Annotated in this window: 56 protein-coding genes and 2 tRNA genes (2 of these 58 only partly in view); 25 read left to right on the forward strand and 33 right to left on the reverse strand. The window is 67.5% G+C overall.

Going from position 1 to position 56053, the window contains the following annotated elements; translation table 11 throughout:
- The 3 genes in view from arsC to F1C10_RS06795 are tightly spaced (at most 31 nt apart) and all read right to left on the reverse strand, a layout consistent with a single transcriptional unit that may run on beyond the window.
- Nucleotides 1–419, reverse strand: the 5' portion of a protein-coding gene (arsC, locus tag F1C10_RS06785) for an arsenate reductase (glutaredoxin) (protein ID WP_185209749.1). The gene continues 10 nt to the left of window position 1, outside the view; the window shows 419 of its 429 coding nt (coding positions 1–419); the start codon lies at nt 417–419; the stop codon falls past the left edge of the window.
- Nucleotides 420–433: 14 nt separating this feature from the next.
- The gene (locus F1C10_RS06790; RefSeq protein ID WP_185209750.1) at nt 434–763 is read right to left on the reverse strand and encodes a helix-turn-helix transcriptional regulator; all 330 of its coding nucleotides are present in this window, start codon (nt 761–763) and stop codon (nt 434–436) included.
- A gap of 31 nt (nt 764–794) precedes the next feature.
- Nucleotides 795–1181 (reverse strand): metalloregulator ArsR/SmtB family transcription factor, encoded by a 387-nt coding sequence (locus tag F1C10_RS06795; protein WP_308458081.1) that lies wholly within the window; start codon nt 1179–1181, stop codon nt 795–797.
- A gap of 202 nt (nt 1182–1383) precedes the next feature.
- On the opposite strand from F1C10_RS06795, the gene F1C10_RS06800 reads away from it, so the two are divergent.
- The 6 genes from F1C10_RS06800 (at nt 1384) to F1C10_RS06825 (ending at nt 6327) form a co-directional block, all read left to right on the forward strand.
- Nucleotides 1384–2145, forward strand: a complete 762-nt coding sequence (locus F1C10_RS06800) for a hypothetical protein (RefSeq protein WP_185209752.1) — start codon at nt 1384–1386, stop codon at nt 2143–2145.
- An 80-nt stretch (nt 2146–2225) separates the two neighbouring features.
- Nucleotides 2226–3134: a 3'-5' exonuclease gene (locus F1C10_RS06805; RefSeq protein WP_185209753.1), complete on the forward strand. Its 909-nt coding sequence runs from the start codon at nt 2226–2228 to the stop codon at nt 3132–3134.
- Nucleotides 3131–3853, forward strand: coding sequence for a hypothetical protein (locus F1C10_RS06810; RefSeq protein WP_185209754.1), 723 nt, complete (start codon nt 3131–3133; stop codon nt 3851–3853). Before F1C10_RS06805 ends, F1C10_RS06810 begins: the two co-directional genes overlap by 4 nt.
- 116 nt (nt 3854–3969) lie before the next feature.
- Nucleotides 3970–4833: a hypothetical protein gene (locus F1C10_RS06815; RefSeq protein ID WP_185209755.1), complete on the forward strand. Its 864-nt coding sequence runs from the start codon at nt 3970–3972 to the stop codon at nt 4831–4833.
- A complete protein-coding gene (locus F1C10_RS06820) occupies nt 4826–5599 on the forward strand; it encodes a hypothetical protein (RefSeq protein WP_185209756.1) in 774 nt (257 codons plus the stop codon). Before F1C10_RS06815 ends, F1C10_RS06820 begins: the two co-directional genes overlap by 8 nt.
- Nucleotides 5600–5625: 26 nt before the next feature.
- Nucleotides 5626–6327, forward strand: coding sequence for a hypothetical protein (locus F1C10_RS06825; RefSeq protein WP_185209757.1), 702 nt, complete (start codon nt 5626–5628; stop codon nt 6325–6327).
- A 47-nt stretch (nt 6328–6374) separates the two neighbouring features.
- Here the strand turns inward: F1C10_RS06825 and F1C10_RS06830 are convergent, their stop codons facing one another.
- The 4 genes from F1C10_RS06830 to folK form a co-directional block, all read right to left on the reverse strand.
- Complete coding sequence (locus tag F1C10_RS06830; RefSeq protein WP_185209758.1) at nt 6375–7289, reverse strand: restriction endonuclease; 915 nt, start codon at nt 7287–7289, stop codon at nt 6375–6377.
- A gap of 6 nt (nt 7290–7295) precedes the next feature.
- Nucleotides 7296–8915, reverse strand: coding sequence for a hypothetical protein (locus tag F1C10_RS06835; RefSeq protein WP_185209759.1), 1620 nt, complete (start codon nt 8913–8915; stop codon nt 7296–7298).
- Nucleotides 8916–9129: 214 nt separating this feature from the next.
- Nucleotides 9130–9205 (reverse strand) — tRNA-Lys (locus tag F1C10_RS06840).
- Complete coding sequence (gene folK / locus F1C10_RS06845) at nt 9196–9705, reverse strand: 2-amino-4-hydroxy-6-hydroxymethyldihydropteridine diphosphokinase (protein ID WP_185209760.1); 510 nt, start codon at nt 9703–9705, stop codon at nt 9196–9198. The genes F1C10_RS06840 and folK overlap by 10 nt, the downstream gene beginning before the upstream one ends.
- A 23-nt stretch (nt 9706–9728) precedes the next feature.
- Here folK and F1C10_RS06850 point away from each other — a divergent pair, with 23 nt between their 5' ends.
- From F1C10_RS06850 to F1C10_RS06870, 5 genes are all read left to right on the forward strand, one after another.
- On the forward strand, nt 9729–10406 hold the full coding sequence (locus tag F1C10_RS06850; RefSeq protein ID WP_185209761.1) for a uracil-DNA glycosylase: 678 nt from the start codon (nt 9729–9731) through the stop codon (nt 10404–10406).
- A 36-nt stretch (nt 10407–10442) separates the two neighbouring features.
- A complete protein-coding gene (gene gmd / locus F1C10_RS06855) occupies nt 10443–11510 on the forward strand; it encodes a GDP-mannose 4,6-dehydratase (protein ID WP_185209762.1) in 1068 nt (355 codons plus the stop codon).
- A gap of 1 nt (nt 11511) precedes the next feature.
- Nucleotides 11512–12480, forward strand: coding sequence for a GDP-L-fucose synthase (locus F1C10_RS06860; protein ID WP_185209763.1), 969 nt, complete (start codon nt 11512–11514; stop codon nt 12478–12480).
- Complete coding sequence (locus tag F1C10_RS06865; RefSeq protein WP_185209764.1) at nt 12477–13505, forward strand: LacI family DNA-binding transcriptional regulator; 1029 nt, start codon at nt 12477–12479, stop codon at nt 13503–13505. Before F1C10_RS06860 ends, F1C10_RS06865 begins: the two co-directional genes overlap by 4 nt.
- A 152-nt stretch (nt 13506–13657) precedes the next feature.
- Nucleotides 13658–13731 (forward strand) — tRNA-Gly (locus F1C10_RS06870).
- A 399-nt stretch (nt 13732–14130) separates the two neighbouring features.
- Here F1C10_RS06870 and F1C10_RS06875 read toward each other — a convergent pair.
- The 13 genes from F1C10_RS06875 to F1C10_RS06935 all read right to left on the reverse strand — a co-directional run bounded on the left by F1C10_RS06875 (nt 14131) and on the right by F1C10_RS06935 (nt 29926).
- On the reverse strand, nt 14131–15750 hold the full coding sequence (locus F1C10_RS06875) for an alpha-D-glucose phosphate-specific phosphoglucomutase (RefSeq protein ID WP_185209765.1): 1620 nt from the start codon (nt 15748–15750) through the stop codon (nt 14131–14133).
- Nucleotides 15747–17177 (reverse strand): glycogen synthase GlgA, encoded by a 1431-nt coding sequence (gene glgA, locus F1C10_RS06880; RefSeq protein ID WP_185209766.1) that lies wholly within the window; start codon nt 17175–17177, stop codon nt 15747–15749. The genes F1C10_RS06875 and glgA overlap by 4 nt, the downstream gene beginning before the upstream one ends.
- Before the next feature lie 22 nt (nt 17178–17199).
- Entirely contained in the window at nt 17200–18459 is a 1260-nt protein-coding gene (gene glgC, locus F1C10_RS06885; protein ID WP_185209767.1) for a glucose-1-phosphate adenylyltransferase, read from the reverse strand.
- A gap of 16 nt (nt 18460–18475) precedes the next feature.
- On the reverse strand, nt 18476–20632 hold the full coding sequence (gene glgB, locus F1C10_RS06890) for a 1,4-alpha-glucan branching protein GlgB (RefSeq protein ID WP_185209768.1): 2157 nt from the start codon (nt 20630–20632) through the stop codon (nt 18476–18478).
- Complete coding sequence (locus tag F1C10_RS06895; RefSeq protein ID WP_185209769.1) at nt 20629–23061, reverse strand: glycogen/starch/alpha-glucan phosphorylase; 2433 nt, start codon at nt 23059–23061, stop codon at nt 20629–20631. The genes glgB and F1C10_RS06895 overlap by 4 nt, the downstream gene beginning before the upstream one ends.
- A 61-nt stretch (nt 23062–23122) precedes the next feature.
- Complete coding sequence (locus F1C10_RS06900; RefSeq protein ID WP_185209770.1) at nt 23123–23476, reverse strand: iron-sulfur cluster assembly accessory protein; 354 nt, start codon at nt 23474–23476, stop codon at nt 23123–23125.
- A complete protein-coding gene (locus F1C10_RS06905) occupies nt 23476–23946 on the reverse strand; it encodes an SUF system Fe-S cluster assembly protein (protein ID WP_185209771.1) in 471 nt (156 codons plus the stop codon). Before F1C10_RS06905 ends, F1C10_RS06900 begins: the two co-directional genes overlap by 1 nt.
- Nucleotides 23947–23956: 10 nt before the next feature.
- A complete protein-coding gene (locus F1C10_RS06910) occupies nt 23957–25180 on the reverse strand; it encodes a cysteine desulfurase (RefSeq protein ID WP_258043116.1) in 1224 nt (407 codons plus the stop codon).
- Nucleotides 25177–26253 (reverse strand): SufD family Fe-S cluster assembly protein, encoded by a 1077-nt coding sequence (locus tag F1C10_RS06915; RefSeq protein WP_185209772.1) that lies wholly within the window; start codon nt 26251–26253, stop codon nt 25177–25179. Before F1C10_RS06915 ends, F1C10_RS06910 begins: the two co-directional genes overlap by 4 nt.
- Entirely contained in the window at nt 26253–26996 is a 744-nt protein-coding gene (gene sufC, locus F1C10_RS06920; protein WP_185209773.1) for a Fe-S cluster assembly ATPase SufC, read from the reverse strand. Before sufC ends, F1C10_RS06915 begins: the two co-directional genes overlap by 1 nt.
- Nucleotides 26997–27060: 64 nt before the next feature.
- Entirely contained in the window at nt 27061–28524 is a 1464-nt protein-coding gene (sufB, locus tag F1C10_RS06925) for a Fe-S cluster assembly protein SufB (RefSeq protein WP_185209774.1), read from the reverse strand.
- A gap of 1 nt (nt 28525) precedes the next feature.
- Nucleotides 28526–28990, reverse strand: a complete 465-nt coding sequence (locus F1C10_RS06930) for an SUF system Fe-S cluster assembly regulator (RefSeq protein WP_185210122.1) — start codon at nt 28988–28990, stop codon at nt 28526–28528.
- Between the two features lie 78 nt (nt 28991–29068).
- Entirely contained in the window at nt 29069–29926 is an 858-nt protein-coding gene (locus F1C10_RS06935; RefSeq protein WP_185209775.1) for an AraC family transcriptional regulator, read from the reverse strand.
- 242 nt (nt 29927–30168) lie between these two features.
- Here F1C10_RS06935 and F1C10_RS06940 point away from each other — a divergent pair, with 242 nt between their 5' ends.
- The 3 genes from F1C10_RS06940 to F1C10_RS06950 are packed head-to-tail and all read left to right on the forward strand — an operon-like array spanning nt 30169 to nt 34841.
- The gene (locus F1C10_RS06940; RefSeq protein WP_185209776.1) at nt 30169–31197 is read left to right on the forward strand and encodes a quinone-dependent dihydroorotate dehydrogenase; all 1029 of its coding nucleotides are present in this window, start codon (nt 30169–30171) and stop codon (nt 31195–31197) included.
- Between the two features lie 31 nt (nt 31198–31228).
- The gene (locus F1C10_RS06945) at nt 31229–32995 is read left to right on the forward strand and encodes a gamma-glutamyltransferase family protein (protein ID WP_185209777.1); all 1767 of its coding nucleotides are present in this window, start codon (nt 31229–31231) and stop codon (nt 32993–32995) included.
- A gap of 58 nt (nt 32996–33053) precedes the next feature.
- Entirely contained in the window at nt 33054–34841 is a 1788-nt protein-coding gene (locus F1C10_RS06950; protein ID WP_185209778.1) for a long-chain fatty acid--CoA ligase, read from the forward strand.
- A gap of 45 nt (nt 34842–34886) precedes the next feature.
- Here F1C10_RS06950 and F1C10_RS06955 read toward each other — a convergent pair whose 3' ends face one another.
- Nucleotides 34887–37823 (reverse strand): pitrilysin family protein, encoded by a 2937-nt coding sequence (locus tag F1C10_RS06955; protein WP_185209779.1) that lies wholly within the window; start codon nt 37821–37823, stop codon nt 34887–34889.
- Between the two features lie 180 nt (nt 37824–38003).
- Here F1C10_RS06955 and F1C10_RS06960 point away from each other — a divergent pair, with 180 nt between their 5' ends.
- The gene (locus tag F1C10_RS06960; RefSeq protein WP_185209780.1) at nt 38004–38873 is read left to right on the forward strand and encodes an aspartyl/asparaginyl beta-hydroxylase domain-containing protein; all 870 of its coding nucleotides are present in this window, start codon (nt 38004–38006) and stop codon (nt 38871–38873) included.
- Here F1C10_RS06960 and F1C10_RS06965 read toward each other — a convergent pair.
- Nucleotides 38861–40024: a winged helix-turn-helix domain-containing protein gene (locus tag F1C10_RS06965; protein WP_185209781.1), complete on the reverse strand. Its 1164-nt coding sequence runs from the start codon at nt 40022–40024 to the stop codon at nt 38861–38863. The two genes, F1C10_RS06960 and F1C10_RS06965, sit on opposite strands and share 13 nt — an antisense overlap.
- 103 nt (nt 40025–40127) lie before the next feature.
- Here F1C10_RS06965 and F1C10_RS06970 point away from each other — a divergent pair, with 103 nt between their 5' ends.
- From F1C10_RS06970 to F1C10_RS06990, 5 genes are all read left to right on the forward strand, one after another.
- On the forward strand, nt 40128–40700 hold the full coding sequence (locus F1C10_RS06970; RefSeq protein WP_185210123.1) for a NifU family protein: 573 nt from the start codon (nt 40128–40130) through the stop codon (nt 40698–40700).
- 32 nt (nt 40701–40732) lie between these two features.
- Nucleotides 40733–41326, forward strand: coding sequence for a malonic semialdehyde reductase (locus F1C10_RS06975; RefSeq protein ID WP_185209782.1), 594 nt, complete (start codon nt 40733–40735; stop codon nt 41324–41326).
- Between the two features lie 40 nt (nt 41327–41366).
- Nucleotides 41367–41984 (forward strand): tRNA (adenosine(37)-N6)-threonylcarbamoyltransferase complex dimerization subunit type 1 TsaB, encoded by a 618-nt coding sequence (gene tsaB, locus F1C10_RS06980; protein ID WP_185209783.1) that lies wholly within the window; start codon nt 41367–41369, stop codon nt 41982–41984.
- Entirely contained in the window at nt 41981–42457 is a 477-nt protein-coding gene (gene rimI, locus F1C10_RS06985) for a ribosomal protein S18-alanine N-acetyltransferase (protein ID WP_258043118.1), read from the forward strand. Before tsaB ends, rimI begins: the two co-directional genes overlap by 4 nt.
- A gap of 80 nt (nt 42458–42537) precedes the next feature.
- Nucleotides 42538–42960, forward strand: coding sequence for a Fur family transcriptional regulator (locus F1C10_RS06990; protein WP_185209784.1), 423 nt, complete (start codon nt 42538–42540; stop codon nt 42958–42960).
- Between the two features lie 44 nt (nt 42961–43004).
- Here the strand turns inward: F1C10_RS06990 and F1C10_RS06995 are convergent, their stop codons facing one another.
- Genes F1C10_RS06995 through F1C10_RS07005 form a run of 3 tightly spaced genes read right to left on the reverse strand, consistent with a single transcriptional unit; the run spans nt 43005 to nt 44868 of the window.
- Nucleotides 43005–43544: a superoxide dismutase family protein gene (locus tag F1C10_RS06995; protein WP_374939372.1), complete on the reverse strand. Its 540-nt coding sequence runs from the start codon at nt 43542–43544 to the stop codon at nt 43005–43007.
- Between the two features lie 53 nt (nt 43545–43597).
- A complete protein-coding gene (locus F1C10_RS07000; protein ID WP_185209785.1) occupies nt 43598–44053 on the reverse strand; it encodes a MaoC family dehydratase in 456 nt (151 codons plus the stop codon).
- Nucleotides 44053–44868, reverse strand: a complete 816-nt coding sequence (locus F1C10_RS07005) for a CDP-alcohol phosphatidyltransferase family protein (protein WP_258043119.1) — start codon at nt 44866–44868, stop codon at nt 44053–44055. Before F1C10_RS07005 ends, F1C10_RS07000 begins: the two co-directional genes overlap by 1 nt.
- Before the next feature lie 191 nt (nt 44869–45059).
- Here F1C10_RS07005 and F1C10_RS07010 point away from each other — a divergent pair, with 191 nt between their 5' ends.
- The 5 genes from F1C10_RS07010 (at nt 45060) to F1C10_RS07030 (ending at nt 49638) form a co-directional block, all read left to right on the forward strand.
- Complete coding sequence (locus F1C10_RS07010) at nt 45060–46166, forward strand: inositol-3-phosphate synthase (RefSeq protein ID WP_185209787.1); 1107 nt, start codon at nt 45060–45062, stop codon at nt 46164–46166.
- Between the two features lie 27 nt (nt 46167–46193).
- Entirely contained in the window at nt 46194–46886 is a 693-nt protein-coding gene (locus F1C10_RS07015) for an NTP transferase domain-containing protein (protein WP_185209788.1), read from the forward strand.
- An 83-nt stretch (nt 46887–46969) separates the two neighbouring features.
- The gene (locus F1C10_RS07020; protein ID WP_185209789.1) at nt 46970–47455 is read left to right on the forward strand and encodes a hemerythrin domain-containing protein; all 486 of its coding nucleotides are present in this window, start codon (nt 46970–46972) and stop codon (nt 47453–47455) included.
- A gap of 23 nt (nt 47456–47478) precedes the next feature.
- Entirely contained in the window at nt 47479–48879 is a 1401-nt protein-coding gene (locus F1C10_RS07025; protein WP_185209790.1) for a UdgX family uracil-DNA binding protein, read from the forward strand.
- 126 nt (nt 48880–49005) lie between these two features.
- A complete protein-coding gene (locus F1C10_RS07030) occupies nt 49006–49638 on the forward strand; it encodes a DedA family protein (RefSeq protein ID WP_185209791.1) in 633 nt (210 codons plus the stop codon).
- Between the two features lie 31 nt (nt 49639–49669).
- Here F1C10_RS07030 and queE read toward each other — a convergent pair whose 3' ends face one another.
- The 8 genes from queE to F1C10_RS07070 all read right to left on the reverse strand — a co-directional run.
- On the reverse strand, nt 49670–50302 hold the full coding sequence (queE, locus tag F1C10_RS07035; protein ID WP_185209792.1) for a 7-carboxy-7-deazaguanine synthase: 633 nt from the start codon (nt 50300–50302) through the stop codon (nt 49670–49672).
- Complete coding sequence (gene queC, locus F1C10_RS07040; protein WP_185209793.1) at nt 50302–51015, reverse strand: 7-cyano-7-deazaguanine synthase QueC; 714 nt, start codon at nt 51013–51015, stop codon at nt 50302–50304. Before queC ends, queE begins: the two co-directional genes overlap by 1 nt.
- A 157-nt stretch (nt 51016–51172) precedes the next feature.
- Entirely contained in the window at nt 51173–51580 is a 408-nt protein-coding gene (locus F1C10_RS07045) for a hypothetical protein (protein WP_185209794.1), read from the reverse strand.
- A gap of 72 nt (nt 51581–51652) precedes the next feature.
- The gene (locus F1C10_RS07050) at nt 51653–52585 is read right to left on the reverse strand and encodes an Hsp33 family molecular chaperone HslO (protein ID WP_185209795.1); all 933 of its coding nucleotides are present in this window, start codon (nt 52583–52585) and stop codon (nt 51653–51655) included.
- Between the two features lie 113 nt (nt 52586–52698).
- Nucleotides 52699–53616 carry an ornithine carbamoyltransferase gene (gene argF, locus F1C10_RS07055; protein ID WP_185210126.1) on the reverse strand — a complete coding sequence of 306 codons (918 nt, stop codon included), beginning with the start codon at nt 53614–53616 and terminating at the stop codon, nt 52699–52701.
- Nucleotides 53616–53837, reverse strand: a complete 222-nt coding sequence (locus F1C10_RS07060; RefSeq protein WP_185209796.1) for a hypothetical protein — start codon at nt 53835–53837, stop codon at nt 53616–53618. Before F1C10_RS07060 ends, argF begins: the two co-directional genes overlap by 1 nt.
- Before the next feature lie 22 nt (nt 53838–53859).
- Nucleotides 53860–55050: an aspartate aminotransferase family protein gene (locus F1C10_RS07065; RefSeq protein ID WP_185209797.1), complete on the reverse strand. Its 1191-nt coding sequence runs from the start codon at nt 55048–55050 to the stop codon at nt 53860–53862.
- Nucleotides 55051–55137: 87 nt separating this feature from the next.
- Nucleotides 55138–56053, reverse strand: the 3' portion of a protein-coding gene (locus tag F1C10_RS07070; protein ID WP_185209798.1) for a DUF5694 domain-containing protein. Its footprint extends 170 nt past the window's final position; only the last 916 of its 1086 coding nucleotides appear in the window; the start codon falls outside the window, past its right edge — the gene reads right to left on this strand; its stop codon occupies nt 55138–55140.

The raw sequence follows: 56053 nt of genomic DNA on the forward strand, positions 1-56053 counted from the left end.
CGGCGGCCGTCGGCGTCGACGACCCGCTCGCCGTCCTCCTTGGCGAACGCGCCGCGCTGCGGCTCCGGCAGGATGTCGAGGACGGCTTCGGACGGACGGCAGAGGCGCACTCCAAGCGGCGTCACGACCAGCGGCCTGTTGATCAGGACCGGGTGGGCCATCATCGCGTCGACGAGCGCGTCGTCGCTCAGCGCATCGTCGTCGAGGCCGAGCTCGGCGTAGGGCGTGCCCTTCTCGCGCAGCAGCTGACGCGGGGTGAGACGCGCGCGCTCGATGAGCTGGACGAGCATCGCGCGCGAGGGCGGCGTCTTCAGGTACTCGATCACATGCGGCTCGATGCCGGCGTTCCGGATCATGGCCAGCGCATTGCGGGACGTGCCGCATTCGGGGTTGTGGTAGATAATTGCGTCGGTGGTCATGGGTCAGCTCCGGGTCAGCAGCAGGCGAGTTCGGCGAGCAGCGGCTCGCACAGTTCCGGCCGACTCTGGCAGCAGTCCTTGGCCAGGAAGAGCATGAGCGCGCGGAGCGCGGCGATGTCGGCTCGCTGCACGAAGTTGCGGCCGCGGCGTTCGGTCGACACGAGCCCCGCCTTCGCCAGCACGGCCAGATGCGTGGAGAAGGTGCTCTGCGACAGGGCCGCACGCTCGACCAGTTGGCCTGTCGTCAGGCCTTCCGGCTCATGCGCTACGAGCGCGCGGAAGGTGTCCAGGCGTGTCGGGTGTGCGAGGGCCGCAAGTGCGGCGAGGGCTTCGCTGTCGATCATTCATCGGCGATAACCGATGTATTATGCCCAATCAAGAAGGATCGGCTTTTCCCGATACGACCTTTGTCGATCCCGCCGTTCGCCGCTCCCGTCCGCGCTGGCACTCGTTAAGATCGTCCTGCAGGTGGCCGCACACCTCGGCGCAGCCGTCGCAGCAGTCCTTGATCAGGAAGACCGTCAGCTGACGGATGGCGTCGGGCACGGCGCGGTAGAAGATGTTGCGGCCGGCCCGGCGCGAGGTAGCGAGCCCTGCCTGACTGAGGATCGTCAAGTGGCTGCTCATCGTGTTCGCAGGCGTGCCGGTCTTCTCGGCGAGTTCGCCGGCGGTCATTCCCTCGTCGCCCGCGCGCGCGAGGAGTGAGAAGACGGCCAGCCGGGTCGGCTGGGCCAGCGCGCTCATGATCGTGATCGCCTTCATCTTTTCCATTCCTCCAGAATAACCGAAGCGACAGCCTCCGCAAGCCGCCTGTCCGGTGACCGATCCAGAACGGGACACATCAATCACATTTCGACATATCTAGAAGGGTTGAACTATCAGAACCCTGTAGCTACTTCAGGGTTGCATGACGCCTCACCGCCGGGCGGGTGCACGTGAAGGGATCGGCGGATGGAGACGACGCATGGACATGATGACGATGTTCGATGTGCCCGCCGCGGCGGCTATGCCGCTGGTGCGATACGAAGACCCGTTGGACGACGACGCCCCGACCGACGCCGCCGTCACGACCACGCGTCGCGGGCTGGTCCGTCTGGCGCTCGTCGCCGCCGAGACCGGCGCGCGGTTCCAGCGCGAGGCTGCTGAGCACGACCCGATGAGCTGGCTGCTCGCGCCGCGCGCCTTGTTCGGGGGAGCCAGCGCGATCGACGCGTGCCTCGCCCGGCAGGAGTGCATGCGCGGCATCCTGCTTCACGGTCTGTCGCTCGGGCTGGACGCCGACGCTGCCGACATCGACGCGCTGGTTGCGGATAGCGACGGCGGCGACGTCGGCGACGGGACGGTTACCGCCGCGCCCCAGTCAAAGCGGCCGCGCCGGGCCGACGGTCCGCACCACGACAACGTGCTCCCGTTCCGTCAGGCCGGCGGGACGCAGCCGCGGCTCTTCACGGCCACCATCGTGCATGACGACGGCTTCGAGACCGTGCACGCCTTCCACGCGTCGTTCGCGACGGACGAGGCGGAGATCGCGGGGCGCCTCTTCATGCGGATGGGACCGGCGGCGGCGGACGCCGCCATCGTCACCGGGTTCGACCACACGTCGCCGATCGTCGAGGCTCTCGTGTCGCAGGCGATCTGCGACACGCTGATGATGATCGACGCCGAGCCGACGTCGCCGCTGGCGGCGGGCCTCGACCTCAACATCGAGCAGCGCTTCCTCGCCTGATCCATTTCTGGGCGGTCGGACCCGCCGCTTGTCCGGTCCGACCTGCCCGAGGTGACGGGCTACCAAAACCGGAGACGACCATGCGGGACGGGATTCCTGCGCCGGACGCGCTGTGCGCGGTCAACGGCGAAGACGACGTGCGCCTGCTGCGCCGCCTCGACGTGCGCGAGGGCGAGACCGGCGTCGGCGGGCGTATCAATACAATCATCGGCGTGGTGGTCGACGTCGAGACCAGCGGCCTCGGTGACGACGACAAGGTCATCGAGCTCGCGCTGCGCCGATTTCGTGCGGATCAGGACGGCGTGATCGTCAAGATCGACCGGGGCTATTCCTGGCTCGAGGATCCGGGCCGCGATTTGCCCGAGGACATCGTCAGGTTGACCGGCCTGACTGACGCCGAAGTGGCGGGCCAGGTGATCGACGAGGACGCGGCTGTGCGGCTGCTGAAGTCCGCCGACTTCGTCTGTGCGCACAACGCGGTTTTCGACCGTGCGCATGTCGAGCGCCGCCTGCCGGGTGCAGCTGGCCTCGCCTGGTGCTGCAGTTGCAAGGACATCGACTGGCGGGCCGGCGGCTACGACGGACGGTCCCTCGGCTGGCTGCTCGCGCAGGCTGGCTACTTCCACGGTGCCCATCGCGCCGGCGACGACGTCGACGCGGTGATCCAGATCCTGCGGCAGCACCTGCCGAACGGCGGCACCGCGCTCGCCGAGATGCTGGCGACCGCCCGTGCGCCCAGCTGGCGCTTCCGCGCGGTCGGTGCGGCCTTCGAGCTCAAGGACGAGTTGCGCGCGAGGGGCTACCGTTGGGACGCCGCCGGCGATCCCAAGTGCTGGTGGCGGGAGGTGCCCGACGCGCGCCGCGGCGAGGAGGAATGGTGGCTGGCCGGCCACATTTACTCGATCGGCGCGAACCCCAGGGCGCTCGGGCCGATCGTCGAGCGCGTGACGTGGCACGAACGCTACGCCCCCGCGGAGCGGCCGTCGTGAGCCGCGGCCGCGGCGCGTCCGTCCGCACCTATCGGCTCACGGATCCCGCGACGGCGTCCGACCGGCAGCGGTTCAGGGAGGCCAGGGGGGCCGCGCGCGTCGCGGTCAGGGAAGCGGATCGCGAGGACCCGGGCGCGCGGCGCGCGGCCTTCCGGCAGGAGGTCGGGACGAACGTGCGCTCCGCGTCGCCCTTCCTGCTATCGCTCGTGGTTTCGGCGGGGGAGGAGATCGATCGGCTGCTCCACCGGCTCGACCCGGGGCTGCACTGGCCGCGCTACCCGGCACTGTCGTCCAACCCGGCGTCGCGCTTCCAGCGGCTGCGCGAACCGCCCCGTCGGTTCGTGATCGCCACGCCCAATGGCGACAGGGAGGCCGTGCGCCGCCGCGGCTTCGGCCACACGGTGCCGTTCATCTTCTCGCGGAGCGACTGGGCCTGTCTCGAGGTCGTCGAGCATTCGCTTGAGGTCGAGGCGCGGATCGGTCCGGCGAGGCTGGAGACGCTCTTCGGCGTGCTGCGGGTCGAGCTCGACGCGCCGCTGCCGGACACGATCGCCCTAGCGATCCTCGGACGGCGGATCGGCGAGGTGATCGACCACCGATCGCTCCGCGGGCACCCGTGGCCGATCGTCGCTGTCGAGGAACCGCCGTCGCCGTCCTCCGGCCAGACGCTGGTCGTCGAGACCGGTTCGGTGGCCTTCCGCATGCCGTGGGTGGGCTGATGTGGACGCCCCCCTGCCGCGACCCGCCGACCCGGCAGCTCCGGCGATCGGTCAGATCAGCGCGGCATCCCGCCTGACCCAGCCCCCGCACTGCCGCCCATGAAGGAGACTTCCACATGTCTAAGAAGCCGATTAAGTCCACCGCGCTCGTCCCCGCCGGCCAGCGCAAGCCGCCCGCGAAGCGTAAGCCGGCGGCGCCCGCGGTCATGCCCGCCACCGCCGACACGCTGCTGCCGGTCCTCCGCTCCGAGCTCGCCGTCGCCAAGCTGGTCGGAACGGGGGGCGACGTCGCGCGCGACGAAGGCGTCGTCCTCGTCACCGGCCGCGCTTACGCCACCCGCGAGTGCATCGTCCCCGCCGCCGAGGTCTACTACGACCGTGAGTCCCATCCCGATGGCGCGGGACAGTGGCTCGGCGAGGCCGACAAGGTCAGCTGGCGCGACGAGGCCAGCGGCTACGAGTGCATCATGCTGCGCGACACCCGTGGCGGCTTCCTCTGCGGCTACGTCGGCGTTCCGTCCGACCACCCGCTGTGGGGTTGGGACAAGGGGGCGGTGCCCGCCGACATCGGGATCGAGGTCCACGGCGGCATCACCTATGCGCGGCTGTGCCAGGCCGGACCGACCCCGGCCCGCCGCCTGGCGGTCGAGGCGCGCCGCATCTGCCACGTCGAGCTGAGCCCGGCGGTATACCACGAGGTCGCGCACGCGACGGATCACCGCGTCCAGGACCCCCACGCGTGGTGGCTCGGGTTCAGCTGCAACCACGCTTACGATCTCATCCCCGGCGACGGGCGCCGCGCCATGCCCACGTCTTCGTCGGAACTCGCCCGGATCTATCGCGACGACGCCTATGTCGTCCGCGAGACGATCGCGCTGGCCGCGCAGCTGCGCGCCATCGCCGACGGGACCGAGGCGCCGCCGCGCGACGGACCGCCGCCGATCGGTCTCGACCCCAGCCGCGGGGGTGGCCGTGGCTGAGTTCGAGCGCCATCTCGGCGAACTCCCGTGGGGCTGGTGGTTGCGCGCCGGTCCCCGTGGCCTCGAGGATGCGGGCGGCCGGACGTGGCGGAGCGTGAGGGACGCCTTCTGGCAGGGTGAACTCGGCTTCCCGCCCGTCCACTTCGCGCCCGAGCAGCACGAGCTGATGCTGCGCGTCATGACCGCGATCCACTCGGGGTGGCACGGCAGCGAGGGCCGGCACGACCTGTTCGACGGCGACATGCTGGCGTGGAGGTTCCACCAGTGCTGGCTCGCGTCGATCGGCATGATCAAGGCGTCGCCGTGGGGAAATCCGCTGGAGGGGGGACTGACCGACTTGGGCAGGTCGGTGTTGATGATGCTGCAGGCGACACGCGAGCCGGATTTCGAGCACTTGCCCATGGCGGCGGTCATGGCGGCCGTCACGGCCGCCAAGGGCCTCGACACCGAGGCCCGCGAGCGGGCGCTGCTGACGTTCGAGCGCGAGGTGGGGTTCCGTCGCCACCTCTTCGCGCGTGAGCGCATCGGCACGCGCCACCTCGTGACGCTCACCGGCATCACGGTCGGCGCGCGGATGCCGACGAGGAACGTCGCCTGGTCGCAGACGTTCGCCGACGCGGCGTCGCGCGACGACATGTTCGCCTGGCTGGCGGAACGCGTCCACGCCTGGGATGCTTGGGGCGAGCTCGCCTACAACAAGGGTGCCGACGCGCTAACCCGCCATCTGCTGGCGGTGATCGTCGGGGCGGGCGGATTGTCGCGTTGATGGCGACGCGGAGATCGGGTGTCCCGGTGGCCGGTCCGGGACTGCTCGACGCCCCGACGAGTGGCGACCATCGGCGCATCCGCAACGCCAGGCGTCAGGCGCGCGCCCGCAAGCGCGAGATCGACGTGGAGCATGACGCCGCGATACTCGAGGCTTTCCGCGCCGAGATCGGCACCGCCGTCAGGTCCGCGTCGCCGTTGCTCATTTCGTTGCTGGCGATCGAGGGCGTGATGCTGGACGATGCCGTCGGGACGTTAGGCCCGCGCCCCGGTTGGCCGGCGCGCCCGCGATTGGAGGGCCCGAAGGCGCTGCTGCCGATCCCCCATCATCTCTCCCGCCATTACATGATGGCCCGGCAGTCGCAGTTCTCATCTCGCGGTCCGACCCAGATCACGCAGCACCCGTTGCTGTCTGGCAGGTTCAACCGTGCCGACGGCGGCCATGTCACACTCAACGTGGTCGACCATTCGCTCGAGGTCGAGGCAAGGATCGGTCCAGCGCTGCTCGAGACGCGGTTCGGGGAACTGAGCGTCGAGCTCGACTTCGATCTGCCAGCGACGATATTCGCCGCGAGCGTCGGCCGGCTGCTCGAGGAGATCGTCGACCACCAGGCGTGGCGGGGGCGCGGTTGGCGGGTCGCGGGGACCGCCGAGGAGGAATACCCGCTGGGTCGGCGGTTGCTCGCAGTGACGGGATCCGTCGCCTACCGGATGCCATGGGTCCGCTGACGGCGGGACGACCCAACCCCGACAGGTTGTTTACGGCCGCTGACCTTCTACAGCACCTCGCCATCAGGTCTGATCTGGTGACGCTCGAGTTGATCGGCGAAGATGATCAGGTCGGCTGTGCCGAGGTCGGTTACGATCAGTTCTGCGATTCGATCCGAAACGATCTCGCTGACCTCGCTCTCGTCGACCAGCGTGTATCCGAGGACGATGCCGGCAAAGTCGATGCCGGGGCCATTCCCGACCGAGAGCTGCCATCCGTCCGCTGGAAGCTGCATCTTCCACTCGCCCGCAGGATGTCCCTTCGCATCTGCGTCTGCGTTTGCGGCCTTTGTCAGGAAGCGGTTGAACTGGACTCGCTCGCTTCCCTTCACCAAGAACACCGGGTCGTCGGATCCAAAGACCTCGCCAAGGCCGTTAGCGGTCAGTTCTCTGGCAAAGCTGGCTTGGGCTCCGGCATCGCTGAAGGCCAGCATTTCGACGTCGACCGAAACCGCACCGCGGATCGTGATGGTGTGGACGACCTTCTGGATCCGCCCCGCCATATCGGCCGGCTCGAAGGTCCGCAGGACCGCCAGCTTGATACCTTTGGCCTTGGCGTATTTCCGGGCGTCCTCGGTGAAATCGTTGCAGGTGACGATGATCGCCTCGTCGGCGTCGGTGTCCTCGACGACCGAACGGAACGAGCGCACGATATCGAGCCCCACCTTGTCGCCGGCGATGTCGAAGTCCTTGCATTCGACGATGATGTGCCGGTCCACCCCGTCCTGCTGGATCCTCACGTCGATCTGATGCTTGACGTCCGAATCGCCCCGGAGACGCGCGTCGTGGACCACCACGTCCCTGTTGTTGAGCGCCTTCAGAACCATGGCGGTCAGGCGCTCGTAGCGCGTGCCCGCCTTCCTGGTCTTGATCGGATCAAACCGATCGTGGAGTTCATCGTATCGGGAGCGTGCGCGGGCCATTGTGGATCACCGCGCCTTCGCGTGCCGGGCGACGAACCGCTTCAGCTCCACGCGGTCGGCCGCGATGAGCGCGAAGTAGCGGGCCGCGTATTGCCCGCCACCGCCACCGACGCGCCGCTGATCGACGTGACCCACCAGGATCGCGAGCGCCGGGTTGAAGCGGCGCAATTCCCAGCCGGTCTTTTCGTGAAGCTCGGCGACGTTGACGGTGCCGTCCATCCCAAGCGCGAGGTCCGCGATCTCGGCGGCGTCGAGCGTCGGGTCGGTCCCCCGGACGATCGGATCGAAGGTAGAGAAGAGCTCCGCCCGGTAGCTGACCCTGGGCATCTTCCGGTTCAAGAACGATTGGGTGCCGATGTAGCCGTCCGCCTCCAGCTCGGCCAACGCGTCCTGGAGATCGCGCGGCGCAAGGTCGGCCAACGCCGCCTGCAGCGCTTCGTCGTCGGCCGAAGTGACCAGCCCGTAACCGGAATGCTCGGTCAGCCAGACACCGATCCTAAAGGCGGTCTCGCTCAGCCGAAGACGGGCGGCTTGGTTGCTTTCCATGTCGTCCTCCGCCTCCTCCGGATCCGCCCTCTCACGCGGCGGGACGACGACCCCGCCGAGCCAGTCGTCCAGCGCGTCGACCACTTTCTGGGCCGTCCTTGCGAAACCCTGGATGTCCTCGCCCACGAGATGCACCGTCTCGCCGATCCCGGCGTCGCCGGATTGCTCGGCGAACTTCGCGTCCACGACGCCGAGGTTGTGCCCGATGACGTGCCGCTTCTGGATGTTCAACTTCATCGCGGCGAGTTCGGCGTCATCCAGCGCGGCGTATGGATCGAATGCCAGTTCGGCGAAGCGGCGCTGGCCCCGCTCCACGTTCTGGAAGTCGTTGCCGACCCGCGGCGCGGCCTCGGCCGAGTAGGCGTTGACGCGCCCGAACAGGTAGACCGTCTTCATCGTCGCCTCGAACGCGGTCAACACGTCCTCGTGGGCGTTGCCGAGCAGGCGGTAGGCGAGTTCCTCGTGCTCTGCGTCAAGCCCATCCGCGAGCGTGACCTGCGCTTCGACGAGGTCGATCTCGCGTGCGAAGTGCAGGCGCAGGTTGGGAGCGCCGCAGTCTGGGCAGAACAGTCCGATCGCGTAGACGCCGTAGTCGCGGCCGCAATGGTCGCACACCAGTTCACGCAGCAGGTCGGATCGGTAGAAGCGCGGTCGGGGCCGGACCCGCCTGTCGGTCTTCACCTCGATCCTCAGCGGGCTGTTCCTCGACTGGCCCCGCGCCAACCCCGCGAACATCTCGCCGAGGTGCTGCTCGACGTCGGCGATCGCGGCGTGCCGGACCATCTCGATCGCGGCCTCCCGGTCTTCGGGGTGCATGAACTCGTCGTCGTCGGCGACTACGCCGCTGTATGGACAGACCGTCTGCGGCGATCCGGGCTTGAGCTTCATGCGCGATCGGGCGGCGTCGTCGATCGTTTCCGGACGGTCGGCTTCGCCGAGCACGAAGTGCCGGGGATGCGCGTCCTCATTCGGCGAGAACCTGTAGACGCGGCCATCCGGCGTCGTGGGCGCGGGGATGCTTAGCTCCATGCGGCTACCAGTGCCGCCGGTGCGGTAGCGTTCCAGGTTCTTGAATCGCATGAGCGGGCCTCGATCTTATCGTCGTCGGCGCGGTGCAACGTCTAGCTGATCGACGGAATATAGGTGCCTGGCGTGACCGGCACCCGGGTTGGGTCATTCTACGCCGTTTATTGAGTCAGGGGCAAATTGTTCGCGCGCTTAGGCGCAACGTGGCAGTGTCACCATAGGTTGGCCCAATGTCACTGTCAGCTTGTGCCAGTGGAAGGGGGGATACTGGTGGGTCCGCCGGGGCTCGAACCCGGGACCTCTCGATTAAAAGTCGCTTGCTCTACCAACTGAGCTACGGACCCGCACCAGCGATATCGCGCCTAGGGAGCGCGCGGCGGCTGGTCAACCGGGCGTGAAGCTGGCGTACGCTGCGATGCGTGATCGGATCGCGCCAACAGGGGGCGATGTCGAGCAGCGGACGCAGCACGAAGTCGCGCTCGCGAAACAGTCGATGCGGAATGACGAGGTCGGTGGTGCGGAAAGCGCCGCCAGACCAAAGGACGATGTCGAGATCGATTACCCGCGCCGACCATCGCTCGCCGCGTCGGCGGCCGAATGCGCGCTCGATTGATTTGAGACGCCGCAGCATTTCCAGCGGTTCGTCGGCTACGCGAACGAGCGCGACCGCATTGCAGAAGCGCCGCAGCGACGGGCCGACCGGCGCGCTGGTGATCACCCGCGACGCCGTCATCCTTCCCAGGGTCCCCAGCGCGTCGAGCGCAGCCGCCACCTCCGCCGCCGGCCCGCCATGCCGGCCGGGCCGATTCGAACCGAGCGCGACGACATAGGTTGAGCGGATCATGCCGCCCGGCGTATCGCACCGCGATGGACTTCGCACCCTCCCCGCTGCCCGCCACCGAACCGCCGCGCGATTGCCCGCTCTGCCCCCGCCTCGTCGCCTTCCGCCACACGTTGCAGGCCGAGTATCCCGCGTGGTGGAACGCCCCCGTTCCCGCTTTCGGCGATCCCGACGCCTGGCTCGTCATCGTCGGCCTGGCCCCGGGCAAGCACGGTGCGAACCGCACCGGCCGCCCCTTCACCGGCGATTATGCGGGTGAGCTGCTCTACGCCACGCTCGCCAAGTTCGGATTCAGTGAGGGGGTATTCGACGCACGGCCCGACGACGGCCTCGTCCTGAAGCAAGCGATGCTGGTCAACGCCGTCCGCTGCCTGCCGCCCGAAAACAAGCCGACGCCCGAAGAAATCCGCACCTGCCGCCCCTTTCTTGAAGCCCCGCTCGCCGCGCTGCCCAAGGCGCGCGTCTTCATCGCGCTCGGCCAGATCGCGCACCAGTCGGCGGTAAAGGCGCTCGGCGGCAAGCTGCCCAAGGCAAAATTCGGCCACCTCGCCGAACACCGCATGCCCGACGGGCGGATCCTGATCGATAGCTACCATTGCTCGCGCTACAACCAGAACACCGGCCGCCTCACCGCCGAAATGTTCGAAGCCGTCTTCGCGCGCGCGATCGCGCTACGCGACGCGCCCGCCTTGTCGCTCGACTGACGAGGCCGTAGGCGCCGGGACAAGGGAGGGTCGAACGTGAAGGATTGCAAAGTCGCCTTGATCACCGGCGTGACGGGGCAGGACGGCGCGTATCTGTCCGAACTTCTGCTTGCGAAGGGATATCGCGTTCACGGTGTGAAGCGGCGGTCCTCGTCGTTCAACACGGGCCGGATCGAGAACATCTACCAGGATCCGCATGAGAAGAACGCGCGCTTCCACCTGCATTACGGCGACCTGACCGATTCGACCAATCTCATCCGCCTGGTGCAGCAGACGCAGCCCGACGAGATCTACAACCTCGCCGCGCAGAGCCATGTTGCGGTGAGCTTCGAGACGCCCGAGTACACCGCCAACGCCGACGGCATCGGCACGCTGCGCCTGCTCGAGGCGATCCGTATCCTCGGCATGGAGAAGACCTGCCGCTTCTACCAGGCCTCGACGTCGGAGCTCTACGGCCTCGTCCAGGAAGTGCCGCAGCGCGAGACGACGCCCTTCTATCCGCGCTCGCCCTATGCCGCCGCCAAGCTCTACGCCTACTGGATCGTGGTGAACTACCGCGAGGCGTACGGCATGCACGCGTCGAACGGCATCCTGTTCAACCATGAGAGCCCGCTGCGCGGCGAGACGTTCGTCACGCGCAAGATCACTCGCGCGGTCGCGGCGATCAAGCTCGGGCGGCAGGAGAAGCTGTACCTCGGCAACCTCGATGCCAAGCGCGACTGGGGCCATGCGCGCGAATATGTGCGCGGCATGTGGCTGATGCTGCAGCAGGACGAGGCGGACGACTATGTGCTGGCGACGGGCGAGACGACGCCGGTGCGCACCTTCGTCGAATGGGCGTTCGCCGATGCCGGCATCACCCTGCGCTGGGACGGCGAGGGCGTCGACGAGAAGGGCTATTGCACCGAGACGGGCAAATGCCTCGTCGAGGTCGACCCGCGCTACTTCCGCCCGACCGAGGTCGACCTGCTGATCGGCGATCCGACCAAGGCGAAGAAGAAGCTCGGCTGGGTGCACGAGACAAGCCCGCGCGATCTCGCGCGCGAGATGGTGATGGCCGACCTCGAGGTGATGAAGACCGCGCCGATCGGCAAGGACGCCTGAGATGATCGGTCAGCCCTATGACCTTGCCGGCAAGCGCGTGTTCGTCGCCGGGCATCGCGGCATGGTCGGCTCGGCGATCGTGCGCCGGCTGGCGGGCGAGGATTGCACAGTGCTCACCGCCGGGCGCGCCGAGCTCGATCTCAAGGATCAGGCGGCGGTGCGCGCGTGGTTCGCCGCCAACCGCCCCGACGCGGTGTTCCTCGCCGCGGCCAAGGTCGGCGGGATCCTCGCGAACGACAGCTTTCCGGCCGATTTCCTCTACGACAACCTCATGATCGAGGCGAACGTGATCGAGGCGGCGCACGTGCACGGCGTCGACAAGCTGCTCTTCCTCGGCTCCTCGTGCATCTACCCGAAGATGGCACCCCAGCCGATCACCGAGGACGCGCTGCTCACCGGCCCGCTCGAGCCGACCAACGAATGGTATGCGATCGCCAAGATCGCCGGGATCAAGCTCGCGCAGGCGTACCGTCGCCAGCACGGGCGCGACTTCATCTCGGCGATGCCGACCAACCTCTACGGGCCGGGCGACAATTTCGATCTTCAGTCCAGCCACGTCCTGCCCGCGCTGATCCGAAAGGCACACGAGGCGAAGCTGGCCGGGGCCGACAGCATCGAGATTTGGGGCACCGGCACGCCGCGGCGCGAGTTCCTCCACGTCGACGACCTTGCCGACGCCTGCGTGTTCCTGATGCGCACCTATTCCGACGACGGCCACGTCAACGTCGGCTCGGGTAGCGACGTGACCATCCTCGAACTCGCGCAGATGGTCTGCAACGCCGTCGGCTTCACCGGCCGCATCGTCACTGACCCCACCAAACCCGACGGCACACCGCGCAAGCTGATGGATAGCGCGCTGCTCACCAACCAAAGATGGCGCCCGCGCATCACCCTCCCCGACGGCATCGTAAGCGCCTATGCCGCGTTCTTGCGCGACCAGCCGGTGAGTGGCGCCGCCACGCCGCGATGATCCGTCGCACAACCTCGCGCGACGTCGCCGCCGCGGCCGGGGTATCGCAACCCACCGTGTCGCGCGCGCTACGTGGCGATCCTTCCGTCAGCGCCGAGACGCGGGCGCGTGTCGCCGAGGCGGCGCAGCAGCTCGACTACAGGCTCGACCGGCGCGGATCGAAGCTGCGCTTCGGCAGGACGGGCGTCCTCGCTGTCGTCGTCCTCGGCATGCCCGATCAGCCGCGGGCAGCGGCCAACCCCTTCTACCTCGTCCTGCTCGGCGCGATCGCTGCGGCGGCGGCCGAGCGCGGCTACGATACACTGGTATCGTTCCAGAGTTCGCCCGACACCTTCCGCGCGGGCTTCAGCCAGGGCGGCGACGCCGATGGAATCATCGTCGTTGGCAGTGCGCGCAACGATGCCGCCTGGACCTTCTATGCCGGTGCAGCCGCGGCCGGCGAGCACGTCGTCTGCTGGGGCGCACCCGACGACGCCCTGCCGACCGTGCGCTGCGACAATCGCAGCGGCGCCGCGATGGCAGTTCGGCATCTGATCGACGGCGGTCGGACGCGGATCGCGTTCCTTGGCGGCGGATGGGAACGGCAGACGGCCTATGCCGACCGGCGGCAAGGCTATATCGACGCGCTGCAAGGATCAGAGATCGATCTCGTCGAAGCGCCTCATCGGCCTGCTTCGTCGCGCGAGGAAGAAGGCTGTGCGGCCACGCTGGCGTTGCTCGCCGCAAACCCTCGGATCGACGCGATCTTCGCGGCCTCCGATCTGCTGGCGATCGGCGCGATCCGGGCCGCCCGGTTGAGCGACAAGGCGATCCCCGCCGATATCGCGCTGGTCGGGTTCGACGGCATCCTGTCGGCAAGCCACGTCTCCCCGCCGCTCACCACCGTCGAGCAGGATAGCGCCGCGGCGGGAGCGGCACTGGTCGCGACGCTCATCAGCCTGATCGAGGACGAAGCGCCCCCGTCGCCAACCGTCCCGATGCGGCTTGTCATCCGCGATAGCAGCACGCCGCTTGCGTTAAGCTGACCCACGGGCCTCCTTCCGGCATCTGCCGTACCTGTATCGCGCGGACGCTTGCGTCAGGCGGAGGCTTTGAATAGAGGCGGATCGACCGGCCGGCATCCGTCAGCGGCGGCCACCGGCATTCCGGTGCGAATGGCTGACATGCCTCGGCCCGCGCGGGTGTAGCTCAATGGTAGAGCAGAAGCTTCCCAAGCTTACGACGAGGGTTCGATTCCCTTCACCCGCTCCATATCCAGAATAGAACATCGAACAGCGCATCTTTTGGGTCGGGCAGTGCTTTGCACGATATTCGCTTACGCATCTGACGATATGTTCGTTGTCACTCGCAATCGAAGTCCGAGCCAGTGCCCAAGGCGAGACGTCGTTGTTGCCGAAAATTCACATCATCACGATACGGCATTTGCGCCGACGCATTTGATGCTGGCTGCATCTATCGCCCCACCAGGATGAAACCCGATATATGGTCTGACGTCGTACAATCGACACGCCTGTCATTTTCAGTTGACTGCCGCACTTCGTCGCAGACGCAGGGTCAGCGATCGGTTCCACTCGAACAGACAGGCATACGCAGCAACCATCGGTGTGCGTATCCCGAACCGGTGCGCGACACCGTTCGGGGCCGCCGGCGTCACGTGACCACGTCGGGTTGCCGCCTTCCGGTGTGTGCGACGATGCCCGCGATCGCATCGGCTGCCGCGACGATGTCGGCGAGTATCGCGGTCGTATTCGCGTTGAGCGTCCCGCCTACCGGCTCGTACCGTTCGAGGTACACGCGCAGCGTCGCGCCGCTCGTCCCCGTTCCCGAGAGGCGGAAGACGACACGGCTGCCGCCGTCGAACAGAATGCGGATACCCTGATTGCGGCTCACCGAACCGTCGGTCGGATCGTGGTAGGCGAAATCATCCGCCGCGGCGATCAGCAGCGATCCGACGCGTTCGCCCGGCAGATCGGCCAGCTTACCCCGCAGCCCTGCCATCAGTGCCTCGGCCGCGGCAGTGTCGACGCCCTCATAGTCGTGCCGGGCGTAATAGTTGCGCCCGAAGCGCGCCCAATGATCCTGCGCAATGGCGGCAGCCGACTTGCCGGTCACCGCGAGGATGTTGAGCCACAGCAGCACTGCCCACAGCCCGTCCTTCTCGCGGACGTGATCCGAGCCGGTCCCCGCGCTCTCCTCACCGCAGATCGTCGCCATGCCGGCGTCGAGCAGGTTGCCGAAGAACTTCCACCCCGTCGGCGTCTCGAAGCAGGGAATATCCAGCGCGGCGGCGACGCGATCGGCTGCCGCGCTGGTCGGCATCGAACGCGCGATCCCCTTGAGCCCGCTCGCATAGCCCGGCGCGAGATGCGCATTCGCCGCGAGCATCGCGAGACTGTCCGACGGCGTGATAAAGATACCCCGGCCGATGATCAGGTTGCGATCGCCGTCGCCGTCCGATGCGGCGCCGAAATCGGGCGCATCGGCGGCCATCATCGTGTCGTACAGCGCGCGTGCGTGGACGAGATTGGGATCGGGGTGGTGGCCGCCGAAATCCTCCAGCGGCGTGCCGTTGCGCACGGTGCCGACCGCGAAGCCGAGCCGCCGCTCCAGGATCTCGACCGCATAGGGCCCCGTCACGGCGTGCATCGCGTCGAACGCCATCGACAGGCCGGCGGCGCGGATCAGCGGGAAATCGAACAGCGTCTCCATCAGATCGGCGTAGGCGGAAACGGGATCGACGATCTCGACCACCATGTCGCCGATCTGCTGCTCGCCCAGCGTGTCGAGGTCGATCGCGGCGTCGCCAACGATGCGGTAGTGATCGATCGCAGCGGTGCGTGCGACGATTGCGTCCGTCACTTTCTCCGGCGCGGGCCCGCCATTGGCAACGTTATACTTGATGCCAAAATCCTCGTCCGGCCCACCGGGATTGTGGCTGGCCGAGAGCACGAGCCCGCCGATCGCGTCGCGCTGGCGGATCATGTGCGAGGCGGCGGGGGTGGATAGGATCGCCCCCTGCCCCACGATGACGCGGGCGAAGCCGTTCGCCGCCGCCATGCGGATTGCGGTTAACGCGACATCGCGGTTGAGAAACCGCCCGTCGCCGCCGATCACGAGCGTCGCGCCGTCGCGCTCGTCGATCACGTCGAACACCGATTGAATGAAGTTCGCGGCATAATGCGGCTGCTGAAACACGCGCACCTTCTTGCGCAGTCCAGATGTACCGGGTTTCTGATCGCCGTAAGGCGTGGTGGCCACCGTCTCGATCATGCCTCGCTCAACCCCCGATACAATGCGGCATAGGCGGCGCCGCTCGCCGCCCATGAGAAATCGGCCTTCATGCCGCGTCGCTGGATCGCCTGCCACGCCGCCGGATCGGCATAAACATCGATTGCGCGGCGTAGTGCGAAAAGCAGCGCGTCGGGCGCGACACCGTCGAATTGGAACCCGGTTGCGACCTGCGCGCCGAGCGCCGCGACGTTGGCGTCGATCACCGTATCGGCGAGCCCGCCGGTCCGCGCGACGATCGGCACGCAGCCATAGGCCAACCCGTACAGCTGCGTCAGCCCGCACGGCTCGAACCGCGACGGGATGACGATCGCGTCCGCCCCGCCCTGCAGCAGATGCGACAGCCCCTCGTCATAGCCGATCCGCACGCCGATCCGCCCCGGATGTCGCGCGGCGGCGTCAAGCAACGCGGCCTCCAGATCGGCATCTCCCGATCCCAGCAGCGCCAGTCGCCCCCCCATGTCGACCAGCGCGTCGAGGCAGGCGATCAGCACGTCCATCCCCTTCTGCCACGCCAGCCGGCTGACGACGGTGAAGATCGGGCCGTCGCCTGGCGTCAGCAGGAAGGCGGCCTCGACGGCGCGCTTGTTCGTCGCCCGCCGCGCCAAAGTCCGGCTGGTGTAGCGTGCCGCTAGCGCCGGGTCGTCACCCGGCGACCAGATCGCAGGATCGATGCCGTTGACGATGCCGTGCACCTGCGCCGCACGCGCCGCGATCAGGCCGTCGAGCCCCATGCCGAATTCGGGACGAAGGATCTCATGCGCGTAGGTCGGGCTAACGGTGGTAATCGCGTCGGCGGCGGCGAGCCCCGCCTTGAGGAAGCCGACGCCGCCGTAATATTCGACGCCGTCGATGCCCCAGGCCGACGCGGGCATCCCGAGCTCGGGGAAGACCTCGGCGTCGAAGCGGCCCTGAAACGCGATATTGTGGATCGTCACGACGCTCTTCACCGGCGCGGCGGCAAAGCGCAGGTACGCCGGGGCGAGCGCCGCCTGCCAATCGTGCGCGTGCAGCACGTCAAAGGCCAGCCCCTTGACGCCGCCGCGCGCGATCTCGGCCGCGGCCCGTGCGAGCGCGGCGAAGCGACGCCAATTGTCGGGCCAGTCGCCACCGTCGGGCGCCGCGTACGGCCCGCCCTCGCGCGCGAACAGCGCGGGCGCGTCGAGCACGATCAGCGGATGTCCGTCGATCTCGCCCGTCAGCAGCCTTGCCTCGGTACCCAGCAGGTCGCGCCAGCGGTGGATCGCGGCGCCCGCGACCTGTGCCAGCACCGCCGGATAGCCCGGCAGCAGCGTCGTCGTGGCGATGCCGTGCGGCGCCAGCGCGGCCGGCAGCGCGCCGACCACATCGGCGAGGCCGCCGGTCTTGACCAGCGGATATGCCTCGGATGCGACGGAGAGGACCTTCATGCGGCGTCTGCGCAGCAGGCGATCAGACCAGCCGATCGATCATCGGCTTGGTGATGAGGCACACGCCGCCATCGGTGCGGCGGAACCGCTTCGCGTCAAGCGCCGGATCTTCGCCGACAACCAGGTTGTCGGGTATCTCCACGCCGCGATCGATCACCACCTTGCGCAGCCGCGCGCCCCGGCCGACGTGGACGTACGGCAGCACCACCGCTTCGTCGAGCGACGAGAAACTGTGCGCACGCACGCCCGTAAACAGTAGCGACCGATGCACCGCCGATCCCGAGACGATGCAGTCGCCCGACACGAGGCTCGACACCGCGGAGCCGCGCCGCCCCTCCATATCGTGGACGAACTTGGCCGGCGGTGTCAGCTCCGAATAGGTCGAGATTGGCCAGGATCGATCGTAGAGGTCGAGCGCTGGGACGATGTCGGTCAGGTCGATATTGGCTTCCCAATACGCGTCGACGGTGCCGACATCGCGCCAATAGGCCGAGTTCTCGTTCGACGACCGGACGCACGACTGGCTGAACTGATGCGCCACCGCCCTGCCGTGCTGCACCAGCCAGGGGATGATGTCCCTGCCGAAATCACGGTTCGATCCGGGCGTTTCCGCATCGCGGCGCAGTTGGTCGATCAGCAGCGACGTTTTGAAGACGTAAATGCCCATCGAGGCGAGCGCGACGTCGGGCTTGCCCGGCATCGCAGGGGGATCGGCCGGCTTCTCGACGAAATCGATGATCCGTCCGGTCTCATCGATGTGCATTACGCCGAAGGCGGTCGCCTCCATCCGCTTCACTTCCATGCACGCGACGGTGACGTCAGCCGCCTGGTCGCAATGCTGCTGGAGCATCAGCTCGTAATCCATCTTGTAGATGTGATCACCGGCCAGGATGACCATATACTCGGGATCATAGCTCTCGATGATGTCGATGTTCTGGAACACCGCGTCGGCCGTGCCCTCATACCATTGGAACTCGCTGACGCGCTGCGAGGCGGGCAGGATGTCGAAGCTTTCGTTTCTCTCCGGGCGAAGGAAGTTCCAGCCGCGCTGCAGGTGACGGATCAGCGAGTGCGCCTTGTATTGCGTCGCGACGCCGATCCGGCGGATGCCCGAGTTGATCGCGTTCGACAGCGCGAAATCGATGATCCGGCTCTTGCCACCGAAATAGACGGCTGGCTTGGCGCGCGTGTCGGTCAGCTCGGCGAGCCGGCTGCCGCGCCCGCCGGCAAGCACGTACGCCATTGCATCGCGGGCGAGCGGCTGTCCCTTTCGATGATCCATATTCGCGCGCCGCTCCTTATCGATCGAATTCAAGCATGATGGTCGCGAGCGGCGGCAGCGTGACCATTGCCGCGCCGTCGCGTGCCACGACGCCGCCGAGATTGCCGAGCCCCGAGCCCCAGTAATCGTGCGCGTCGGAATTGAGTATCTCGCGCCAGCGCCCGTCGTGCGGCAGCGGCACGCGATACGGCGCGCGGGCGACCGGCGTCATGTTGCAGATCACCGCGATCGGCTTCGCATCGGGCGCCTTGCGCAGCCAGACGAACACCGAATTTGCCGCGTCGTCGGCGACGATCCACTCGAAGCCTTCGGGTTCGCAGTCGCGCGCGTGGAGCGCCGGACGGCTGCGATACAGGCGGTTCAGATCGCGCACGAGCTTGCGCACCCCATCATGCGCGGCGGAATGGCAGAGTTCCCAGTCGAGCGCACGCTCCTCGCTCCACTCGCGCCGCTGCGCGAACTCCTGCCCCATGAACAGCAGCTTCTTGCCGGGATAGCCCCACATCATCGCATAATAGGCGCGCAGATTGGCGAATTGTTGCCAATCGTCGCCGCTCATCTTAGCGAGCAGCGAGCCTTTTCCATGCACCACCTCGTCGTGGCTGAGCGGCAGGACGTAATTTTCGCTGAAGGCGTACATCAGCCCGAAGGTGATGTCCTGGTGATGGTATTTCCGGTGCACCGCATCGGTCGCCATGTACTTCAGCGTGTCGTGCATGAAGCCCATGTTCCACTTGAAGCCGAAGCCGAGCCCGCCGTCGTACGGCGGGTGCGTCACCCCCGGCCAGGCGGTCGATTCCTCGGCGACGGTGAACACGCCGGGATGCGCGCCATAGACCGCCGAATTGACCGACTGGAGGAATGCCGCCGCCTCCCAATTCTCCCGGCCGCCCTCCCGGTTGGGGATCCACTCGCCGGGCTTGCGGCTGTAGTCGCGGTACAGCATCGAGGCGACCGCATCGACGCGCAAGCCGTCGATATGATAGCGCTCGGCCCAGAACAGCGCATTGTTGACGAGGAACGCCGCCACCTCGCGCCGCCCGAAATTGTAAATCGCGGTGTTCCAGTCGGGGTGGAACCCGAGCCGCGGATCCTCGTGCTCGTACAGCGCCGTTCCGTCGAAACGGGCCAAGCCGAAGGCGTCGGTCGGGAAATGCGCCGGCACCCAATCGAGCAGCACGCCGATGCCGGCGCGGTGCGCCCCGTCAACGAACCGCGCGAACCCCTCCACGTCGCCGAACCGGGCCGACGGCGCATAGAGACCGGTGGTCTGATACCCCCATGACGGATCGAAGGGATGCTCCGAGATCGGCAGGAATTCGATGTGCGTGAAGCCCATCTCGACCGCATAGGGGATCAGCCGATCGGCCAGTGCGTCCCACGGCAGGAACCAGCCATCCGCGTCGCGTTGCCACGAACCGGCGTGCACCTCGTAGATGCTGATCGGTACGCGTCGCGGATCGACCGCCGCCCAGCTGGCGCGGTGTTCGGTATCGCCCCAGATATGCGTCGGCGGACTGGTGGTGACCGATGCCGTGCCGGGGCGCAATTCGGTGGCGAAGGCATAAGGATCGGCCTTCAGCGGCTGAAGCTCGCCGTCCGCGCCGACGATCTCGTACTTGTAGTTCTGCCCCGCCCCGACGTCGGGCAAGAAGATCTCCCAAACGCCGACGTCGCCGCGCCGACGCATGACGTGGCGGCTGCCGTCCCACGCGTTGAAATCGCCCACCACCGACACGCGCCGTGCGTTCGGCGCCCATACGGCGAAATGCGTGCCGCGCGCGCCCTCGTGCTCGATCAGATGTGCACCGAGCTTGTCGTGAAGGCGAAGGTGCGTGCCTTCCGCCATCAGCAGATCGTCGACCGGCCCCAGCACCGGCCCGAAGCTGTAAGGATCGGTGATCCACCACGCCGCTTCGTCGCCAGCGGACGCGTGCAGCCGCAGCGGCTGCGGCGCGCCGGCGATCGGCCCCTCGAACACGCCGCGCGGATCGGTCCGAACGAGCTTGCCCAGCAGCGTACCGGTGAGATCGTGCGCCGAGACCGATTGCGCGCCGGGGACCAGCGCGCGCGCGAACGTTCCTTCGGGCCCCGCATGCGCGCCGAGCAGCGAAAAGGGATCGTCGTGCCGCCCGGCGAGAAGCGCCGCGATCGCGTCCTCGGGCGGCTTCACCCTACGCCCCAGATGTCGCGCGCATATTCGCCGATCGTCCGATCGGACGAGAACCAGCCCATCTTGGCAACGTTGCGGATCGCTGCCGCCTGCCACGCGGGCCGATCCGCCCAGCGTGCGTCGACATCGCGCTGGGCCGCGGCGTAGCTGTCGAAATCGGCGGTGACCATGAACCAGTCACCGTCGTACAGCCCCTGCATCAACCCCTTGTAGCGATCCGGATCGTCGGGCGAGAAGACGCCGGAGGCGATGTTACGCACCGCCTGCGCAAGCTCGGAACTATCCTCGATCGTGCGCCGTGCGTCATATCCGCTGGCACGCTTGGCGGCGACTTCTTCCGCGGTCAGGCCGAAGATCACGATATTGTCAGCACCGACATGATCGCGGATCTCGACGTTGGCGCCGTCGAGCGTACCGATCGTCAGCGCGCCGTTCATCGCGAACTTCATGTTGCCCGTGCCCGACGCTTCCATCCCCGCCGTCGAAATTTGTTCGGACAGGTCCGCCGCCGGCACGATCCGCTCCGCCAAGCTGACGTTGTAATTGGGCAGAAAGGCGACCTTCAGCAGCCCACCGACGCTGGGGTCGCCATTGATCCGGCGCGCGACGTCGTTCGCCAGTTTGATGATCAGTTTCGCATTGTGGTAGCTCGAGGCCGCCTTGCCCGCGAACAGCTTCACCCGCGGCGTCCAGTCACGTTCCGGGTGGCTGCGGATCTGATCGTAGAGCGCCACCGTCTCGATGATGTTGAGCAGCTGGCGCTTGTATTCGTGGATGCGCTTGATCTGGACGTCGAACAGCGCGTCCGGATCGAGCCGCAGCCCCGTCTCCCCTTTGATATACTGCGTCAATGCCACCTTGTTGCAACGTTTCACCGCGGCGAAACGCTCCCGGAAAACAGCATCTTGCGCAAACGGGAGCATCGCCTCGAGCGCCGCGGCATCATCGTGAAAGGCGGGGCCGATCGCATCCGCAATTAGCGCTGTGAGCCCCGGGTTGCACGCCAGCAGCCAGCGCCGCGGGGTGATGCCGTTGGTCTTGTTGTTGATCCGCTGCGGGTACAGCCGGTGAAGATCCGAGAAGACGGTCTGCTTCATCAGATCGGTGTGGAGCGCGGCGACGCCGTTGACGCTGTGGCTGCCGACGAACGCCAGATTGGCCATCCGCACCCGCCGCGCGCCGTTCTCGTCGATCAGGCTGATCGCGCTCACTGCCGCATCGTCGATTCCGTCCGCCTGCCGCGCCTCGCGCAGCACGGCCGCGTTGATCGCGTAGATCAGCTGCATGTGGCGCGGCAGCAGCCGTTCGAACAGCGGTAGCGGCCAGCTTTCCAGCGCTTCGGGCAGCAGCGTGTGATTGGTGTAGCCGAAGGTGCGGCGCGTGATATCCCACGCCTCGTCGAACGCCAGATCGTGATAGTCGATCAGCAGCCTCATCAGCTCCGCCACCGATACGGCGGGGTGGGTATCATTGAGATGGATCGCTGCCTTTTCGGGCAGCGTGCGAATATCGCCGAAATACTGGACGTGGCGGCGCACGATGTCCTGGATCGAGGCTGAGGAGAAGAAATACTCCTGCCGCAGCCGCAGCTCCTGCCCCGAGGCTACCGAGTCGCTGGGGTAGAGGACGCGCACCAGCGTCTCGGCGCGCGCCTGCCCGGCGAGCGCGCCGATATGGTCGCCGGCGTTGAACGCGTCGAGCCGGATCGGATCGAACGCGCGTGCGCTCCACAGCCGCAGCGTGTTGACCCGCTTGCCGCGCCAGCCGACGACCGGCGTATCATAGGCGACCGCCTCGACCGCCTCGGCCGGCTTCCAGTGCACCAGCCCGTTGTCGCTGCGCGTCACCTCGCCGCCGAAGCCGACGAAATACGCGCTTTCGCGCCGCTCGAACTCCCACGGATTGCCATGCGCCAGCCACGTCTCGGGCAGCTCGACCTGCCAGCCGTCGTCGATACGCTGACGAAACATGCCGTTCACGTAGCGGATGCCGTAGCCGTACGCCGGCAGGTCAAGCGTCGCGAGGCTCTCCATGAAACAGGCCGCGAGCCGCCCGAGCCCGCCGTTGCCGAGCGCCGCATCGGGCTCGATCTCCTCGATCGCGGCGAGATCGACGCCGAGCGCGCGCAGCGCCTCGCCAACCTCGGCATTGCGGCCAAGGTTCGACAGCGCATCGCGCAGCAGCCGCCCGATGAGGAATTCGAGGCTGAGGTAATAGACTCGCTTCGCCCCCGCCGCGTGCGCCGCGCGGGTCGACGCCATCCACTTGTCGATGATCTCGTCGCGCAGCGTCAGGATCGTCGCTTCCAGCCAATCGTGCTGGCGCGCCGCGCGCTCGTCCTTGCCGATACGATGGATCAGCGTGTCGACGATACGATTGGCAAGCGCCGAACGGGGCGCGGCGGCGTCGGGTGCAGCGAGGGACGTCATCGTGACGGGAGCTTAACGAGGCTCGCCCGCGAGTCACGCGCCGAACCGCGCGCGCACCGTTTTAGACGGTAAAGCTCTCCCCGCAGCCGCACGCGCCCTTCGCATTCGGATTGTTGAATACGAAGCCCGCGGTGAAATCGTCCTCAACCCAGTCCATCGTCGATCCGATGAGGTACAGGATCGATCCGCCGTCGACGTAGAGCGTGCCGCCGTCGGTCTCGATCTTCTCGTCGAACGGCTTCGCCTCGGTGACATAGTCGACCGAATAGGCCAGCCCCGAGCAGCCGCGGCGCGGGGTCGACAGCTTGACGCCGATCGCGTCCACCGGTGCCTTCGCCATCAGCGAGGCGATCCGTGCCTTCGCCGTGTCCGTCAGGATCAGCGCCGCGGGACGTGCACGTACCGTCGTCGCCATCACAGCATCCCCAGTTCGAGCCGCGCCTCGTCGGACATCTTGGCGGGATCCCACGGCGGATCCCACACCAGATTGACGTCCGCGATCGCGATGCCGGGTACCGAGCCAACGCGAAGCTCGACTTCGGCGGGCATCGATTCGGCGACGGGGCAATGCGGCGTCGTCAGCGTCATGGTGACGACCGCGTGGCCACCGTCGGTCACCTCGACGTTGTAGATCAGCCCGAGTTCGTAGATGTTCACCGGGATTTCGGGATCGTAGATCTCCTTCAGCGCGTCGATCACCGCCTCATACAGCGCGCCGCCCGGCTCGTGCGCGTTCTCGCCCAGCGGCTTCTGCGCGAGGAAACCCTCGAGATAATCGCGCTTGCGGGCGAAGGTCTCCGCAGGCGTCTCGACCGCATCCTCGACGCGCGCGCGCGGCGGCTTCGTCTCGGCGTCCACTTCCTCGACCCGGATCGGCTCGCTCATCCGAATATCCCTATCCAAAGATCCGACTCACTCTCTCGATGCCCCGCGCCAGCGCCTCAACGTCAGCAGGCCCGTTGTAGACGCCGAAGCTCGCCCGGGCGGTCGCCTCGACACCCAGCGTCTCCATCAGCGGCTGCGCGCAATGATGGCCGGCACGGATCGCCACCTTCGCCTCGTCCAAGATGGTGCCGATGTCGTGCGGATGCACCCCCTCGATCGCGAACGATACAATCCCCGCGCTGTCCTCCGGACCGAACAGGCGCACCGAATTGATCGTCGACAGCGCCTCGCGCGTCTGGCGGACCAGCGCGGTCTCATGCGCGTGGATGCGGTCAAGCCCGATGCCTTCGACATAATCGATCGCGGCATGGAGGCCGAGTACGCCGACGATATGCGGCGTCCCCGCCTCGAACCGTGTCGGCGGCGGAGCATAGGTTGTTTTTGCGAACGTCACGCGGTCGATCATCGATCCGCCCCCCTGATAGGGCGGCATCGCGTCGAGCAGCTCGGCCCGGCCCCACAGCACGCCGAGCCCGGTCGGCCCGTACAGCTTGTGCGCGGAGAAGACGTAGAAATCACAATCCAGATCGACGACGTCGACCGGCAGCCGCGGCACCGCCTGGCACCCGTCGATCAAAATTCTCGCGCCGACACCATGTGCCAGCCTCGTCGCGCGCTTCGCATCGAGCACCGACCCCAGCACGTTCGACACGTGCGCCAGCGCCACCAGCTTGTGTGCCGGGGTCAGCATCGCCGCCATCGCGTCCAGATCGATGCGATGATCGGCGGTCAGCGGCACGACATCGATCGCCGCGCCGACCCGCTCGGCCACCATCTGCCAAGGCACGATATTCGAATGATGCTCCAGCGCAGACAGCAGGATGCGATCGCCGGCCTTGAGCTGCGTTCCTGCCCAGCTGTGCGCGACGAGATTGATCGCCTCCGTCGCGCCGCGGACGAACACCACTTCCTCTTCCGCGCCGCCGATGAAGCCCGCCACGCGCCGCCGTGCCGCCTCATAGGCCAGCGTCATATCCGCCGACCGCTGGTACACGCCGCGGTGGACCGTCGCATAGGTCGCGTCATAGCCGCGCGTGATCGCATCGATCACCGGGCGCGGCTTCTGCGACGTCGCCGCCGTATCGAGATACGCCCAGCCCGCCGGGATCGCCGGGAAATCGCCCAGCACGTCGAGCGGACGTGCAGCGTCGAGTATGGTGTCCGCCTGTGTCACTGCAGCGCCGCCTCGAGCCAGGCATCGGCATCCGCCTCGAACGCCGCGCGAACCGTCTCGTCCCCGATCCGCCCGAGCGCATCGGCGACGAACGCCCGCGTCAGGATCGCCTCGGCACGCGCCCGCGGAATGCCGCGGCTCTGCATGTAGAACATCGCGCGCTGGTCAAGCTCACCCACCGTCGCGCCATGCGCGCACTTTACGTCGTCGGCGAAAATCTCGAGCTCAGGCTTAAGATTCACCGTCGCGGTACGATCGAGCAGCAGCCCGCGCAGGCTCTGCTCGCCGTCGGTCTTCTGCGCATGACGCGCCACCTCGACCGCCGCGGCCAGGCTCACCTGCGAGCGGTCCGCCGCCACCGCGCGCCATACCTGGCGCGACGCACCGTTGGGCTGCGCGTGATTGACGCGGACGGCGCATTCCTGGCGCTGCTCGGCGGCGGTCAGCAAGGCGCCGCCATATTCGACGAATGAGCCCTCGCCCGCCATCGTCAGCTGCGCGTCGATCCTGCTCCCCTGCCCGCCGGCACCCAGGAACGTCGCGACGAGGCTCGCCGCCTCGCCGACCTCCGCCGCCTCGCGCAGCGACACGAAGCCCCCCGTCTGAAGCAGCCGCACCCCACGCATCAAACGCGCGCCACGACCCAGCCGAGTATGCGTGAAGCGGTTTTGCCAGCCGGCGCCGACGAACGTCTCGATCACCGTCGCGACCGCGTCGTCGGACAGCACGATCTCCGCCGGAAGGTGGTTCTCGCCTGCCGTCGCGACGTGAACGATCTGCACCGGATCAGCTGCCGCCGCGGCATCCAAGCGCAGCGACCAGCCGGCGCCGCGCGCGTGCCGTCCGAGCGCGTGATCGTCGCCGACCAGATCGGAGATCGTCACGCGACCGAGGTCACTGCGCCCGTGATCGAGCACGCCATCGACGAACAGCAGGCGCGCGCCCGGAAGGTCAAGAAACTCGGTTTCAGGCGCAGCGATCGGCGCCAGCGCGGCGGCCGCGGTCAGTGCGCCGAGATCGGCCCAGCGCCATGCCTCGGCGCGGGTCGAGGGAAGATCGAGCAACGCGCTCATCAGGCCGCGATCTCCACATAGCCTTCGCGCTCGAGCTGATGCGCGAGCTCTGCACCGCCCGAGCGGGTGATACGGCCGTCGGCGAGGACGTGGACGAAGTCGGGCTTCACGTAATCGAGCAGCCGCTGATAGTGGGTGATCAGCAGCACGGCCTTCTCCGGCTTGCGCATGATGCGGTTGATGCCGTCGCCCACGATCCGCAGCGCATCGATGTCGAGGCCGCTGTCGGTCTCGTCGAGGATCGCGAACTTGGGATCGATGATCCCCATCTGCACCATCTCGTTGCGCTTTTTCTCACCGCCGGAGAAGCCGACGTTTACCGGGCGCTTGAGCATGTCCTGGTCGAGGCCGAGCGCATCGGCCTGCCCACGCGCGAGCTTCAGGAACTCGCCACCCGACAGCGGCTTCTCACTACGCCCAGCGCGTTGCGCGTTGAGGCTCTCGCGCAGGAACTGGACGTTCGACACGCCCGGAATCTCGACCGGATACTGGAAGCCAAGGAACAGCCCCGCCGCAGCGCGCTCATGCGGCTCCAGCTCGAGCAGGTCGACGCCATCGAAGGTGACGCTGCCTTCGGTCACTTCATAACCGGGGCGACCGCCCAGCACATAGCCAAGCGTCGACTTGCCGGCGCCGTTCGGCCCCATGATCGCGTGAATTTCACCCGCGTTCACGGAGAGGCTGAGGCCCTTCAGGATCGGCTTGCCGTCGATCTCGGCGTGGAGGTTTTCTATTCTAAGCATAGTCATTCCGAAATAAAGATGGTCGGAGCGGCCGACCCGAAAAGGTGAGTGAGCGAAGCGCAGGTCATCCCACCGAACCCTCAAGGCTGATGCCGAGCAGCTTCTGCGCCTCGACGGCAAATTCCATCGGCAGCTGCTGCAGCACTTCGCGCGCGAAGCCGTTGACGATCAGCGCCACGGCGGCTTCCTGATCGAGGCCTCGGCTCATCGCGTAGAACAATTGGTCCTCGCTGATCTTCGACGTCGTCGCCTCATGCTCAATTTGCGCCGACGGATTGCGCACCTCGATGTACGGCACGGTATGCGCGCCGCACTGGTCGCCCAGCAGCAGGCTGTCGCACTGTGTGAAGTTGCGCACGCCCTCCGCGGTCGGCGCGACGCGCACCAGCCCGCGATAGGTGTTGTCCGACCGCCCCGCGCTGATCCCCTTCGACACGATGGTCGAGCGGGTGTTCTTGCCGAGGTGGATCATCTTGGTGCCGGTGTCCGCCTGCTGGCGATTGTTGGTCACCGCGACCGAGTAAAACTCGCCGACGCTGCCGTCGCCCAGCAGCACGCAGCTTGGATATTTCCACGTCACCGCGCTGCCGGTCTCGACCTGGGTCCAACTGACCTTGCTGTTCTTGCCCTGGCACAGCGCGCGCTTGGTGACGAAATTGTAGATACCGCCGACGCCGTTCTCGTCGCCCGGATACCAGTTCTGCACCGTCGAGTATTTGATCTCGGCATCGTCCAGCGCCACCAGTTCGACCACCGCGGCGTGAAGCTGGTTCTCGTCGCGCATCGGGGCGGTACAGCCCTCTAGATACGAGACATAAGCGCCCTTGTCGGCGACGATCAGCGTGCGCTCGAACTGGCCGGTATTTTCGGCATTGATACGGAAATAGGTGCTGAGCTCCATCGGGCAGCGCACGCCCTCCGGAATGTAGACGAACGTCCCGTCGGAAAAGACCGCGCTGTTGAGCGTCGCGAAGTAATTGTCATGCTGCGGCACGACCTTGCCGAGCCACTTCTTCACGAGATCGGGATATTCGCGGATCGCCTCGCTGATCGAGCGAAAGATGACGCCGGCGGCCTCAAGCTCCTTACGGAAGGTGGTGGCGACGGAGACGCTGTCGAACACCGCGTCAACCGCGACCTTGCGCGCGCCCTCCACCCCGGCGAGCACTTCCTGCTCCGCGATCGGGATGCCCAGCTTCTCATAGGTGCGGCGGATTTCCGGATCGAGCTCGTCCAAAGACGCGATCGTCTTCTTCTGCTTCGGCTCCGCGTAATAATAAGCGTCCTGATAATCGATCGGCGGAATGTTGAGCTTCGCCCAGTCCGGCGATTCCGTCGTCAGCCATTTGCGGAACGCCTTCAGCCGCCAGTCGAGCATCCACTCGGGCTCGCCCTTCTTGGCGGAGATATAGCGAACGGTGTCCTCGCTCAGCCCCTTGGGCGCGAAGTCCTGCTCGATATCCGTCGCGAAGCCCCATTCGTACTTCTTCGATACGGCGGCGAGCGCCTCAGCGTTCTTCGTGGCCATGTCAGGCTTCCATTTTCATCATGTTCGGGGCGCGGCCGGCAGCGGCCAAAGGCGACGGCGCGGTCGCCGCGAGTTGGGTTAAGGCAATGCCGGCGAGCGCGTCGCGCACAGTGCGGTTGACGAGGGACCAGTGCGGGCGAACGAGGCAGGTGCCGTCGAGCGCACAGTCATGCCGATCGGTATCGACGCAGGTCGTCAGCGCGATTGGCCCCTCGACCGCCTCGATCACGTCAACGAGGCTGATCGCCGAGGGCGGACGCGACAGGCGAAAACCGCCGCCGGTACCGCGCGTGCTCTCGATCAGACCCGCCGCGGAAAGGCGACTGACGAGCTTCTGCGCCGTTGGCAGCGGCACGCCGGTCTCCTGCGCCAAGCTCGTCGCGTTGACGCGCGCCATCCCGCCGCAATGGCGCGCCGCGGCCGTCATCAGGACGATCGCATAGTCGGCAAGGCTGGACAGGCGCATGTTGCGAGCGGTTCTCAAATCAGACTAAATTCGTCTGATTGGCAGATGGGCGCGCGCGCCAGGGAAATCAACCGGTGATCACGTGTCCGAGATGATCGGGTGGACCAAGCCGTGAAGCGCGTGCCGCTGGCGGATCGTGAGCTGTGCGAGGAGGGTCGGGCGCTCGCGAAGTTGCCGCGGCGTCATGCCGATAAAGCGCTTCAGTTCGCGAATGAGGTGAGACTGATCGTAGAACCCCTCCGCAAGCAGCTCGTCGAGCGATGCACTGCCGCTCGCGAGCGCCGACGCGGCGCGCAGCGCGCGATATTTGCGGGCGAGCACCTTCGGCGGCGCGCCGTATAGCGCGTTGCAGCGGCGCTCGACCTGTCGCCGTGACAGCCCGGTCATTGCGACGAGTTCGGCCACATCGGGCGATGCGCTACCGGCGAGCCAAGCGTCGATCCGTGCGGCGAATTCGATCGAGCAACGCGCGCCGGACGCGACCGCGCGCCGGACGAAATCAGCCGCGATGTCGATCCGCGCGTCGATGCCGTCCACTGCGCGCATCGCCGCCGCAGCATCGGTCACGCCGTCCCCGAGCAAGTCGCACGCGTCGGCCGCGCGATCGATCATCGCCGACGCCTCGATCCCGAACAGTGCATGCCAGCCCGCCGGCTGCAGCCCCATGCCGACAAGTTCGATCGGCCCATCGGCGCGCGTTCGGATCGCGCCCGTCGTCGGCCCGATGACGTGCAGCATCGGCGACGACTGGCACCGCCCGTCCGCGAATTCGTAACTCGCCTCCGGCCCGGAGCGCAGCCGGAGACGCAATTGCGCGTGATCGGCGCGCTCGACATCGTCGAACACGGCAAGATCGGCGCGGAAGTCATAGAATAAGGTGACGTACGGGCGTAGGTCGTCGGGCGGCACCCGATAATCGAGCTGAACGACATTCATAGTTGCGACCCCCCGATCCCGGCGGGAGAATAGCGCTTTGCTGGCAAAGGTGCAAAGCGGCCCGGCCGCCGAAACAGCCGGGCCCTAGGTAAGGACCCGCACGAGCGCGGATCCTTTGGGTCGCGAGCACAATAGGCGCTCAAATGACTCCGATGTATTGTATGGAATCGTCGCCGCCTTTTCGAACATCGGCAATCGGCGTCGCGCTTGATTCCCGCCGCACATGTGGCACCGGGAACGCCATGACCTTTGCGATCCGCCCCGCCCTGTTCGCCCTCGATCCCGAACGGGCGCACCGTTTGACGATCCGCGGCCTTGCCGCCTGGGGCGCGATCGGCACGCCGGGTGCGCGGCGCATCGACGATCCGCTGCTTGCGACGCGCGTGGCGAGGATCGATTTCGGCAATCCGCTTTGCGTCGCGGCGGGGGTGGACAAGGACGGCGAGGCGGTGGCCGGCTTTCACGCGCTCGGCTTCGGCGCGGTCGAGGTCGGCACGCTGACACCACTACCGCAAGCCGGCAACGCCAAGCCGCGCCTGTTCCGGCTCGTTGCCGATCGCGGCGTGATCAACCGCATGGGCTTCAATAACGGCGGTCTCGACGCGGCGCTCGCCCGGCTGCCGGCGAAGCGGCGCGGCGTGCTCGGCCTTAACGTCGGCGCGAACAAGGACGCGGCGGATCGCATCGCCGATTACGTCACGGGCGTCGGCAAGGCGGCGGCGGTGGCCGACTATGTCACGATCAACGTCAGTTCGCCCAATACGCCGGGGCTGCGCGATCTTCAGCACGGGCAGCCGCTGCGCGATCTGCTCGCCGCGACCCGCGCCGCGGCTGGTACGCGCCCACTGTTCCTAAAGGTCGCCCCCGATCTGGCGCCGGCGGCGATCGACGATATCGCGCGGGCGGTCGCCGATTATCGCCTCGACGCATTGATCGTCGGCAATACCACGGTGTCACGGCCGCCTTTGGCCTCGTCCGCCAGCGGCGAAGCGGGTGGCCTGTCGGGCGCGCCGCTTGCGTCGCTGGCAGCCGCGCGGCTGCGCGATTTCCGGCAAGCGACCGGCGGCACAATCCCGCTGATCGCGGCGGGCGGCATCGACAGCGGCGCGGAGGCCTATGCCCGGATCCGCGCGGGCGCGAGCCTCGTCCAGCTCTACTCGGCGATGGTGTATGCGGGGCCGGGGCTGCCGACGTGGCTGCTGCGCGATCTCGCGGCATTGCTGCGGCGCGACGGCTTCACCTCGGTCGGCGCGGCGGTGGGCACCGGTTGACGCGGCGGAAGGCGCCGATAGGGTTCGCGGCATGACCAAAATGCTGGCGCTTGCCGCGCTGCTCGCCCCCTTCCCCGCACTCGGGCAATCCGCCGCGACGCCCACTGCCACGCCCCCCGCTGCGCCGCCGGGCATGGTAACCTCGGCCGATCCGCGCGCGACCGAGGCGGGCGCGGAAATCCTGCGCGCAGGCGGTTCGGCGGCGGACGCGGCGATGGCGATGATGCTTGCATTGACAGTGGTCGAGCCGCAATCGAGCGGGATCGGCGGCGGCGGCTTCCTCTTGCATCAAAGCGCGGGCGGGCCGCTGGAAACGATCGACGGGCGTGAGAAGGCGCCGGCTGCCGCGACGCCGCAGCGCTTCCTCGGGCCGGACGGAAAGCCCGTGCCGCATATCCAGGCGTTTCCCGGCGGCAAGTCGGTCGGCGTGCCGGGCAACGTGCGGCTGATGGCGCTGGCGACGAAGAAATGGGGCAAGCTGCCGTGGCGCGCGCTGTTCGCCCCTGCCATCCGCCTCGCCGAGCAGGGCTATCGCGTCACGCGACCGATGGCCGCGGCGAGCGCCAACCTGTCGCCGCTATGGGCGGGCGGCAGCACCGCGGTCGCCGGGCCAGAAGGCGGCGCGTCGACCGGGACCGGCGCGGCGAGCGGACGCTTCCCGGAAGTCGCCGCGCTCTACACGCAGAACGGCAAGCCGCTGATCGAGGGCGCGACTGTCCGCAATCCCGCGCTTGCCAAGCTGCTGCGACAGCTCGCCGCCCGCGGCCCCGACGCCTTCTACAAGGACGAGAACGCAAGCGCGCTGATCAAAGCGGTGACGACCACCAGCGTCGCACCGAGCGACATGACCCGCGCCGATCTCGCCGCCTATCAGGCAAAGGAGCGCCCGCCGGTATGCGGCAGCTATCGCGGCTATCGCGTGTGCGGCATGGGCCCACCCTCGTCGGGCGCGACGACGGTGCTGCAGATCCTGGGAATGCTCGAACGGTTCGATCTCGCCAAGCTCGGCCAGAACTCTCCGGTGGCGTGGCACCTCATCGGCGAGGCGATGCAGCTCGCCTATGCCGATCGCGAAACGTACCTCGGCGATCCAGACTTCGTCGCGGTGCCGGTCGCCGGGCTGATCGATCGCGGCTATATCGCGCAGCGCTCGGGGCTGATCGCGGCGGACCGCACGCTCGGCCGCTATCTACCAGGCACGCCCCCGGGAGCCGCGCCGCGCACGATGGCGGTCCAGCCCGACCGGCCGGGGACGACGCACTTCATTGCGATCGATCGCGCAGGCGACATCGCGACGATGACGTCGACGGTCGAAGGACCATTCGGCAGCCAGCTGGTCACCAATGGCTACGTCCTCAACAACGAGCTGACCGATTTCACGCTGGCGCCCGAGCGGAACGGCGCGCCCGTCGCCAATCGCGTGGAGGGCGGCAAGCGGCCGCTGTCGTCGATGGCGCCGACGATCGTCTACGATGCGGCGGGCCAGCCGGTGTTCACCGTCGGCGCGGCGGGCGGCAAGACGATCATCATGCAGGTCGCCAAGGCGATCATCGCGCATGTCGACTGGAAGCTGCCGGCGCGTGACGCAATCGGGCTCGGGCTCGTCTTCTTCAACCAGGACGGGCTGGTGCTCGAACAGGGGACGAGCCTCGTCGCGATGCAGCCGGCACTGGAAAAGCTGGGGCATAAGGTGACCGTCGGGCGACTGGGACTGAAGGCAAACGCCGCCGAAAAGACCGCCGACGGCTGGGTCGGCGCGGCCGATCCGCGCGGCGTCGGCACCGCGCTGCGGCAGTAACCGCCGGCAAATCGATACTCCCCGGCAGCGGGAGATTTTGGCAGAGAGGATCGCGGCGTTGCGCAAGCTCGAGCATTTTCCCAACCTTGTGACGATGTTCTTCACCCGCGCCGCGGAGAAGGGCGACGCGCCGTTCCTGTGGGCGAAGCGCGACCGCGCGTGGCGGGCGACCAGCTGGGCCGAGGCGGCACGGCAGGTGGCAAGCCTCGCCACCGCGTTGAAGGCACAGGGGGTACAGCCCGGCGATCGGGTGATGCTGGTGAGCGAGAACCGCCCGGAATGGTGCCTGAGCGATCTCGCGATCATGGCCGCGGGCGCGATCACCGTGCCGACCTACACCACCAATACCGAGCGCGATCACGCGCACATCATCGAAAACTCGGGTGCACGCGCCGTGATCGTCTCGACGCAGAAGCTCGCCGACGTGCTGCTGAAGGCGGTGCTGCGCACGACGCATATCGAAACCGTCATCGCGATCGAGCCGCTGCGTCCGCGCCCGTCGGGGGTGCGCAGTTGCAACTGGCACGGCCTGATCGAGGATCATCCCGCCGATCCCGCGACGATTGCGGCGCAGGCAACGTTCGCGCGCAGCGACACCGCCTGCATTATCTACACGTCGGGCACCGGCGGCGCGCCGCGCGGCGTGATGCAGCATCACGGCGCGATCCTGCACAATGTCGCGGGGTGTGCCGACGTCATTTCCGAGGACCTCGGCTGGGACGACGAGGTCTTCCTGTCGTTCCTGCCGCTCAGCCACGCCTACGAGCATACCGGCGGGCAGTTCGTGCCGATCGGCATGGGCGGGCAGATCTACTATGCCGAGAGCCTGGAGAAGCTCGCCGCGAACATGGAGGAAGCGCAGCCGACGATCATGTTCGTCGTGCCACGCCTGTTCGAAGTGCTGCGCACGCGCATCAGCAAGACGATCGCCAAGCAGGGCGGACTGTCGCAGAAGCTGCTCGGCGCCGCGATCGAGATCGGCGAGAAGCGTGCCGCGGGCACGTTGCGCCTCGTCGATCGCCCCAAAGCGCTGGTCGTCGACCGCCTGTTCAAGCCCAAAATCGCCAAGCGGTTCGGCGGCCGGATGAAGGCGATGGTGTCGGGCGGCGCGCCGCTGACGCCCGAAGTCGGCATCTTCTTCCAGTCGCTCGGCGTCCGTTTCCTGCAGGGTTACGGCCAGACTGAGGCGGGCCCGGTGATCTCGTGCAACCGGCCAAAGGTGGGCGTGACGGTCGACAGCGTCGGTCCGCCGCTGCCCGCGACCGAGGTGCGGATCGCCGACGACGGCGAGATCCTGGTCCGCGGCGAGCTCGTCATGCACGGCTATTGGCGCAACCCGGCCGAGACCGAGCGCGTGCTGCACGACGGCTGGCTGCATACCGGCGACATCGGCGTGTTCGACGCGGCTGGCCGGATCAAGATCACCGATCGCAAGAAGGATCTCATCATCAACGACAAGGGCGACAATATCGCGCCCCAGAAGGTCGAGGGGATGCTGACGCTCCAGCCCGAGATTCTGCAGGCGATGATCGCCGGCGATCGCAAGCCGCACATGGTGGCGGTGATCGTGCCCGATCCCGAGTGGACGCAGGAATGGTGCGCGGCGAGCGGCACCAAATGCGACTTTGCGACGCTGGCGCAGAACAGCGACTATCGCACCGCGATCGGCCGTGCGGTGGAGCGGACCAACAAGGAATTGTCGGTCATCGAACGCGTCCGCCGCTTCATTCTCGCTGACACGCAGTTCACGATCGAGAACGAGCAGATGACGCCGAGCATGAAGATCCGCCGCCACGTGCTGCGGCAGGTGTACGGCGAGCGGCTCGACGCGCTCTACAAGGGCTGATCGGCTGCGTCCCGCCCCGGCCGATCGCCGGGACGGGACGCGCAATCACTTGGCGGCGGCCTTGGGCAGGACGACCAGCGTCCAGTCCTTTTCGGGGCGAAGGTATTTCGCCGCCGTCGCCTGAAGGATCTCGGGCGTGATCGACATATAGTCGCTGACCAGCGTGCTCGCGCCGGCGAGACGCTTGGGATCATAGGCGCCGCCGCTCGTCTGGATCAGCCAGAACTGGTTCCCCGACGACGCACGCGACAGATATTGCATCATCGGCCCGATCGCACGGCGAAGCTCGTCCTGATCGACCGGCTTGGCGACCAGTTCGGCGGCGATCTCGCGGCTCAGCTTGTAGAACAGATCGACGTTGGCGGGCGCAACCTGGCCGACGGCGATCAACCGCCCACCCGATTGCAGGCCGAGCGGCCACTGGCTCGCCGCGCTCGGGCTGTAGCTCGCACCGGCGACCGAGCGCAGGCGATCGAACAGCCGATCGCCGAAGATCGCCGACAGGATGTCGAGCCGGCGACTTTCCGCAATGCCGTCCGTCCCGCCGCCGGTCGGCCAAGCGATGACGGCAGCGGCCTGCGTATCCGCGCCATTGTGCGTCAGCACCACAGGTTGCGCGTTATGCGCCGGGAACGCCGCCGACGGCGCGACGACGGGCGCCTCGGTGCGCGGCTTCAGTGCGCCGAAGGTGCGCGCGACGGCAGCGATCGCCTCGTCCGCCTTCACGTCACCGAATACGTCGACTTCGACCGGGCCGGTGGCGAGCAGCGGCTCCCACAGCTTGCGGAACGCCTCCGGCGTCAGCGCGTCGATCTCGGCGCGCGTCGGCGGTCCCCAGCGCGGGTCGCCGGCGCGAAGCAGCCGCTCGAGATCGCGCGAGAGTACGCCGTCGGGCGACGATTCGAACCCGGCATAACCGGCGAGTGCCCCGGCCTTGGCGCGCAGAACCGGCGCCGGATCCCAGCGCGGCGCAGACAGCTTCGCCGCCATCAACGCGAGGTTGTCGGCATAATCCCCCGGCGTCGTCATCGCGCTCATCACGAAGGCATCATCGGTCAGATCGAAGTCGAGCCCCATGCGCCGCCCGGTGGTGAGTGCGTCGAGATCACCCTGGCTCCACTTGCCGATGCCGCTTTGCACCAGCGCCGAATCGGCGGCCCATGCCGAGGTCGGGCGGTCGCTCGGCAGCGCGGACTGGCCGCGCCCGAAACGCACGCGCAAATAGACGCGGCCGGTTTCCGACGAGTTCGCGTAGAGCAGCATGCGCGTGCCGTTGGAGAAGACGACCTTCTCCACCCCCGGATCGCTCACCGCCTCGCGCGCAGCGACGGTACCCGGCTTGCCGAGCTTGGGCAGATCCTTGAAATCGACCTTCGCCTGCTGCGCGCGGCGCCCGGCGAGCTTCGACACGTCCGCGGTCAGTGCAGCGGCGAGCTTGGCTGCGGCGGCCGGATCAGCGACGCGCGTGTTGAGCAGCGCGCGCTCGGCATCGCCCTTGAACACGCGGCGCGTCGATTCGAGGATGCCGGCGGCGGAGAACATCCCCTTTTGGCGGGCGGCGAGGAAGATGTTGTACGATTCCTGCGGGCCGGCAACCGTCTCGCGGATGTCGAGCGCCTGGACCATGTCGTCGGCCTGTTTCGCGCCTGCCTCGACGCGCGCAGTTTCGACGTCGTTCTTCATCGCGCCGTCGAACTCGGCGGTCTCGCGGTCGACCTCTGCCTGCGTCGGCGCGGTTGCCATCGCGTCGGCGATCACCGCGCGCACGTCCTTCACCGCGGCCTCCCAATCGTCGCCGATCGGCAGGATGCTGATGAAGGTGCCGTTCGCCGAGCGCGCGACGTCGTCGAGGCTGACGCTCGCCTGAAGGAAGCTGCCGCCGGCGCGTGCGCGCGTCTCGAGACGCCGATTGATCACGCGCATCGCGACGAGGTCGACGAGCCGCTTCTGATTGAAGATCACCGTGTCGTCGCGATACGTCCACGGCCGCAGCGTCGCGGCGATGACGAGCGGCGGCAGCGACGCCTCGCTGATCGCCGCGGTCTTGGTGGCGTTGGGGTCGGGCTTGCCGAAATCGGGCTCGGCCGGATTGGGGCCGACGCCCTTCCAGCCGCCGAAATTCTTGACGACGAGCCGCGCCGCGATCGCCGGATCGATATCGCCCGAGATGATCACCACCGTCTTCGACGGGCGATACCAACGATCGTGGAACGCCTTCACGCTCCCGGCGGTCGCCGCCTCGAGCGTCTTGACGTTGCCGATCGGCGAGCGATCCGCGAGCGGCTGGCCGGCGAAGAACAAGGCATTGCGCGCGTCCGACAGCCGCACCTGTGGCCCCGGCGCCTCGCGCTGCTCGGCGAGGACGGCGGGGCGCTCGGCGGCGAGCCCCTGATCGTTGATCCCCGGCTCGGACATCATGCCGGCGAAGATCTTGAGACTCTCGTCGAGGTTGGTCTCGGTCGCGGCCGGGAGGTCGAGCTTGTAGACGGTCTGCGTCGGCGTGGTGGAGGCGTTCGAATCCGAACCGAAGGTGGCGCCGAAGCGCTGCCACACGCGCTTCGCCTCGCCGTCCGGCACGTACTTCGATCCGCGGAACGAGAGGTGTTCGATGAGGTGCGCGTAACCGCGCTCGCTGTCGGTCTCGTTGAGCGATCCGGCATCGATCCGCACGCGCACCGCGACCTGGCCGGGCGGCACGCCGTTCTTGCGCACCGCGTAGCGCAGCCCGTTGGGCAGCGCGCCGAAGTTCCACGCCGGGTCGGGCGGAATGTCCGATCCCTTGAACAGCCATGGCGCGGTATCGACGCGTATCGACGCGGGATTGACCACCGTCGTCTGCGAAGGCGCGGGCAGCGCGGCCGCGGGCACCGCAGGCCGGGCGGGCTTGCGCGCCGCCTGCTGACCGATAGCGGGAACGACGGCAACGGCAAGGAGCGAGACGGCGGCGAACGACGCGCCGAGCGCGCGCGGAAAAGCGATCATGCGGACGATTGTAGCCACCCGCGTGCATCGTTGCCACACCCCGGCGCGATCTTTCGAGCAACGCGCAACCGCCACGTTTTCGTCGCGAATCGACCCTAGCGACGGCGCGAAGCCGCAACCCGTCGGCCGCGTGCAGATCGCGGCGTAGACAAGCGATCGCGGCGCCGGACGGACACGAGGATGGCCAGTACGATCAGCAACGCACGACCACGATTGCGGCAGGATCACGGCGATCTCGCCGCGTTCCGCCGTTCGGAGGAGCCGCCGATCGGTAACCGTTCTGCCCTGCCGGCGCCGGTGGCCGATTGGTCCACGATACACGCACCGAAGCCACGCGAGTCGTTGGCGATCCTAGCGCTGACGAGCATCCGGCGTGCGCTCGATCGCGTGATCGCCGCCTCCTCGCTGGTGCCGAATGCCCCCGTGCTCGACGTTCGGGCCTTCCCCTGGACGCAGGCGCTGCGCGACAATTGGCGCACGATCCGCGACGAGGCGGTGGCGGTCGCGTTACTCGCGCAGGCGAAGCCCGGCCTCGCTGCCATCCCGCCGGATCATGCGCGGGCAGTCAGGCCCGGCATCTGGCAATCGTTCCGCCTGTGGCGCGACGGCGATGGGATGCACGAGAATGCCATCCACTGCCCGGTGACGAGCGCACTGATCGGCGCGATCCCCGGCCTGCACAGCGCCTTCTTCTCGATCTTGGCGCCGGGCGCGCGCATTTCTGCGCCGCGTGGGTTCACCAAGGGGTTGATCACCTGCCATCTGGCGCTGGTGGTGCCGCGCGACGGCGATGCGCGCATGCGGATCGCCGATCGCGTCGTGCGCTGGGCGGAAGGCGAGACGTTGGTGTTCGACGATACCTATCCACACGCGGTGTGGAACGACACCGCCGGAACCCGTATGATCCTGCTGCTCCAGGTCGCGCGGCCGCTGCGCAACCCGGGGCGATGGATCGCCGACCGCATCGTCGCGGCGATGCGCGGCCCGGCATCGGTGCGGCATATGCGCGGCGGTATCGCTGCCCACAACGGCGTCGCTCAGCCGCTCTGAGGCCGCACCAGCACCGCGCCGAGCCCAAGCCAGTCTGCCATCTCCTCCAACGCCGCGCCGAGCCGATCCGACGTCTCCGCCGGCGCGCCCGGCTCAAGGTGGCACGACTGGACGCGCAGCCGGGCATGCGCCCGATCGGCCTTGAGGTCGACGCGCGCGACAAGCTGGTCGCCCAGCAGGAACGGCAGGACGTAATAGCCGTGCGTTCGCTTCGCGGGGGGCACGTAGATCTCGATGCGGTAGCGGAAGCCGAACAGCCGCTCCGCCCGCGCACGTTCCCAGATCAGCGGATCGAACGGCGCGAGCAGCGCCTGGGCCTCGATCCGTCGCGGCCGGCGTGCGCGGTGATGAAGAAACGCCGGCGGCCAGTCATCGACCGAGACGGGCACGAGCGTTCCTTGCGCGAGGAGCCGGGCGATCGCACCTGCACCGTCCGCGGGCGAAAGCCTGAAATAATCGCGTAGCTCGCCCGCGGTAGCGATGCCGAGGGCGCGCGCCGCCCGCTCGACCAGCGCCGCCTGTGCGCTTGCCACGTCGGGCGTCGGCAGGTCGAGGATCGCGCGCGGCAGGACGCGCTCGGGAAGATCGTAGACGCGCTCGAACCCGCGGCGGCGTGACGCGGTGGTCACGTGGCCGGCGTAGAACAGCCATTCGAGCGCCTGTTTCGCGCCGCTCCACGCCCACCAGCCGGTGCGCCCCGTCTCGACGTCGGACGCGGCGAGCGGCCCGTTCGCGCGGATGCGATCGAGCAGCGCCATCGCCTCGCCGCGACGGTCGGTCGCGAACGCACGCATCCCGGCGGAGCGCAACTCGCCGCGATCGGCACGCGCCATGCGCCAGCGCAGCAGCGGATGAAGATCGAGCGGGAGGAGCGATGCCTCGTGCGCCCAATATTCGAACATCCGCCGGTGCCGCCCCCTGCCCCACGCGGCGCGATCGAACGTCGTGGTATCGTACGCGCCGAGCCGCGAGAACGCCGGCAGATAATGCGCCCGCGCGAGCACATTGACGCTGTCGATCTGGTGTAGCGCGACGCGATCGAGCGTACGCCGCAGGTGGCCGCCGGTGACGCGCGCGGGCTTGCGCGTACCGAACCCCTGCGCGGCGAGCGCGATGCGGCGGGCGGTGGCGGGACTGATCCGTTCGGTCATGGTCGCGCCACGTCTAGGCCAGGCAGCCGAGCTGCGCGACGGGAAACCATTCCTTTCGCTGCCGACGCTTGATCGCCCGCCGCGCGCGCGCCACATGGCGGCCATGCTGATCGAGACCGAACCGACGCCCAACCCGGCAACGCTGAAGTTCCTGCCGGGACAGACCGTGATGGACGCGGGCACGCGCGATTTCGCGACGCCGGAAGAGGCCGAAGCCTCGCCGCTGGCCGATGCGCTGTTCGGTCTGGGGGACGTGACGGGCGTGTTCTTCGGGCGCGACTTCGTGTCGGTCACCGCGGCACCGGGCGTCGACTGGCGCGGCCTGAAGCCCGATGTGCTGGCGATCCTGATGGATCATTTCAGCGCGCAGATGCCACTGTTCCGGGCACCGTCCGCCGGCTTCTCGGTGCCGGCCGCCGAGGAAACTTTCGCCGACGACCCCGCGGACGCCGAGATCGTCGAGCAGATCAAGGACCTGATCGACACGCGCGTACGCCCGGCGGTCGCGAACGATGGCGGCGACATCGTCTATCGCGGCTTCGACAAGGGCAAGGTGTTCCTGCGCATGCAGGGTGCTTGTGCCGGCTGCCCATCGTCCACCGCGACACTGAAGAACGGGATCGAGCAGCTGCTGCGCTACTACGTGCCCGAAGTGACCGAGGTTCGCGCGGTCTGATCCGCCGTTTCGCACCTGCCCGGAGTTCATCGATGATCACCCCGCTCGACGACATTGCCCTTGATCGCCTGTTCCGTGAGGGCCGCACCTATAACGGTTTCACCGACGAGCCGGTGACGGAGGCGCAGCTTCATGCGCTGTGGGATCTCGTCAAAATGGGGCCGACCAGCGCGAACCAGCTGCCCGCGCGGTTCGTGTGGTGCGTGAGCCAGGAAGCGAAGGAGAAGCTTGCGGCGTGCGCTAGCGACAGCAACGCCGACAAGGTCCGGCGTGCGCCCGTTTCCGTGGTGATCGGCATGGACACCAACTTCCACGAGCATTTGCCCGAGCTGTTTCCGCATGCCGACGCGAAGAGCTGGTTCGACGGCAATGCTGAGCTGCGCGAGGCATCCGCGTTCCGCAATTCGTCGCTGCAGGGCGGGTATTTCATCCTCGCCGCGCGCGCGCTTGGGCTCGATACCGGGCCGATGAGCGGGTTCGACGGCGGCGAGGTCGACAAGGCGTTCTTCGCCGATCAGCCCGGCGTGCGGGTGAACTTCATCTCCACGCTCGGCCACGGCGATCCCGCCACGATCTTCGATCGCAGCCCACGCCCGGCCTTCGAAAAGTTCAACCGCATCGCCTGAAACGGGTTGAGCCCCGCGCGGCCGGTGGCAAAGAAGCGCCATGTCGCGCATGCTCGTCATCGAAACCGCCACCGCCGCCTGCTCGGTCGCGCTGCTGGAGAATGGCGCGGTGATCGCCGCGCGGCACGAAGTGGTCGGGCGCGGACACGCCGAGCGACTGGTGCCGATGATAGCCGAACTGCCCGACGGCGGTCGCACGGACGCGATCCTCGTCGATGTGGGGCCGGGTAGCTTCACCGGCATTCGCGTCGGTATCGCCGCGGCGCGCGGACTGGCACTCGGCTGGCAGGTGCCGGTACATGGCTATTCGTCGATGAGCGTTGTCGCCGCGGGCGCTCTTGCACATGGCGTGGCGGGTCCGCTTGCCGTCGTGCTGGAAGGCGGGCACGGTGAGGTGTTCATGCAGGGATTCGCCGCCTCGCCCCTCGTTTCGGATGATACGCTGGTCTCGCTACGTCCCGAAGCTGCGATCGCGGCGCTGGAGGGGCGTTCTGCGGTCGGCAGCGGGGCGCGCCGGTTGCTCGCCATTGACTCTTCGTTGGACGTGCGTGACGCGTTGCCTCACGCCGCCGACGTCCGACTGCTGCCATCCGATCTCACCGGTCTGCCGCCGCGCCCGCTCTACGGCCGCGCGCCCGACGCGAAGCTGCCGGCGTGAGCACCGATCTGCGCATGGTGGAACTGGTTACCGGAACCGCAGCCGACATCACCGCGGTCGAGCGCGTGATGCAGGAAGCGTTCGAACCGCGCTTCGGGGAGGCGTGGACGCGGACGCAATGCCTCGGCATCCTTGGCCTGCCCGGCATCTGGCTGACGCTGGCGCGCGTCGACGGCGCGATTGTCGGCTTCGCGCTGGCGCGGCTGATTCTCGACGAGGCAGAGCTGCTGCTGCTCGCGATCTCGCCGCGCTATCGAAGGCGCGGGATCGGCGCGGCCCTGCTGCGTAGCGTGATGGCCGAGGCGCGCGGGCGCGGCGTGACCGTCGTTCATCTCGAGGTGCGGGCCGGCAATGGGGCGATCGCGCTCTACCAGGCACACGGCTTCCGGATGACGGGCGAGCGCCGCGCCTATTACCGTGGTCGCAACGGCGAGAGCTTCGACGCGCACAGCTATGCCGTGACGCTGGACTGATTGCCAGCGCCTGCTGCGTTATCACTTGTTGCGAGTCGGTAGCGCTTTTCGCAACAAGCCCGCCGTCCTACATGGTCGGCATGCCACGCAAGATCGATCTCGAGACCCTGTGCCAGGAAAAGGGCCTGCGCATCACCGAGCAGCGCCGCGTCATCGCGCGCGTCCTGTCCGAGGCGGACGATCATCCCGACGTGGAAAAGGTGTACGAGCGCGCATCGTCGATCGATCCGGGGATCTCGATCGCGACGGTGTACCGCACCGTACGCTTGTTCGAGGAGGCAGGCATCCTCGACCGGCACGATTTCGGCGACGGGCGTGCGCGCTACGAGCCTTCGCCCGAGGCGCATCACGATCATTTGATCGATGTGGAAACCGGCCGCGTGATCGAATTCGTCGATCCCGAGCTCGAATTGCTACAGAAGCAGATCGCCGAGCGCCTTGGCTTCCGCCTCGTCGATCATCGCATGGAACTCTACGGCGTCAGTCTCAGCCGAAAGGAGTAGCGCGACGGGGCGCGCGATCGCGCTCCCGCCGCCTCATTCATAAATCAGGACGCCTGGAATACGCCACAGGCAAGCCGGCCGCCGCTGTTACCCGACGGATCGGTCTTGAGATCGTCCGGCCCAGCATGGACAATGAACGCCGCGCCGTCGGTGTCGAGCAATCCTGCCATGGTCGCACTCGGCACGGTCGCGGCGACGGTGCCGCGGCCACCCGAATCGACGATGAGATTGGGAATGTCGCCCTGGTGCGGCCCTTGCGGGTTCATCGATCCGTGCTTCATCGCCGTCGGGTTCCAATGCCCGCCCGCCGTCTCGAACGTCGGCGCGTCGCAGCGTCCCGTGGTATGGACGTGGACGCCGTGCGTGCCCGCAGGCATTCCCATCACGTCGACGGTGAAGCGAAGGCCGCCGGCGACCTCGGTCGCGGTCGCGCGACCGGCATCGACGCCCGCCGCCGTCTTCAGCATTGCGCTAGCGCTTGCACCGCCTGCCACCGGCATGCCGGTTTCCAGCTTGTCCTCGTTGCACGCCCCCAGAGCGAGCGTGCACGCGCCGACACCGGCGACCATCATCAGACGGATCATCTTCATCTCCCGTTACGCTAGGGCAACGAGGACATCGGCGGCTGGTTCCGCGATCAGCTGGCGGGGCGCGCCATCATCAGCGCGGCACGCGTCGTGCGGCAGACGATCTCGTCGCGCTGGTTCAGCCCGATGTGCTCGAAGGTGACGATTCCCTGCCCCGGCCGCGACGCCGACGGGCGCAGCGCTTTCACCTCCGTCTCGACGCGAATCGTGTCGCCTGCGAACACAGGCTTGGGAAACACCGTCTCGCTCATGCCGAGATTGGCGATGGTGGTGCCGAAGGTCGTGTCCTGGACACTCAGCCCGATGACGAGGCCGAGCGTGAAGAGCGAGTTGATCAGCGGGCGGCCGAACTCGGTCGTCGCGGCATAAGCGTGATCGATGTGCAGCGCGGCGGGATTGTAGGTCAGCGCGGAGAACAGCATGTTGTCCGCCTCGATCACCGTCCGGCGGATCTCATGGACGAAGCGCTGCCCGATCTCGAACTGTTCGAACCAGAGCCCGGCCATCAGCCGCGCCCCCGGGCGATGAGGTCGATCAGGCGGCGGCATTGCGCACGCTGGCGCGCGATGCCGAAGACGAGCAAAACGTTGAGCACGGTGATCTCCACCAGAAAGAACCAGATCGAGCTGCCGGCGAGCATACTGACCCCGAGCATGACGGTGCGTGGGTTCGCGCCCAGCGCCGCCGGAATGCCGAGGATCGCGGGGCCGCTCTCACGCGCGAGCCGGGCGATCCGATGCCGCTCGTGCGGATCGATCTCCGCGCCCGCGACCAGCGCGTTGACGCGGTCGGTCGCGCCGGTGACAAGCCCCGAGAGCAGCAGGTAGAGCGCGCTGAACGCCCGGCCAGGCCCGCGCGGGACGGCACGATTGTGCTGCAGCCACGGCACGCCATAGGCCCACCATTGGTAGCTGCGCCGGGAGCTCTCCGCGAACACCGACTGCATCACGCGCGAGAGACCGGCAGCTACCGCGAGCACCCATGCGCCGATCCCGATCGCATCGTCGAGCGTGGTGGCAAGCAGGACGTAGAGGATGATGTGCCCGCCGTAATCGCACAGCCCGTCGACGAGTTCGCCGATCGGGCTCGCCCGCCCCGTCATCCGCGCCAGATCGCCGTCCGCCCCGTCGACGACATGCCACAGCAGATGAAGCAGGAAACCGCCGGCGATCGCGGCGGGCGTGCCGACGCGCGCGTAGAGGATGCCGGTCGTCACCACCATCAGGGCGCCGAACAGCGATACCATGTTGGGCGTTACCGGCGTACGCGCGAGCGCGGTCGCGAGCCGACGCGCCGCGGGATGATATAGAACGCGATTCAAAAAGCCTTGCAGTTCGCGCGGCTTTCCCGTCACAGTCGGTCGCAATTCGATCGTCGCCACTTTTCGCGCCCCCTTGGGCGTGCCCCTAGCACCGCCATGCGTCGCTTGACAGGCGTCGCGCATCTGTCACGACGCTGCCATTCTTTTGTCATCGCCGGGCGGTTTCCCGGCGCTCGGGGGTTTGCATAGAAATGGCGACGATCAAGGTTGCGGTTATCGGGGTCGGCAATTGCGCGTCGAGCCTGGTACAAGGCAAGTATCACTATGCCTCGAGCAACACGGCGCACGGCCTGATCCACGAGGAGATCGGCGGTTATCGCGTGTCCGATCTCGATTTCGTCGCGGCGTTCGACGTGGATTCGCGCAAGGTCGGTCAGGATCTCGGCAAGGCGATCTTCGCCAAGCCGAACTGCACCAAGGTGTTCCACGCCGACGTGCCGAATACGGGCACGGTGGTGAAGATGGGCGCGAAGCTCGACGGCGTCGCGAAGCACATGCTGACCGCGGCGAACGATCGCGGCTTCGAGATTGACGAGACGCGCGATGCGTCCAAGGCGGAGATCATCGCCGAGCTGAAGGCGTCGGGTGCGGAAATCCTCGTCAACTTCCTGCCCGTCGGCAGCCAGGACGCGACCGAATTCTACATGGAATGCGCGCTCGAGGCAGGCGTCGGCGTCGTCAACTGCATGCCGGTGTTCATCGCCAGCCGCCCCGAGTGGGAGAAGAAGTTCGCCGAGGCCGGCCTGCCGATCATCGGCGACGACGTGAAGGCGCAGGTCGGCGCGACCATCGTCCACCGCGTGCTGTCGAACCTGTTCCGTCAGCGCGGCGTGACGATCGATCACACCTATCAGCTCAACACCGGCGGCAACACCGACTTCATGAACATGCTCGACCGCAATCGCCTGTCGAGCAAGAAGGAATCGAAGACCGAGGCAGTGCAGGCGGTGCTCGCCGAGCGGCTGGCGGACGAGAACATTCACGTCGGCCCGTCGGATTATATCCCCTGGCTGCACGACAACAAGCTGTGCTTCCTTCGGCTCGAGGGCAATCTGTTCGGCGACGTGCCGATGAACCTCGAACTGCGCCTGTCGGTGGAGGACTCGCCCAATTCCGCGGCAGTTGTGGTCGACGCGATCCGCTGCGTGAAGGTGGCGCTCGACCGCGGCACCGGCGGCGCGCTGACCGGCCCGTCGGCGTTCTTCTGCAAGCACCCGCCCGAGCAGTTCACCGACGACGTCGCAGCGCAGCTGACCGACGAGTTCATTCACGCCGACGCGCGCATCGCCGCCGAATAAGCGGGCGGCGCAGGCCAGGATATCGGGATGAAAGCGCTCATCGTCGCAGCCGGCTATGGCAGCCGGCTGCGGTCGGTCTCCCCGTCGAAGCCATTGACCATGGTTGCCGGCGTGCCGCTGATTGCGCGCGTGATCACGGCGGCGCGGGCGGGCGGCGCGACCGAATTCGTCGTCGTCACCGGACACGAGGGTGCGAGGCTTGCCGGCTTCCTCCATACGCTCGATCCGGCGATCACCTGCGTCGCGACGCCCGACTGGAATCTCGCGAACGGCCACTCGGTGCTGACGGGCGCGGCGGTTATCGGCGCCGCACCGCACCTCCTGATGATGGCGGACCATCTGTTCGATCCCGCCATCGTGCACGCGACCATCGCCGCGCCCGCCGCCGCGCTGACGCTCGCGATCGACCGCCGGCTCGACAATCCGCTCGTCGATCTTGACGACGTCACGCGCGTACGCACCGATGGCGATCGGATCGTCGCGATCGGCAAGCATCTCGCCGACTATGACGCGTTCGACTGCGGCGTATTTGCGGTCGATGGCCGCTTCCACGACGCCCTTCGGCAATCGATCGCCGGCGGCGGGCCGGGATCGATCTCCGCCGGGGTCGAGACGCTGGCGGCGCAGGGCGATGCGCGCGTCGTGGACGTCGGCGACGCCTGGTGGCTCGATGTCGACGATCCGCGCGCGCTGGCGCAGGCCGAAGCAGCGTTCACCTGACCTCGGCGCTGCGAAGCGATCGCAAGTGAAACAAGCCGTCGCCTGACCGGTTACCTGCCTGAACCTTGAAGGACGGGCAGACGATGACGACGGCGCAAATCTATCGCGACCTGAAGGCCGATCATGACAAGCAGCGGGCGATGCTCAAATCGCTCGGCGAACTCCGCGGCGATACCAACAAGCGCAAGAAGCTGTTCGAGGAATTCCGGCTCGAGTTGCAAAGCCATGCCGCGGCGGAGGAAGAGTCGCTCTACGCGGTGATGCTCGGCAAGCCCGATCTGCGCGACGACGCGCGCCACTCGGTCGCTGAGCACAAGGAGGTCGACGACCTGCTCGGCGAATTGATGGACCTCGATTTCGGATCGGACGAGTGGGAATCGAAGTTCTTCCACATGCGCCACCGCTACGAACATCACATCGAGGAAGAAGAGGAAGAAATGTTCCCGGCGGCCGACGCTGTGCTCGACGACAAGGTCGAGGCGGAAATGGCGGATACCTACGAGGAGCGTAAGCCCAAGGAGCTCGAGCTCGCGCGCGACAATCCGCCGGGCGGCGACGAGCGCGACTGAGCGACGCGGCGGCGCGCGGCGCGATGCGTCTCGTCACCCTGGCGACGCCCGACGATTTCGACGCGTGGCGCGATCAGGCGCGCGCGCTGGCGAGCGACGACGTGCCGCCGGACGACATCGTATGGCAGGTGGGATCGCACGGCGGTGATCTGTTCGCCGCTGGCGCGACACCACGCCACGACGCCGTCGGCACGCCGCTCAAGGTGCCGCGCGGCTTCATCGATCTCGCGCGCAACGCAATCCTGCACCGCGATCCCGAGCGCTTCGCGCTGCTCTACACCCTGCTCATTCGGCTGCGGCGCGAGACCGGGTTGATCGAGGATCACGCAGACCCACTGGTGCGCCGGCTGGAGGGCCTCGCGAAGCATGTGCGCCGCGATATCCACAAGATGCGCGCCTTTGTCCGCTTCCGCGAGGTCGCGGACGACAGCGAAGGCGGGGGCGAGAGCCGCTACGTCGCGTGGTTCGAGCCCGATCATCACATCGTGCGTGCCAACGCCGCCTTCTTCGTCAACCGTTTCGCCAGCATGCGCTGGTCGATCCTGACGCCCGAGGTATCGCTGCACTGGGATGGTGCCGCGCTCAGCGAGGGGCCCGGCGCGACCAAGGCTGATGCGCCCGACGGCGATCCGATCGAGGAGGTGTGGAAAACCTATTACGCGTCGATCTTCAACCCGGCGCGCGTCAAGGTCGGCGCGATGCTGAAGGAGATGCCGCGCAAATACTGGAAGAACATGCCGGAAACCGCGCTCGTCCCCGGACTGCTCGCGCGGGCACAGGCACGGGAGAGCGGGATGATCGAGAAGGCACGGACAGCGCCGGGCGGCAACAGCGAGATTGCATGGGACGCGCTGCGCGAGGAGGCGCTGGGGTGCACGCGCTGCCATCTCTATCGCCCCGCGACGCAGACGGTGTTCGGCGAAGGGCCGGTATCGGCGGCGATCATGTTCGTTGGCGAGCAGCCGGGCGACCAGGAAGATCTGGCCGGGCGCCCGTTCGTCGGCCCCGCTGGGCAGGTGTTCGACCGGGCACTCGGTGAGGCCGGGATCGACCGCGCCCAAACCTACGTCACCAACGCGGTGAAGCACTTCAAGTTCGAGCCGCGCGGCAAGCGGCGCATTCACGCCAAGCCCGACGCCGGCGAGATCGAGGCGTGCCGCTGGTGGATCGAGCAGGAGCAGATGCTGGTCCGGCCGAAGGTAACGGTCGCGCTCGGCGCCACCGCCGCGCGATCCTTGTTCGGCAAGGCGATGACGATCAGCCGCGAGCGCGGTCGCGCGCTTGCCCTGCCCGACGGCGGCGGCGAGGCCTGGATCACGGTGCATCCGAGCTACCTGCTGCGGCTGCCCGATGAAGCCGCGCGGACGGCAGAATATGCCCACTTCGTCGCGGATCTTAAACTTGCCAAGGCCGCCGCCGCTTAGCGTCGGCTTTCACAAAGCGATCGGCACAGCAGTTCGCCAGCCCATCCGCCACGCGATCCGCGACGTTTCGTTACCCGGCCGCTCCCTGGATTGACCGGCGCTGCGGCTTCACGCAGGGCGCGCGCCATGATCGAGAAGATTATCGCGGCGCTGTTCGTCTTCGTGGTGGGGGTCATCCGCGCAGGTGGCTATTGGGGCGTCGCCCTGCTGATGGCGATCGAGAGCGCGTGCATTCCGCTGCCGTCGGAGATCATCATGCCGTTCGCCGGCTATCTCGTGTCGACGGGCGAGATGAACCTCTATCTCGCGGCGACGGCGGGCGCGCTGGGCTGCAATCTCGGCTCGATCGTCGCCTATGAGGTTGGGCGCCGCGGGGGGCGACCGATGGCGGAGAAATGGGGCAAGTACGTGCTCGTCGGTCCGGCCGAGCTCGACCTCGCCGATCGCTTCTTCAACCGCTGGGGCGCGGCTGCGATCCTCATCGGGCGCATGCTACCGGTGATCCGCACCTTCATCGCCTTTCCGGCCGGGGTCGCGCGGATGAAGCTGATCCCGTTCCACGTCTATACGTTCATCGGCTCGTGGCCGTTCTGCTACCTGCTCGCCTGGGTTGGCGCGAAGCTGGGCAGCGCGTGGCATACCGATCCGCGGCTGAAAGCGGCGTTTCATCAGGCGCATATCGTCATCGGCGTCGCGATCGTCGCCGCCGGCGCATTCTATCTGTGGCACAAGCTTCACGGCCTCAAGAAGAAGCACTGATCGCGATCGGCGGCGCTTCCCCGCCGCCGGTTCAGCGCAGGCCGAGCATCTTGTGCGTCTGCAACGACAGGCGCCAGCGCGGCCGATCCATCACTAGCGCCATCGCCGCTGCCTGGTTCGCCGCGGCATTGGCGTCGTCGAGCGGCTGGATCAAATGGTGGTGGAAATCCCACCCCTCCATCGCCTCGACGTCGCTGCCCGGCTGCGGCCACACCAGCTTCAGTTCGTTGCCTCGGCGCTGCACCGTCGTGCTGCCCGCCTTGGGGCTGATGCACACCCAATCGATCTCGGGATGGACGGGCAGCGTGCCGTTGCTCTCGATCGCGATAAAGAAGCCCGCGGCGTGCAGCGCATCGACCAGCGCGTCGTCGACCTGAAGCATCGGTTCGCCCCCGGTCAGCACCACGAAGCGATCCGCCTCGCCCCCCTGCCACATCGCGACCGCTGCGTCGGCGAGCGCCGCGGCATCGGCGAAGCGCCCGCCGCCGAGCCCGTCGATGCCGACGAAATCGGTGTCGCAGAAACGGCAGATCGCGGTCGCACGATCCTGCTCGCGCCCCGACCACAGGTTGCAGCCGGTGAAACGGACGAAGACCGCCCGCCGCCCCGCCTGTGCGCCCTCACCCTGTAGGGTGAGGAACATTTCCTTGACCGCGTAGCTCATCAGGGTGCCGGCGGGGTGACCGCGTAGGCGGTGGGATCGGCGATCCCGGCGTCGTCGAACCCCTTGTGACGCAGCCGGCAGCTGTCGCACAGCCCGCAGTGAAGCCCGCCCGGCGCGGGATCGTAGCACGACCAGCTGATCCCGAGATCGAGCCCGAGCCTTGTGCCCTCCCGCACGATATCGGCCTTGGTCATGCTCTGCAGTGGCGCATGGATGCGGAACGGCTTCCCCTCGACGCCGGCCTTGGTGGCGAGTTCGGCGAGCGTCTCGAAGCCAGCGATGAACTCGGGCCGGCAATCGGGATAGCCCGAATAGTCGAGCGCATTGACGCCGATGTAGAGCGAACGCGCACCTGATGCCTCGGCCCAGGCGAGCGCGAGGCTGAGGAACACGGTGTTGCGCGCCGGAACGTAGGTAACTGGAATGTCGCCGCCCACGCCGTCCTTCGGCACCTCGATATCCGCCGTCAGCGCCGAGCCGCCGAACGCCGACAGGTCGATCGGCAGGACGACGTGGCGCGTCGCGCCGAGCAGCCGGGCGATGCGGCGGGCGGCGGCGAGCTCGACTTGGTGGCGCTGGTTATAGTCGATCGAGAGCGCGAGCAGCGGATGCCCCGCCTCGCGCGCGATCGCGGCGGACACCATCGAATCGAGCCCGCCCGATACGAGCACCACGGCCGGCGCGAGCGCTGGTTGAGATTGTTCGCTTGTCATGATCGCGGCGCGGCTAGGCCGATTGGCCCGGCGTTGCAAGAAAAAGGCCGCTCGAACGATCGAGCGGCCAAGGGTGCCCGCAAGGGCAAAAATCTAGAGAGGGTCATGCTCGGCTAGAAGCATGAGCCGACATAACGCGCGAAGCATTAACGAGGCGCTAATTTCTGTCGGAAGCGGCACACGCTCCATCGCGCTGTGCCGCATATTGAACGTTGAACGGCGCGCCGTGTGCCAGCCCCTGCGTTTCGATACGCGCGCGGGTCGGCGTTTCGACGATCAACGTGGTGCGGCCGTAGCCGGCACCCGGACAGGTATAATGGACGGTGACGGCGTGCGGCTCGTTCGCCACCACGAAGCGTGCGCACGACAACCCGGGATGGTGGATCTGCAGCAGCTCAGCGGCTTCGCGCACGCACAAGGCGCGACCCGGCCTGCGTGATCCGCTCTCGTGCAGCATCCAACTGCCCGTGGACAGCTGGTCGGTCGCCGTGCGCGGTGCTTGCGCGCTCGCGACGGCGGAAACGGCAACGAGCCCGGCCAGGCTCAGGCGCGACGATCGAAGCATGGTCTCTATCCCCTGCCCCGGCGGCCTTGCGATCCTCAGGTCTCGAGCGGGTAGCTCACCATAGCAGATCCGTTACACATGCGTATCATCAATCGACTCGGATTCGGTGAGATCGTCGACCCCGATCGGAAAAACCGTCGAGCAGAACGCACAATCTACCCCGATCACCCCGTTCTCGTCCGCCATCGCGCGCCGCTCGTCGGCCGGAAACTTCGCCAGCACCGAACGGATGTGATCGATCGAGCAGCGGCATCCCTTGACCATCGCGGTGCTGGCAAGGACGCGGACGTTCTCCTCCTCGTTGAACAATCGCCACACGAGCGTCTCGAGCGATAGGGCTGGATCGGCGAGCTCGTCGGTGCCCATCGTCGCCCCCAGCGTCGCGACATGCTCCCATTCGGGATGGTCGAGCTTGGTGTGGAGCCGCTCGCGCCCTTCCTCGCCTTCGGGCAGATGCTGGAGCAGCAATCCGCCGGCGATGCAGCCCCCCGCGTCCTTCGCGAAGCCGACGCGAACATGCGTCGGAATCTGTTCGGACTGCGCAAAATAGCTCTGCACTGCGTCCGCCAGCCGATCGCCATCGAGCGGCACGATCCCCTGATAACGCTCGCCCGACGCCGCGAGATTTAAGGTGATCGCGAGATACGCCTTCCCGAACAGCGCGAACAGCGTCGGATCGGACGGCGCATCGGCCAGGCGATCCGCGTCATATTGCACGTAGCCGCGCAGCTCGCCGCCGCGATAATCGCACACCAGCAGGCGGACGACGCCCTGGTCGCTCTGCGTCTGCATCGTCAGCTGGCCGTCGGCGTCCTTCAGCGTCGAGCCGACTAGCGCCGTCAGCGTCAGCGCTTCGGCGAGCAGCGCCTCGATCGCCGGGGGATAGGCGTGCGCCGCGAGGATTTGGTCAAGCACCGGGCCGAGGCGGACGATGCGGCCGCGGGCATGGTGCTGGGGAATCGCGAAGCCGATCGCGCGATCGATGTCTCGGGTGGTGGCGTGCATTGCGTCCGTTCGGGCTGGGCCGATCGCCACGCACTGTCCGATGCCGGGGGGCGGCGAACGGACGCGGCGGCGAGCAGGCAGGAGCCGATTAGATGGCTATCACCGGGTCGAGATCAACCGATCTGGCCGAAGCACCAGCGCAGGATCGATTTCTGCGCGTGCAGCCGGTTCTCCGCCTCCGCCCAGATCAGCGACTGCGGGCCGTCGATCACCTCGGCCGTCACTTCCTCCCCGCGGTGCGCCGGCAGGCAGTGAAGGAAATGCGCGTCGGGCTTCGCCGTCGTCATCAGCGCGGCGTCGACCTGGAACGGCAGCATCGCCGCGAGCTTCGTCTCGGCATGTGCCTGCCCCATCGAGATCCACGTGTCAGTGGCGACGATGTCCGCCCCCTCCACCGCTTCGCGTGCGGTGCCGACGACACGCGTGCGGCCCTTACCGCGCGCCAGAGCGGCGTCGGGCGGCTGGTACCCCTGCGGGCAGGCGGCGAGAACGTCGAAGTGCAGCAGCCCGGCGGCCTCGATGATCGAGGCGAGCACGTTATTGCCGTCCCCCAGCCACGCCACCTTGAGGCCGGGCAGCGTCTTGCCCTGTTCGAGGATCGTCAGCAGGTCGGCGACGATCTGGCACGGGTGCGACGCATCGGTGAGGCCGTTGATCACCGGCACCGAGGCGTGCGCCGCCATCTCCTCGACCTTGGCATGATCGTCGGTACGGATCATGATCGCATCGACGTAGCCCGACAGGACGCGCGCGGTATCCGCCACCGTCTCGCCGCGGCCAAGCTGCATCTGCCCCGCATCCATCACGATCGACTGGCCGCCGAGCTGGCGCACCGCCATGTCGAACGACACGCGCGTGCGCGTCGAATTCTTCTCGAAGACCATGCCGAGCACGTGGCCGGCGAGCGGCGCATCGGCATCCACCCGCCCCTTGGTCCACCCGGCGCGCGCGGCCTTGCGATCGAGCGCGTCGGCGAGGATCGCAGCGAGCCCGTCACCGCCCGCATCCGAAAGGTCGAGGAAGTGCCGGATCACAATTCGTCCTCGGGCGGCATGACCGAGATGCGCAGGATCGCCCGCTCGGGGACAAAATGGTCGCTCGGCTGGCCGGGATGGCGATAGCGCAGCAGCCCGCCGCCGACATGCTCGATCTCCGAGATCGGCGCGCCGGCGAGCGTGGTTGTTTCCAGATGGACGCGGCGGCGACGCGTGAAGCCGTCCGTTGCTGCCGACACGATCGAATCCGCCAACATGTCCCTCTCCCCCTTGTACGTTTCAGTCGTCGCTGACGGGCACGTACACCCGCGCGGCCTCGCTCAGCCGCTCGACGCATTCGGCGATATGGCTTTCGTCGATCACCAGCGGCGGCAGGATACGCACGACGTTTTCGCCCGCCGACACGAGCAACAGGCCATGATGGTCGCGCGCGAATTCGACGAAGCGGCGGCTGTCGCTCTTGAGCTTGAGCCCGAGCATCAGGCCATGGCCGCGCACGCTGTCGAACAGGTGATCGTGGTTGGGGATCATCTGCTCGAGGCTGGAGCGGAGCCGGTCACCCATCCGCGCGACATTATCCAGGAAACCGTCACCGAGGATGACGTCGAGCACCGCCTCGCCCGCCGCCATCGCCAGCGGGTTGCCGCCGTAGGTCGAGCCGTGCGTGCCGAACACCATGCCCTTGGCCGCTTCCTCGGTCGCGAGGCACGCGCCGAGCGGGAAGCCGCCGCCGATGCCCTTCGCGACCGCCATGATATCGGGCGTGATGCCGTAGAGCTCGTGCGCGAACAGCTTGCCGGTGCGGCCGTAGCCTGCCTGAACCTCGTCGAGCACCAGCAGCAACCCGTGTTCGTCGCACGCCTTGCGCAGGCCCTGGAGAAATTCCGGCGTCGCCGCGCGAATGCCGCCCTCGCCCTGAATCGGTTCGACCAGAAAGCCGGCGGTATGCTCGTCGATCAGCGCCAGCGCACCCTCGAGATCGTTGAACTCGGCGTATTTGAAGCCGGGCAGCAGCGGCTCGAACCCGTCGCGCATCTTGGCCTGGTTGGTCGCCGAGATCGTGCCGATCGTGCGGCCGTGGAACGCCATCGAGAAAGTGATGAGATCGTGCCGCTCGGAATTGCCGTTGGCGAAATGGTAGCGCCGCGCGGTCTTGATCGCGCACTCCACCGCCTCCGCGCCCGAATTGGTGAAGAACACCGTGTCGGCAAACGTGTTGTCGACGAGCCGCTGCGCGAAATGCTCGCCTTGCGGGCTGCCGTATAGATTGCTGACGTGCATCAGCGTCGCCGCCTGGTCGGCGATAGCCTTGGTCAGCGCAGGGTGACCATGCCCCAGCGCATTCACCGCGATGCCGCTCGCGAAATCGAGGTAGCGCGAGCCGTCCTCGCCGATCAGGTGGCAGCCCTCGCCTCGCACCGGCCGCACCCCGCAGCGGGGATAGACGGGCATGAGCGCGGTGATCGACACGGGACGTCTCCTGAAAACAGCAAGGGCGGCCCGGAAAAGGACCGCCCGCGATTTCTCAATAAAGAACCCGGCCGGGCAGCGTCAACATCAGCGCAGCACCGTTTGCGCGTCCACAACCGCTACATCGTGCATCATGTCGAGATAGGCGTCAAAATATTGTTTGTGCGAAGCGCCGACGATCGTCAGCAACCGCGCGCCCGGTTGCTTGGCGAGCACCGCACGGATGTTCGCGACCATGCGCAGGTTGCGCGTTTCCCACCAACCGGCGTAGCGCCGCCCGTAGCGTTGCGGCGATGCTTCGTTGAGTGCGGCACCATAGTCGCTTCGGTACACCGTCTCCGCTTCCGCCGGATCATTGTAGGCGCGGTACAGCGACAGCATCCCGCCCGGTTGCGCGATCGCCGCGTTCAGCGCTGCATCCTTTGCCAGGCGCTGCTTGATGTAGGGATTGTCCCACACCGCGCCGATCGCCTTGCCGTAGCCGGGATCGGCGCTGACTTCATCGTCCGCGGTATGGTCATCAGTCGGATAGACCCGCTCGAGCCCCAGTCGCGCGGCTAGCACCGCAGCGATCTGCACATTCTCGTTGCGGCGCGCCTGCGCTTTGGTGACAATCGCGACCAGCGCGTCGTCCAGCCCATCGCCCGCGCGCCGCTCGTTCGCCGGCAGCCGCAGCCACTGCACCACCGCCGACGTCGGATCGCCACCCGCCAGGAACAGCGCGGCCAGCCTCCGGCGCTGGCCCGCACTCGGCGCGGCCGGCCACGCCCGCAGCATCGCCTCTGCGGCGAGCGTCGCCCCCGCCATGTCGAGCCCGAGCGCGCGCTGCGCCGCGGACGGATCGGGGCAGTAATCCTTTGCCGGATCGTCGTGGAGCGCCGCGTAGCGCCGCAGATACTCGCACTGCGGCCCCGACAGCGCCTCGATCGTCACCAGCTGCGGCTTCCACGCAGCGAGCCGGTCGAGCAGCGGCGCCAGCTGCTCGGGCCGGAACGTGTCGGGC

The sequence above is a fragment of the Sphingomonas sp. NBWT7 genome (genome assembly GCF_014217605.1).
Lineage (GTDB): Bacteria > Pseudomonadota > Alphaproteobacteria > Sphingomonadales > Sphingomonadaceae > Sphingomonas.

Bases quoted from the DNA above. Each gene is read 5' to 3' on its own strand.
- F1C10_RS06900 (WP_185209770.1), bottom strand. From the start codon at position 23,476: ATGGCGACGACGGTACGTGCACGTCCCGCGGCGCTGATCCTGACGGAC.
- F1C10_RS06945 (WP_185209777.1), top strand. From the start codon at position 31,229: ATGACCAAAATGCTGGCGCTTGCCGCGCTGCTCGCCCCCTTCCCCGCA.
- F1C10_RS06915 (WP_185209772.1), bottom strand. From the start codon at position 26,253: ATGAGCGCGTTGCTCGATCTTCCCTCGACCCGCGCCGAGGCATGGCGC.
- F1C10_RS06875 (WP_185209765.1), bottom strand. From the start codon at position 15,750: ATGATCGAGACGGTGGCCACCACGCCTTACGGCGATCAGAAACCCGGT.
- sufC (WP_185209773.1), bottom strand. From the start codon at position 26,996: ATGCTTAGAATAGAAAACCTCCACGCCGAGATCGACGGCAAGCCGATC.
- F1C10_RS06930 (WP_185210122.1), bottom strand. From the start codon at position 28,990: ATGCGCCTGTCCAGCCTTGCCGACTATGCGATCGTCCTGATGACGGCC.
- F1C10_RS06815 (WP_185209755.1), top strand. From the start codon at position 3,970: ATGTCTAAGAAGCCGATTAAGTCCACCGCGCTCGTCCCCGCCGGCCAG.
- glgC (WP_185209767.1), bottom strand. From the start codon at position 18,459: ATGGATCATCGAAAGGGACAGCCGCTCGCCCGCGATGCAATGGCGTAC.
- F1C10_RS06970 (WP_185210123.1), top strand. From the start codon at position 40,128: ATGCTGATCGAGACCGAACCGACGCCCAACCCGGCAACGCTGAAGTTC.
- F1C10_RS06790 (WP_185209750.1), bottom strand. From the start codon at position 763: ATGATCGACAGCGAAGCCCTCGCCGCACTTGCGGCCCTCGCACACCCG.
- F1C10_RS06905 (WP_185209771.1), bottom strand. From the start codon at position 23,946: ATGAGCGAGCCGATCCGGGTCGAGGAAGTGGACGCCGAGACGAAGCCG.
- F1C10_RS07015 (WP_185209788.1), top strand. From the start codon at position 46,194: ATGAAAGCGCTCATCGTCGCAGCCGGCTATGGCAGCCGGCTGCGGTCG.
- glgA (WP_185209766.1), bottom strand. From the start codon at position 17,177: ATGAAGGTCCTCTCCGTCGCATCCGAGGCATATCCGCTGGTCAAGACC.
- F1C10_RS06860 (WP_185209763.1), top strand. From the start codon at position 11,512: ATGATCGGTCAGCCCTATGACCTTGCCGGCAAGCGCGTGTTCGTCGCC.
- F1C10_RS07000 (WP_185209785.1), bottom strand. From the start codon at position 44,053: ATGGCCGGGCTCTGGTTCGAACAGTTCGAGATCGGGCAGCGCTTCGTC.
- F1C10_RS06990 (WP_185209784.1), top strand. From the start codon at position 42,538: ATGCCACGCAAGATCGATCTCGAGACCCTGTGCCAGGAAAAGGGCCTG.
- F1C10_RS06960 (WP_185209780.1), top strand. From the start codon at position 38,004: ATGGCCAGTACGATCAGCAACGCACGACCACGATTGCGGCAGGATCAC.
- F1C10_RS06800 (WP_185209752.1), top strand. From the start codon at position 1,384: ATGGACATGATGACGATGTTCGATGTGCCCGCCGCGGCGGCTATGCCG.
- F1C10_RS06940 (WP_185209776.1), top strand. From the start codon at position 30,169: ATGACCTTTGCGATCCGCCCCGCCCTGTTCGCCCTCGATCCCGAACGG.
- F1C10_RS06975 (WP_185209782.1), top strand. From the start codon at position 40,733: ATGATCACCCCGCTCGACGACATTGCCCTTGATCGCCTGTTCCGTGAG.
- F1C10_RS07060 (WP_185209796.1), bottom strand. From the start codon at position 53,837: ATGTTGGCGGATTCGATCGTGTCGGCAGCAACGGACGGCTTCACGCGT.
- folK (WP_185209760.1), bottom strand. From the start codon at position 9,705: ATGATCCGCTCAACCTATGTCGTCGCGCTCGGTTCGAATCGGCCCGGC.
- F1C10_RS06850 (WP_185209761.1), top strand. From the start codon at position 9,729: ATGGACTTCGCACCCTCCCCGCTGCCCGCCACCGAACCGCCGCGCGAT.
- tsaB (WP_185209783.1), top strand. From the start codon at position 41,367: ATGTCGCGCATGCTCGTCATCGAAACCGCCACCGCCGCCTGCTCGGTC.
- F1C10_RS06965 (WP_185209781.1), bottom strand. From the start codon at position 40,024: ATGACCGAACGGATCAGTCCCGCCACCGCCCGCCGCATCGCGCTCGCC.
- F1C10_RS07025 (WP_185209790.1), top strand. From the start codon at position 47,479: ATGCGTCTCGTCACCCTGGCGACGCCCGACGATTTCGACGCGTGGCGC.
- F1C10_RS06835 (WP_185209759.1), bottom strand. From the start codon at position 8,915: ATGCGATTCAAGAACCTGGAACGCTACCGCACCGGCGGCACTGGTAGC.
- F1C10_RS06935 (WP_185209775.1), bottom strand. From the start codon at position 29,926: ATGAATGTCGTTCAGCTCGATTATCGGGTGCCGCCCGACGACCTACGC.
- queC (WP_185209793.1), bottom strand. From the start codon at position 51,015: ATGACAAGCGAACAATCTCAACCAGCGCTCGCGCCGGCCGTGGTGCTC.
- F1C10_RS06955 (WP_185209779.1), bottom strand. From the start codon at position 37,823: ATGATCGCTTTTCCGCGCGCGCTCGGCGCGTCGTTCGCCGCCGTCTCG.
- sufB (WP_185209774.1), bottom strand. From the start codon at position 28,524: ATGGCCACGAAGAACGCTGAGGCGCTCGCCGCCGTATCGAAGAAGTAC.
- F1C10_RS07020 (WP_185209789.1), top strand. From the start codon at position 46,970: ATGACGACGGCGCAAATCTATCGCGACCTGAAGGCCGATCATGACAAG.
- F1C10_RS06795 (WP_308458081.1), bottom strand. From the start codon at position 1,181: ATGAAGGCGATCACGATCATGAGCGCGCTGGCCCAGCCGACCCGGCTG.
- F1C10_RS07010 (WP_185209787.1), top strand. From the start codon at position 45,060: ATGGCGACGATCAAGGTTGCGGTTATCGGGGTCGGCAATTGCGCGTCG.
- F1C10_RS07050 (WP_185209795.1), bottom strand. From the start codon at position 52,585: ATGCACGCCACCACCCGAGACATCGATCGCGCGATCGGCTTCGCGATT.
- F1C10_RS07030 (WP_185209791.1), top strand. From the start codon at position 49,006: ATGATCGAGAAGATTATCGCGGCGCTGTTCGTCTTCGTGGTGGGGGTC.
- F1C10_RS06865 (WP_185209764.1), top strand. From the start codon at position 12,477: ATGATCCGTCGCACAACCTCGCGCGACGTCGCCGCCGCGGCCGGGGTA.
- F1C10_RS06995 (WP_374939372.1), bottom strand. From the start codon at position 43,544: ATGATCCGTCTGATGATGGTCGCCGGTGTCGGCGCGTGCACGCTCGCT.
- queE (WP_185209792.1), bottom strand. From the start codon at position 50,302: ATGAGCTACGCGGTCAAGGAAATGTTCCTCACCCTACAGGGTGAGGGC.
- F1C10_RS07045 (WP_185209794.1), bottom strand. From the start codon at position 51,580: ATGCTTCGATCGTCGCGCCTGAGCCTGGCCGGGCTCGTTGCCGTTTCC.
- F1C10_RS06830 (WP_185209758.1), bottom strand. From the start codon at position 7,289: ATGGCCCGCGCACGCTCCCGATACGATGAACTCCACGATCGGTTTGAT.
- F1C10_RS06805 (WP_185209753.1), top strand. From the start codon at position 2,226: ATGCGGGACGGGATTCCTGCGCCGGACGCGCTGTGCGCGGTCAACGGC.
- F1C10_RS06895 (WP_185209769.1), bottom strand. From the start codon at position 23,061: ATGACGTCCCTCGCTGCACCCGACGCCGCCGCGCCCCGTTCGGCGCTT.